General features: G+C 69.9%; 47 protein-coding genes and 3 pseudogenes. 24 read left to right on the top strand and 26 right to left on the bottom strand.

All coding sequences use genetic code 11. The features are described from left to right. Positions 1-50: 50 nt before the first annotated feature. The 4 genes from FPZ41_RS11865 to FPZ41_RS11880 are packed head-to-tail and all read left to right on the top strand — an operon-like array spanning position 51 to position 3,957. Positions 51-2,558, top strand: a complete 2,508-nt coding sequence (locus FPZ41_RS11865) for a sensor histidine kinase (RefSeq protein ID WP_152861841.1) — start codon at positions 51-53, stop codon at positions 2,556-2,558. Between the two features lie 14 nt (positions 2,559-2,572). Further along, entirely contained in the window at positions 2,573-3,004 is a 432-nt protein-coding gene (locus tag FPZ41_RS11870) for a roadblock/LC7 domain-containing protein (RefSeq protein ID WP_131560869.1), read from the top strand. Position 3,005: 1 nt separating this feature from the next. Continuing rightward, entirely contained in the window at positions 3,006-3,362 is a 357-nt protein-coding gene (locus FPZ41_RS11875; protein ID WP_131560871.1) for a DUF742 domain-containing protein, read from the top strand. Next, positions 3,349-3,957 (top strand): GTP-binding protein, encoded by a 609-nt coding sequence (locus tag FPZ41_RS11880; RefSeq protein WP_152861845.1) that lies wholly within the window; start codon positions 3,349-3,351, stop codon positions 3,955-3,957. Before FPZ41_RS11875 ends, FPZ41_RS11880 begins: the two co-directional genes overlap by 14 nt. Here the strand turns inward: FPZ41_RS11880 and FPZ41_RS11885 are convergent. Both FPZ41_RS11885 and FPZ41_RS11890 read right to left on the bottom strand, forming a co-directional pair. Next, positions 3,947-4,543: a TetR/AcrR family transcriptional regulator gene (locus FPZ41_RS11885; protein ID WP_131560875.1), complete on the bottom strand. Its 597-nt coding sequence runs from the start codon at positions 4,541-4,543 to the stop codon at positions 3,947-3,949. The genes FPZ41_RS11880 and FPZ41_RS11885 overlap by 11 nt on opposite strands. Before the next feature lie 91 nt (positions 4,544-4,634). Next, positions 4,635-6,707 carry a galactose-binding domain-containing protein gene (locus FPZ41_RS11890; RefSeq protein ID WP_407698775.1) on the bottom strand — a complete coding sequence of 691 codons (2,073 nt, stop codon included), beginning with the start codon at positions 6,705-6,707 and terminating at the stop codon, positions 4,635-4,637. Between the two features lie 166 nt (positions 6,708-6,873). Here FPZ41_RS11890 and FPZ41_RS11895 point away from each other — a divergent pair, with 166 nt between their 5' ends. After that, positions 6,874-7,632: a class I SAM-dependent DNA methyltransferase gene (locus FPZ41_RS11895; protein ID WP_152861849.1), complete on the top strand. Its 759-nt coding sequence runs from the start codon at positions 6,874-6,876 to the stop codon at positions 7,630-7,632. Positions 7,633-7,716: 84 nt separating this feature from the next. Then, entirely contained in the window at positions 7,717-9,207 is a 1,491-nt protein-coding gene (locus FPZ41_RS11900) for an alpha/beta hydrolase (RefSeq protein ID WP_152861851.1), read from the top strand. A gap of 61 nt (positions 9,208-9,268) precedes the next feature. Here the strand turns inward: FPZ41_RS11900 and FPZ41_RS11905 are convergent, their stop codons facing one another. Further along, positions 9,269-9,901, bottom strand: a complete 633-nt coding sequence (locus FPZ41_RS11905; protein WP_322620116.1) for a TetR/AcrR family transcriptional regulator — start codon at positions 9,899-9,901, stop codon at positions 9,269-9,271. A 94-nt stretch (positions 9,902-9,995) separates the two neighbouring features. Here FPZ41_RS11905 and FPZ41_RS11910 point away from each other — a divergent pair, with 94 nt between their 5' ends. Continuing rightward, complete coding sequence (locus FPZ41_RS11910) at positions 9,996-10,958, top strand: zinc-binding dehydrogenase (protein WP_152861894.1); 963 nt, start codon at positions 9,996-9,998, stop codon at positions 10,956-10,958. A gap of 67 nt (positions 10,959-11,025) precedes the next feature. Continuing rightward, positions 11,026-11,940, top strand: a complete 915-nt coding sequence (locus tag FPZ41_RS11915; RefSeq protein ID WP_322620117.1) for an IS982 family transposase — start codon at positions 11,026-11,028, stop codon at positions 11,938-11,940. Positions 11,941-12,002: 62 nt separating this feature from the next. Here FPZ41_RS11915 and FPZ41_RS11920 read toward each other — a convergent pair whose 3' ends face one another. The 4 genes from FPZ41_RS11920 to FPZ41_RS11935 form a co-directional block, all read right to left on the bottom strand. Next, positions 12,003-12,839 (bottom strand): carbohydrate ABC transporter permease, encoded by an 837-nt coding sequence (locus tag FPZ41_RS11920; RefSeq protein ID WP_322620118.1) that lies wholly within the window; start codon positions 12,837-12,839, stop codon positions 12,003-12,005. Continuing rightward, positions 12,836-13,849 carry a carbohydrate ABC transporter permease gene (locus tag FPZ41_RS11925; RefSeq protein ID WP_152861854.1) on the bottom strand — a complete coding sequence of 338 codons (1,014 nt, stop codon included), beginning with the start codon at positions 13,847-13,849 and terminating at the stop codon, positions 12,836-12,838. The genes FPZ41_RS11920 and FPZ41_RS11925 overlap by 4 nt, the downstream gene beginning before the upstream one ends. Before the next feature lie 2 nt (positions 13,850-13,851). After that, entirely contained in the window at positions 13,852-15,153 is a 1,302-nt protein-coding gene (locus tag FPZ41_RS11930; RefSeq protein ID WP_152861856.1) for an ABC transporter substrate-binding protein, read from the bottom strand. 62 nt (positions 15,154-15,215) lie between these two features. Further along, positions 15,216-16,457, bottom strand: coding sequence for an aminotransferase class V-fold PLP-dependent enzyme (locus FPZ41_RS11935; RefSeq protein WP_322620119.1), 1,242 nt, complete (start codon positions 16,455-16,457; stop codon positions 15,216-15,218). 264 nt (positions 16,458-16,721) lie between these two features. Between FPZ41_RS11935 and FPZ41_RS11940 the strand changes: the two genes are divergently transcribed. Beyond that, positions 16,722-17,423, top strand: coding sequence for a FadR/GntR family transcriptional regulator (locus FPZ41_RS11940; RefSeq protein WP_152861858.1), 702 nt, complete (start codon positions 16,722-16,724; stop codon positions 17,421-17,423). Positions 17,424-17,460: 37 nt separating this feature from the next. Here the strand turns inward: FPZ41_RS11940 and FPZ41_RS11945 are convergent. Next, a pseudogene (locus FPZ41_RS11945) lies at positions 17,461-18,111 on the bottom strand (SPASM domain-containing protein); the annotation flags it as partial. A 281-nt stretch (positions 18,112-18,392) separates the two neighbouring features. Here FPZ41_RS11945 and FPZ41_RS11950 point away from each other — a divergent pair. Next, positions 18,393-19,646 (top strand): RNA-guided endonuclease InsQ/TnpB family protein, encoded by a 1,254-nt coding sequence (locus FPZ41_RS11950; protein WP_322620120.1) that lies wholly within the window; start codon positions 18,393-18,395, stop codon positions 19,644-19,646. Positions 19,647-20,412: 766 nt separating this feature from the next. Continuing rightward, complete coding sequence (locus FPZ41_RS11960) at positions 20,413-21,540, top strand: PQQ-dependent sugar dehydrogenase (protein ID WP_152861860.1); 1,128 nt, start codon at positions 20,413-20,415, stop codon at positions 21,538-21,540. 94 nt (positions 21,541-21,634) lie between these two features. Here the strand turns inward: FPZ41_RS11960 and FPZ41_RS11965 are convergent, their stop codons facing one another. The 11 genes from FPZ41_RS11965 to FPZ41_RS47020 all read right to left on the bottom strand — a co-directional run bounded on the left by FPZ41_RS11965 (position 21,635) and on the right by FPZ41_RS47020 (position 34,603). Further along, positions 21,635-22,273, bottom strand: a complete 639-nt coding sequence (locus tag FPZ41_RS11965) for a hypothetical protein (protein WP_152861862.1) — start codon at positions 22,271-22,273, stop codon at positions 21,635-21,637. A gap of 214 nt (positions 22,274-22,487) precedes the next feature. Continuing rightward, positions 22,488-23,240, bottom strand: coding sequence for a FadR/GntR family transcriptional regulator (locus FPZ41_RS11970; protein WP_152861864.1), 753 nt, complete (start codon positions 23,238-23,240; stop codon positions 22,488-22,490). Between the two features lie 10 nt (positions 23,241-23,250). Next, positions 23,251-24,297, bottom strand: coding sequence for a D-erythronate dehydrogenase (gene denD, locus FPZ41_RS11975; RefSeq protein WP_152861866.1), 1,047 nt, complete (start codon positions 24,295-24,297; stop codon positions 23,251-23,253). After that, the gene (gene otnI, locus FPZ41_RS11980) at positions 24,294-25,097 is read right to left on the bottom strand and encodes a 2-oxo-tetronate isomerase (RefSeq protein WP_152861868.1); all 804 of its coding nucleotides are present in this window, start codon (positions 25,095-25,097) and stop codon (positions 24,294-24,296) included. The genes denD and otnI overlap by 4 nt, the downstream gene beginning before the upstream one ends. A gap of 97 nt (positions 25,098-25,194) precedes the next feature. Next, the gene (locus FPZ41_RS11985; protein ID WP_152861870.1) at positions 25,195-26,502 is read right to left on the bottom strand and encodes an MFS transporter; all 1,308 of its coding nucleotides are present in this window, start codon (positions 26,500-26,502) and stop codon (positions 25,195-25,197) included. Between the two features lie 75 nt (positions 26,503-26,577). Then, complete coding sequence (locus FPZ41_RS11990) at positions 26,578-27,324, bottom strand: class II aldolase/adducin family protein (RefSeq protein ID WP_228022687.1); 747 nt, start codon at positions 27,322-27,324, stop codon at positions 26,578-26,580. Continuing rightward, complete coding sequence (gene otnK, locus FPZ41_RS11995) at positions 27,321-28,601, bottom strand: 3-oxo-tetronate kinase (RefSeq protein WP_152861872.1); 1,281 nt, start codon at positions 28,599-28,601, stop codon at positions 27,321-27,323. The genes FPZ41_RS11990 and otnK overlap by 4 nt, the downstream gene beginning before the upstream one ends. A gap of 1 nt (position 28,602) precedes the next feature. Then, on the bottom strand, positions 28,603-29,520 hold the full coding sequence (gene ltnD / locus FPZ41_RS12000; RefSeq protein ID WP_152861874.1) for an L-threonate dehydrogenase: 918 nt from the start codon (positions 29,518-29,520) through the stop codon (positions 28,603-28,605). A gap of 173 nt (positions 29,521-29,693) precedes the next feature. Beyond that, positions 29,694-31,208 carry a family 43 glycosylhydrolase gene (locus FPZ41_RS12005; protein WP_322620122.1) on the bottom strand — a complete coding sequence of 505 codons (1,515 nt, stop codon included), beginning with the start codon at positions 31,206-31,208 and terminating at the stop codon, positions 29,694-29,696. A 189-nt stretch (positions 31,209-31,397) separates the two neighbouring features. Then, entirely contained in the window at positions 31,398-34,466 is a 3,069-nt protein-coding gene (locus tag FPZ41_RS12010) for a discoidin domain-containing protein (protein WP_228022688.1), read from the bottom strand. Continuing rightward, a complete protein-coding gene (locus FPZ41_RS47020; RefSeq protein WP_194236069.1) occupies positions 34,463-34,603 on the bottom strand; it encodes a hypothetical protein in 141 nt (46 codons plus the stop codon). The genes FPZ41_RS12010 and FPZ41_RS47020 overlap by 4 nt, the downstream gene beginning before the upstream one ends. A 452-nt stretch (positions 34,604-35,055) precedes the next feature. On the opposite strand from FPZ41_RS47020, the gene FPZ41_RS12015 reads away from it, so the two are divergent. After that, positions 35,056-36,072, top strand: coding sequence for a LacI family DNA-binding transcriptional regulator (locus FPZ41_RS12015; protein ID WP_152861876.1), 1,017 nt, complete (start codon positions 35,056-35,058; stop codon positions 36,070-36,072). Positions 36,073-36,135: 63 nt separating this feature from the next. Here FPZ41_RS12015 and FPZ41_RS12020 read toward each other — a convergent pair whose 3' ends face one another. Next, complete coding sequence (locus FPZ41_RS12020; RefSeq protein ID WP_322620123.1) at positions 36,136-36,792, bottom strand: maleylpyruvate isomerase N-terminal domain-containing protein; 657 nt, start codon at positions 36,790-36,792, stop codon at positions 36,136-36,138. Positions 36,793-37,031: 239 nt separating this feature from the next. On the opposite strand from FPZ41_RS12020, the gene FPZ41_RS49425 reads away from it, so the two are divergent. Next, on the top strand, positions 37,032-37,796 hold the full coding sequence (locus FPZ41_RS49425) for a FadR/GntR family transcriptional regulator (protein WP_322620124.1): 765 nt from the start codon (positions 37,032-37,034) through the stop codon (positions 37,794-37,796). Between the two features lie 71 nt (positions 37,797-37,867). On the opposite strand, the gene acnA is transcribed toward FPZ41_RS49425, so the two are convergent. The 4 genes from acnA to FPZ41_RS49435 form a co-directional block, all read right to left on the bottom strand. Beyond that, on the bottom strand, positions 37,868-40,561 hold the full coding sequence (gene acnA / locus FPZ41_RS12030; RefSeq protein WP_152861880.1) for an aconitate hydratase AcnA: 2,694 nt from the start codon (positions 40,559-40,561) through the stop codon (positions 37,868-37,870). Between the two features lie 194 nt (positions 40,562-40,755). Continuing rightward, on the bottom strand, positions 40,756-41,646 hold the full coding sequence (locus tag FPZ41_RS12035; RefSeq protein ID WP_152861882.1) for a GntR family transcriptional regulator: 891 nt from the start codon (positions 41,644-41,646) through the stop codon (positions 40,756-40,758). A gap of 42 nt (positions 41,647-41,688) precedes the next feature. Beyond that, the gene (locus tag FPZ41_RS49430; RefSeq protein WP_265584215.1) at positions 41,689-42,168 is read right to left on the bottom strand and encodes a lactonase family protein; all 480 of its coding nucleotides are present in this window, start codon (positions 42,166-42,168) and stop codon (positions 41,689-41,691) included. Continuing rightward, positions 42,095-42,937, bottom strand: coding sequence for a lactonase family protein (locus FPZ41_RS49435; RefSeq protein WP_322620125.1), 843 nt, complete (start codon positions 42,935-42,937; stop codon positions 42,095-42,097). Before FPZ41_RS49435 ends, FPZ41_RS49430 begins: the two co-directional genes overlap by 74 nt. A gap of 116 nt (positions 42,938-43,053) precedes the next feature. On the opposite strand from FPZ41_RS49435, the gene FPZ41_RS12045 reads away from it, so the two are divergent. Then, positions 43,054-43,458: an RraA family protein gene (locus FPZ41_RS12045; RefSeq protein WP_322620126.1), complete on the top strand. Its 405-nt coding sequence runs from the start codon at positions 43,054-43,056 to the stop codon at positions 43,456-43,458. Between the two features lie 276 nt (positions 43,459-43,734). Beyond that, a complete protein-coding gene (locus tag FPZ41_RS49440) occupies positions 43,735-43,857 on the top strand; it encodes a hypothetical protein (RefSeq protein WP_265584214.1) in 123 nt (40 codons plus the stop codon). A 161-nt stretch (positions 43,858-44,018) separates the two neighbouring features. On the opposite strand, the gene FPZ41_RS49850 is transcribed toward FPZ41_RS49440, so the two are convergent. Beyond that, positions 44,019-45,113 carry an FAD-binding protein gene (locus FPZ41_RS49850; RefSeq protein ID WP_322620127.1) on the bottom strand — a complete coding sequence of 365 codons (1,095 nt, stop codon included), beginning with the start codon at positions 45,111-45,113 and terminating at the stop codon, positions 44,019-44,021. A gap of 119 nt (positions 45,114-45,232) precedes the next feature. Between FPZ41_RS49850 and FPZ41_RS12055 the strand changes: the two genes are divergently transcribed. After that, a complete protein-coding gene (locus tag FPZ41_RS12055) occupies positions 45,233-45,898 on the top strand; it encodes a TetR/AcrR family transcriptional regulator (RefSeq protein WP_152861884.1) in 666 nt (221 codons plus the stop codon). A 111-nt stretch (positions 45,899-46,009) separates the two neighbouring features. Here FPZ41_RS12055 and FPZ41_RS12060 read toward each other — a convergent pair. Beyond that, positions 46,010-46,648 (bottom strand): annotated as a pseudogene (locus tag FPZ41_RS12060) (zinc-binding dehydrogenase); the annotation flags it as partial. Between FPZ41_RS12060 and FPZ41_RS50205 the strand changes: the two are divergent. The 8 genes and pseudogenes from FPZ41_RS50205 to FPZ41_RS12095 all read left to right on the top strand — a co-directional run bounded on the left by FPZ41_RS50205 (position 46,614) and on the right by FPZ41_RS12095 (position 53,171). Further along, positions 46,614-46,760, top strand: coding sequence for a hypothetical protein (locus tag FPZ41_RS50205; protein ID WP_194236070.1), 147 nt, complete (start codon positions 46,614-46,616; stop codon positions 46,758-46,760). The pseudogene FPZ41_RS12060 and the gene FPZ41_RS50205 overlap by 35 nt on opposite strands. Further along, a pseudogene (locus tag FPZ41_RS48185) lies at positions 46,757-46,855 on the top strand (tautomerase family protein); the annotation flags it as partial. The gene FPZ41_RS50205 and the pseudogene FPZ41_RS48185, both read left to right, overlap by 4 nt. Then, positions 46,855-47,145: an alcohol dehydrogenase catalytic domain-containing protein gene (locus FPZ41_RS50210; protein ID WP_407698774.1), complete on the top strand. Its 291-nt coding sequence runs from the start codon at positions 46,855-46,857 to the stop codon at positions 47,143-47,145. The pseudogene FPZ41_RS48185 and the gene FPZ41_RS50210, both read left to right, overlap by 1 nt. 183 nt (positions 47,146-47,328) lie before the next feature. Further along, complete coding sequence (locus FPZ41_RS12075; RefSeq protein ID WP_322620128.1) at positions 47,329-48,342, top strand: LacI family DNA-binding transcriptional regulator; 1,014 nt, start codon at positions 47,329-47,331, stop codon at positions 48,340-48,342. Between the two features lie 38 nt (positions 48,343-48,380). Continuing rightward, on the top strand, positions 48,381-49,361 hold the full coding sequence (locus FPZ41_RS12080) for a 2-hydroxyacid dehydrogenase (RefSeq protein ID WP_322620129.1): 981 nt from the start codon (positions 48,381-48,383) through the stop codon (positions 49,359-49,361). Beyond that, a complete protein-coding gene (gene manD, locus FPZ41_RS12085; RefSeq protein WP_152861886.1) occupies positions 49,358-50,581 on the top strand; it encodes a D-mannonate dehydratase ManD in 1,224 nt (407 codons plus the stop codon). Before FPZ41_RS12080 ends, manD begins: the two co-directional genes overlap by 4 nt. 1 nt (position 50,582) lies before the next feature. Next, positions 50,583-52,103: a mannitol dehydrogenase family protein gene (locus FPZ41_RS12090; protein WP_152861888.1), complete on the top strand. Its 1,521-nt coding sequence runs from the start codon at positions 50,583-50,585 to the stop codon at positions 52,101-52,103. A gap of 33 nt (positions 52,104-52,136) precedes the next feature. Next, entirely contained in the window at positions 52,137-53,171 is a 1,035-nt protein-coding gene (locus tag FPZ41_RS12095) for an NAD(P)-dependent alcohol dehydrogenase (protein WP_152861890.1), read from the top strand. Positions 53,172-53,386 lie beyond the last annotated feature (215 nt).

Raw genomic sequence — 53,386 nt, forward strand, 5'->3', positions numbered from 1 at the left:
GTTTCTCCCCAATCACCCCCCCCGATCACGTCAATCGCCCAAGGACGACGATGCCTTCACGGACAGGTGCCCGGCGCCGTCTCGGCTCCATACGTCTCTCGCTGATCCTCCTCGCGCTCATCCCCAGCGTCACCCTCGCCGCCATGTGGAGCGTGACGACAATTCAGATGTTCTCCGAGGGGCTGCGGCTGCGCGAGCAGACGGAGCTGAGCAAGACGACCGGCGCCATGGGCACCGACGCGACGCTCGCCCTGCAGCGGGAGCGCCGGCTGTCGGCCGCGTGGCTGGCGAACCCCCACGGCGACCGGACCGCCCTCGACGAGCAGCGGAGGGAGACGGACGCGGCGATCGGGAAACTGGTCCGCCAGTCGGACGCGATCGACAGCGCCCCCTCCCGCATCAGCGACCGGCTGAACTCCGTCCTCGGCGCGGTGGCCAGCCTGGAGTACTACCGGGACCAGGTCGACAAGCCCGTCGACATCACCCCGCAGCAGACGCTGGACCAGTTCACCTCGATCATCGAGACCCAGATCACCGCCTTCCACGAGCTCTCCCAGGTCGACGACGGTGATCTGACCTCCCAGGCCGACCCGCTCGTATCGCTGGAACGGGCGGGGGAGATGGTCGCCCAGGAGGACGCGCTGCTCACCCTCGCCTGGCCGTCCGGGCACCTGGACGACGAGACACGTCTCCGGTTCTCGGAACTGGTCAGCGCCCGGCGCTGGCTCGTCGAGGACCAGATCGTTCCCTCCCTGGACGGGGGCCTGAAGACCCAGACCGAGCAGATCCTCCAGGGCCAGGGCTGGCAGGCTCTGGAGTCCATGGAGGACCGGCTCCTCAAGGCCCGGCCGGCGGGCAGCACCGACAACCGCAGGACGGTTCTGCCCGCCGGCGTGGAGAAGCGGTGGACCGGCGGGTACGACGCCCTCGCGGGCGAGTACACGAAGCTCATCCAGCAGCAGACCCGCGCCCTGCTCGACCGCAGTGGCAACGAGGCGGACGCGCTCCTCTTCAAGGCCGCCGTCCTGAGCGCCGCCGGATTCATCGCCCTGCTGGTGTGCGCCGTGATGTCCTGGCGCATCACCCGCTCCCTGTCCCGCAGGCTGCGCGGACTGCGCATGGCCACCCTCAGCCTGGCCGAGGAGCGGCTGCCCGACGTGGTCGCGGCCCTCGACCGCGGCGAGAAGGTCGACGTGGAGTCCGCCACCCCGCCGCTCGACTACGGCCGCGACGAACTCGGCCAGGTCGCCCAGGCGTTCAACGCCGCGCAGCGCACCGCCGTGCACACCGCGGTGGAACTCGCCGACACCCGGCGCGGCTTCCAGAAGGTCATCCTGGGCATCGCCCGGCAGAGCCAGAACCTGGTCAACCTCCAGCTCAGCAAGCTCGACAAGCTGGAACGCGAGCACCAGGACCCGAACATCCTCCAGGGCCTGTACGAACTCGACTCCACCGCCAGCCAGTTGCGTCGCTATGAGGAGAACCTCGTCATCATCAGCGGTGAGCGGCCCGGCCGCACCTGGACCCGGCCGGTCGCGCTGATCGACATCCTGCGCAGCGCCGTCGGCGAGGTCGCCCAGTACCAGCGGGTGGAGGTGCACACCGAGGAGGAGGTGTCGGTCGCGCCGCCCGCCGTTGCGGACGTCATCCACCTGCTGGCCGAGCTCATCGACAACGCGACTGCGTACTCGCCCGCCCCCAGCCCGGTGAGTGTGCGGGCCGGGATGGTGGCCAGAGGCCTGGCCGTGGAGGTCGAGGACCGCGGCCTCGGCATGTCGGAGGAGGACTACGCGGCGTTCAACGCTCAGTTGGCGATGGAGCCGCAGTTCGATGTGGTCGCACTGGCCGACGACCTCCGCCTCGGCATGTTCGTGATCGCCCGGCTCGCCACTCGGCACGGCATCGCTGTCACGCTGCGCTCCTCGCCGTACGGCGGCACCACGGCGATCGTGCTGATCCCGCACGACATCGTGGTGAGTGAGTCCGCCGACGCGCCTGTCAAGGGCCTCGATGACACCGCCGACACGGCCGCCACCGACGCCGCGGGCGAGAACGACCGGCCCACCGGCCCGGTGAAGGCGCTCGCGCACGAGGCGGTCGCCGACGAACGGCCCTCCGCCGAGGGCCCCGACGACGGCGTACGGAGCCACGAACGCGCCCGCGAACCGCTGCCCGCGCAGGCCCCCGCGCGGACGAACGGCGCCACCCCGGCCGCGGCCACCGCACGGCCCGCGCCCCGCACGCCCACGGCCGGGCGGGCCGCGGGCCGGCGCCCAGGTCTCACTCCGCTGCCCCGCCGGGTACCGCAGACCAGCCTGGCCGCCGAGCTGCGGGAGGACACCTCACCCGTCCAGGACGGCGATCCCTTCGACTTCGACGACTTCACCGCGGAGCGCGCGGCCTCCTCACTGGCCGGCTTCCAACGCGGCACCCTCCAGGCCCGTGACGACGGTGCGGAGAGTGCCGACCAGACGGAAGAGACCCAGCCCGAGGACGCCGACGAGAAGGTCTCTGCCTCAGGCACGCCCGTCACCGCCGCTCCGCCCGCCGACCGCTGATGAAGGACACAGAAATGACACGCCCCATCCCCGCCACGCACAGCCAGCTCGACCAGCTGCTCACCGGACTGGTGGACCGGGTCGCCGAGGTGAACCACGCCGTCGTGCTCTCCGAGGACGGACTCGTCGTCAGCAAGTCCACCGCGTTCGTACGGGACGACGCCGAGCGGCTCGCGGCCACCGCGTCCGGCCTGATGAGCCTCAGCAAGGGCGTCAGCATGGACTTCCGGGGCGGCCCGGTGCGCCAGTTGCTGATCGAGATGGGCAACTCCTACCTGCTCCTCACCAACGCCGGCCCCGGGGCCAGCCTCGCGGTGCTGACCAGTCAGGGCGCGGACGTCGGTGTGGTGGCGTACCAGATGAACATGCTGGTGAAGAAGATCGGCGAGCACCTCAGTGCCGCCCCGCGGGCCGGTGTCGTCGTCGCGGCGGACAGCGGCGAGTGAGGTGAGCGGAGGCGATACGGCCGGTCGTTTGGTCCGGCCGTTCACCCTGACCGGCGGGCGGACCGAGCCGGACCGTGGCGACTTCACCCTCATCACGATGGTGACCGCCGCGCCCCCGCCGCCCGGCGGCGGCGCCCGGCTGCAGCCCGAACACACCCGGATCCTGCGGCTGTGCGGGGAACCGGTCGTGGTGGCGGAGCTCGCCACACGACTCGACCTGCCGGTGAGTGTGGTCAGCATCCTGCTCTGTGACCTGCTGGAGGCGGAACGGATCGTCGTCCAGCCGCCGCGGGTCGTCTCGCGCACCTTGGACCTGGAACTGCTGCAGAAAGTGAGGCAAGGCCTTGACCGGCTCTGACGCCACCGTCCAGAAGGTCTCGGCACCCGACACGGTCAAGATCCTGATCGCCGGGGGCTTCGGCGTCGGCAAGACGACCATGGTCGGATCGGTCAGCGAGATCGTCCCGCTGCGCACCGAGGAGCCGCTGACCACCGCGAGCCTCGGCATCGACGACCTCAACGGCATCGAGGAGAAGAAGTCCACCACGGTGGCCCTGGACTTCGGCCGTATCACCGTCAGCCAGGACCTCGTGCTGTACCTGTTCGGTACGCCCGGGCAGCAGCGGTTCTGGTTCATGTGGAACGACCTCGCCGTCGGTGCCCTCGGCGCGGTGGTCCTCGTCGACGTGCGCCGGCCGGAGACCAGCTTCGCCGCCATCGACTTCTTCGAGCGCCGCAAGATCCCGTTCGTCATCGGCGTCAACGGCTTCTACGGCGAGCATCCGTACGATCCGGAGGAGATCAGGGAGTCCCTCGCGCTGCCGCAGGGGGCCCAGGTGCTGCTCTGCGACGCACGCGACCGCGGATCGTGCCGGGACGTGCTGATCGCCCTGATCGACCAGCTCATCGCCACCACGACCCGCGGGGTCGGCCACCCTGCACCTATGGGGTGACCACGAGCCCGGCGACGTGTTCGGCGATCATGTCCAGTACGTCCGCCGCCGACGTGTCGTCGCCGAGCACGAGGAAGTTCAGGGTCAGCCCGTCCGTCATCGCGGCCAGATAGCGGGCCAGCACGGGAACGGGGACGCCGAGTTCGAACCCCATGTCCCGGCGCAGTTGCTCGATGAGCTCGGCGTAGGTGTCGCGGTACAGCTCGTACTGCCGGCGCGCGAGATGCCCGAACCCCGGCTCGCGCAGGGCGTACTGCGTCAGCTCGTACGTCAGCATGTGCTCGCCGGGACGGTCGGACACATGGTCCCAGTACGCCTGGAACCCGGCCCGGACGGTCTCCTGGAGCGTGGCCCGGGGCCGGATCGCCTCCCTCACCACCGTGACGTAGTCGTCGGTGATGGCCCTGATGACGGACTCGACCAGGGCCTGCTTGGAGTCGAAGCAGTAGTGGAAGACGCTCAGGCTGACGCCCGCCTCGGCGCAGATGGACCGGGTCGTCGTCCGGGCCACCCCGTCCCGGGTCATCGCCCTGATCGCCGCCTCGGTCAGCTGCCGGCGCCGCTCGGCCGACGGCATCCGTGCCATGAACCTGTCCTTCGTGCTCGTACCGGCTCCGCCCGCCCGGAAGCGTAACGGTGCCCCGCCCGGCGGGCAGGCCAGGGCGGGGCACCGTTGGTCAGCGGCTGTACACGCCCACCTCGTTGAGTGAGTAGCCCCAGTCGGTGCCGCGGTCCAGCCCGTGGACGCGCACGTACCGGGCCGGGGTCGCGCCGAACCGGGCCGTGTCGAGGCCGCCGTCACCGGAGGCCGTGGACCACGCCGTCCTCCAGGACGTGCCGTCGGTGGAGAGTTCGACGCGGTACGACTTCCCGTACGCCCGCTCCCAGTCGAGCGTGACGCGCTGGACCGTCTGCGTGGACCCGAGGTCGATCCGCAGCCACTGGTCGTCGTTCCAGTCGCTGGCCCAGCGGGTGCCGGTGTCGCCGTCCACGGCCCGGCCGGGCGCGTAACTGGTGAACGGGTTGGACTCCGATGAACTGGCCGTCGCCGAGCGGCCCTTGGCGAGGTTGACCCCGGCCTGGTGGCTCTCGGACGCGACCCACGTGCCGAGGTAGGACTCGGCGCCCCGGAAGAGGTCGTCGACGACGTCCTGCCCGCCGACGAGCCGGATGTCCTCGATCCAGTCCGGCACGAGACCGTAGTGCGCGGCACCGTCGGTGTTGAGGTCCCAGGTGCGTCGGCCGGTGGTCTGCCGGTCGATGACGGCGCCGCCGTCGACGCTGGTGAAGGGGTACGTCACGGGGTTCGAGGTGCCGGTGCCGCGGGGCGCGGGCCAGCCGCCGACGCCGTTCATGTCGGTGCCGTAGCCGTACCCCACGCCGTACTTGTCGCGCAGTGCGTCCGTGCGCTTCGCCTCCGTGCTGAACTCCTGGGAGCCGTGCATGTACTGGGAGACGAAGCCGCCGAGGGAGTAGACCCGCTCGGTCCAGTTCAGGTCCATCCAGCTGTGCGACGACAGCACGCCGGGGTACTGCTCGGCCTCGAAGATGTCGAGCACCCGGCCGGTGGCCTTGACGCTCATGTGGTCGATTTCGAGCATCATCTTGCGTTGCATCATGCCGCGCACGGCGTACTCACCGAGATCGGTGAGCCCCCGGACGTTGCACCGGGCGTCCTCGTCGTACTCCGGGACCTCGGTGCCCGCCGGCAGGTCCTCCTCGGCCCCGGACGAGGCGTCGCCGATGGGGTTGTCCTTCTGCGGACCGGTGCACTTCTCCGTCTTCCAGAACGTGCCGGTGGACAGGAACTGGCCGACGTTGATCGCCGTCCCGAGTCCGCCCTCGTCGAAGCGGACCCCGCACAGGGCGTTGTCGAACTTGTGGCACAGGAACATGCTGCGCACGCCCAGGTCGTACAGCTCGTCCAGCCCGGCGTCGATGTCGTCCTTGTCGCACTGCGGGATGTCGAGGATCTGCTTGCAGCCGAAGGGCTCCGAGGTCTCGACGCCGAGGACGACGGCCAGCTTGCCCTGCTCGATGACCTCGCGGGCCTGCGCACTGTCGGTGACGATCCGGAACCAGCCCTTGCCCGTGCCGCCGTACTGTTTGTCGATGTAGTCCTGCATGTCGTACGTCAGCCTGGCCTGGAGGCGAATGGACGTCATCTCGTCGCAGCCGCGGTCCTTGAAGAAGTAGACCGAGCAGATCACGCCGTTCGTGACGAGGTCGTTGACCAGCACGCGCTGACCGCCGCGCCACGCGCGCTCGATCCACGCGTAGTAGTTCTGCTGGTGGGTCATCGAGTCGTACGCGGGCCAGTCCTTGAACGTCGGCCAGCCGACCGGATCGTGCCTGCCGTCACCGCCCTTGGTGATGTAGTCGAAGATCGCGAGCGAGCCGTCGGGGTAGTGCTCGGGACAGTCCTTGAGCGCGTCCGCGATGCCCGCCTCGGAGTACGGCTTGCCGCAGATGAGCCTGCCACCGAACGCCTCGTTCGCCATGATGTGGTTGTGCGCGTCGACGAACCCGCGCACCTCGCCCGCGGAGTTCGTGCCCTTGAAGGGCTCACCGGTGACGTTGATCCCGGAGTCGGGCGAGGGCCGTGCGCTCGGCGTCCACCAGTCGGTGCCGGCCGCCGCCGAACTCGGCGTCGGTCCCAGTGTCATGGACAGCACGACGAGGAGCAGGGACAGCAGCGCGAGGTGCCTGCGTCCGCGGTGGGGGCTCGTGGGGTGCGGGCGGCGAACCATGGTCATCGGTCACGTCCCTCGGTTGTCATGACTCGCACAAGCGGTGGGATGAGAATCGCTACCGGCAGGTACTGAGTCAAGGGTCCGGGACGCTTGACCTGATGGCCGTGCCGGCCGCCGGAAAACCGCGTGCGCGGACTGCTTCGCAGCCGCTACGGTCCCCGGCATGACCGAACTCGATACTGAACTCGATGAGGACGGCTACTTCGGAGAAGAGATCGCGGCGACGTACGACGAGTCGTCGGCGGACATGTTCCGGCCCGAGGCGGTGGAACCGGCGGTGGACCTGCTCGCCGGGCTCGCCGGCGACGGGCAGGCGCTCGAACTGGGCATCGGCACCGGCCGGATCGCGCTGCCGCTGAGCCGCCGCGGGGTTCCGGTGCACGGCATCGACATGTCCCGGGCGATGGTGTCCCGGCTGCGCGCCAAGCCGGGCGGCGACGCGATCGACGTCGCCATCGGCGACTTCGCGACCACGCGCGTGCCGGGCACGTTCGCGGTCGCGTACCTCGTCTTCAACACCATCATGAACCTCACGACCCAGGACGCCCAGGTGGACTGCTTCCGCAACGCGGCCGCCCACCTCCGGCCCGGCGGCTGCTTCGTCATCGAGGTGATGGTGCCGGATCTACGCAGGCTGCCGCCGGGGCAGAACGCCGTGCCGTTCACCGTGAGTTCCACCCGGCTGGGGTTCGACACGTACGACACCGCCACCCAGGCCATGAGCTCCCATCACGTCAGGATCGCCGACGGGCATGCCTCGTACTCGTCCGCCCCGTTCCGGTACGCCTGGCCCGCGGAACTGGACCTGATGGCGCGACTCGCTGGGCTCAAGCTGCGCGACCGGTGGGAGGGGTGGCAGCGCGAGCCGTTCACCAGCGAGAGCCGCCGGCACGTCTCCGTCTGGGAGAGGCCCGCCGAGTAGGGGAACCCTGTGGGGTAAACCCCCGTGAGCAGAGGCCTGTTGGCCGGATGTCAGTGACGCGTGGGGCGGGCGAAGCTCGTTCCCATGACGAAGATCCAGCGACACACCGCCCTGTTGGCCGCCTCCGCCGCCGTCCTGACCCTCGCCATACCCCTCACCACCGCGACGGCCTCGCCGGCCGCCGCACCCGGCCCGTCGCCCCTCGACTGGACGAAGTGCGAGGGGACGGGGCTCGATCCGCGGCAGCGGTGCGCGACCGTCGAGGTGCCGATGGACTACGCCGATCCGCAGGGCAGGAAGATAACCGTGGCCTTCTCCCGTATACCGGCCGAGAACCCGGAGAAGCGCCGCGGTGCGCTGTTCCTGATCCCGGGCGGTCCCGGCGGCGGCAGCCTCGACCAGCCCTCGGACGAGGGGCAGAAGCTGCCGCAGGAGGTACGGGACGCCTACGACCTGATCGGGTTCGACCCCCGCGGGTACGGCCGGTCCACGCCGGTCAGCTGCGGTTTCGAACACGGTGACCTCGCCCCGTCGAAGACGCGGCCCTGGCCCGCCCCCGACGGCTCCGTCACCGAGAACATGGCCACCGCACGGCGCATGTCGGACGCCTGCGCACGCAACGGCGGCGAGCTGATCCAGCACCTCAGCACCGCCAACGAGGCCCGCGACCTCGACCGCATCCGTGCCGCGCTCGGCGAGCGGAAGATCTCCGCGTGGGGAGTCTCTTACGGGACGTACGTCGGCGCCGTCTACAACGAGCTGTTCCCGCACCGCACCGACCGCATCGTGCTGGACAGCAACGACGACCCGGACCCCACCCTGGTGGCGCACGGCTGGCTCGCCAGGTTCGAGGAGGGGGTCGAGGACAACTTCCCCGAGTTCGCCAAGTGGGCGTCGCAGCCGGGCAATCCCGACCGCGTGGCCCTGACCGCCGCCGAGGTGCGCCCGCTCTTCCTCCGCCTCGCCGCACGCCTCGACCGCGAGCCCATCCCCTGGCCCGGCGCCAACCCGGAGGAGCTCAACGGCAACGTGCTGCGCCAGACCATGCTGGACAGCCTCTACGACCCCGACGACTACCCCACCCTGGCCCGGCTGATCCTGGCCGCCGGGAAGGGCACCGTGCCGCCCGCGCCCCAGACGCCGCCCGACTCCGTCCTGCAGAACGGCTTCGCCTCCGGAGCTGCCATCTGCAACGACATCGCCTGGCCCAGGTCGGCGGCCGTGTACGAGAAGGGGGTCGCCGAGAGCCGCGCCAAGTACCCGCTGACGGCGGGGCTGCCGAGGAACGCCATGCTCTGCGCCGCCTGGCCGTGGGCGCCGAAGGAGCCCGCCGTACGGATCACCGACCGCGGCCCCTCCACCGTCCTCCTCGTCCAGAACCGGCGTGATGTGGCCACCCCCCTCGGCGGCGCACTCAAGATGCGCGAGGCCCTCGGCCGCCGCGCCGTCATGGTGACCGTGAACTCCACCGGCCACGGCGCCTACCTCGACAACGGCAACGCCTGCGGCGACCGCACTGTCTCCCGCTTCCTGGCGACGGGGGAGCGGCCGGCGCGGGACGTCACCTGCGACTAGATGATCTATTCCAAGGGGTTCAGTGGTTCGTGCGTCGAGCGTAAATACCGCTCGCCCACGGTCAGGTGCTGTCCGGTGCTGCGGATGCCAGCCGTGCCGCTGGTGGTAGTGGTGCGTGCTGAGGGCAGGCTTCGAACGCCTGGATCGCCAATCCTGCGAAGCGTCGGGAAGCCTTGACCTGGCTGGCGGTCGATGTGGCGTGGATCCCCTTGTTAGCCATGAGTATGAGAATCAGGTCGTCCAGGACGAAGTCGGACCGCAGGTGCCCCGCTTCCTTGGCTCGCTGAGCCAGTTCGGCGACTGCTTTCACCGTGTACTCACGGCCTGCGGCGACATCCTTCACCTCCGGGTAGGTCGACAGGAAGGCTTCGGTGAAGCCCCGATCGCGTGCGTGCAGCTCACAGATCCTCTCGATCACCAGGCACAGGCCACGCCACGGATCAGGATCTGCGCACCCCTCGTCGACAATGGCGCGGCATGCGTGCAGCTGGTCCGCGAAGGCCTCGGCGATCAGCATCTGCTTGGTCGGGAAGTGACGGTACAAGGTGGCAGGTCCCACCCCGGCACGCCGCGCGACCTCCCGCATCGGCACGTCCAGGCCATCGGTGGAGAACAGCGCTCGGGCCGCGTCGAGGATGCGTTCGCGGTTGTCCAGCGCGTCGGAGCGCAACGTATGAGGCAAACGGTCGGTCACCACTCTCACTTTACCTAAACGGACGGAGGCGTCCGTTATCGTCCGAGACGTAGAAGCTCTCGTGCTTGAGCTGTCCGAGAACCTGGAGACAACATTGAAGGCAATCTCGATCCAGACGTTCGGAAGTCCTGATGGTCTGGCTGTTGTCGGCCTGCCGGTACCCGCACCTGCTGCCGGGCAGGTACTGATAGCCACCGAGGCGGTGGGCGTCGGTGGTGTCGACACCGTGATCAGAAGCGGGGCTCTGGCCGCCTACGGCTTCAAGGAGGGCCACATCCCGGGCAGCGAGGTGGCGGGCACCGTGACCGCGGTCGGCGACGGCGTCGACGCGTCGTGGATCGGCGGGCGGGTGTGGGCCTTCACCGGCACCGGCGGAGGCTACGTCGAACAGGCCCTCGCGCCGGTCGAGGAGATCGTTCCCCTGCCCGTAAAACTGTCCGCAGTCGATGCGGTGACACTCGGCAGCTCCGGCGTGGTGGCCCACTTCGGGCTCCGCCACGCCCACTTCGCTCCCGGGGAGACGGTCCTGGTGCGTGGTGCGGCCGGCAGCATCGGGATCATGACAGTGCAACTCGCCGCGCGCGGCGGTGCCGCCGCAGTGGCAGTCACCACCTCCTCGGCCGAGCGCGGCGAGCAACTGCGACGCCTCGGCGCGACCCACGTGCTGGACCGCTCCGGCGACGGAGGGGAACCATCTCCCGCAGGCTATGACGTCATCATCGACGTGGTGGCCGGCAAGGACATGCCGTCGTTCTTCGACCGGCTCAACCCGAACGGCCGCATGGTGGCCGTGGGCGCTGTCGCAGGCCAGCCACCGACAGACTTCGGCACGAAGATCATGGCGGCGTTCCAGAAGTCGATGTCCTTCGCCGCTTTCAGCGCAGCCACCGTCACCACAGCCGAACGGCGTGCCGTGCGGAGCGAGCAGTTCGCCGCAGCGAGCCGGGGCGAGATCGAAACGGTGGTGCACGAGGTGCTGCCACTGGACGCAGCCGTATTGGCGCACCAGAAAATGGACGCGGGCGAGGTCTTCGGCAGGATCGTGCTGACACCGTAGTCGAAGGTATCTACGCCGGGATTGCCACGACCCCTGCTCAGTCGACGCGAGGGTCCAATGTCGGTGCGTGAAGACAGAGTTGGACTCCCTCGCGACCGCGCTCTACGTGAAGACCGATGATCTACTGAAGGGTTGGCCGCAGTTCGGGCCATGGCGGCCGGCCGTGGGCATTGCGCCGCAGCTCAGCGACGCCGAGCTGGTGACCCTGGCGATGATGCAGGCCATGCTCGGCTTCACCTCCGAGGCCAGATGGCTCCGGCACGCCCGCTCCCACCTGCGACATCTGTTCCCGTACCTGCCCAAGCAGCCCGGCCACAACAAGCGGCTGCGAAAGGCCGCCGGTCTGCTGCGGCGCGTCACCCGACTGCTGGCCGCCGACACCTCCGTGTGGAGCGACGACGTGTGGATCGTGGACTCCACGCCGGTGGAATGCGGCCGCTCCCGCGAGACCGTCAAACGTTCCGACCTGGCCGGATGGGCCGAGTACGGCTACTGCGCCAGCCACAGCCGCTTCTTCTGGGGCCTGCGACTGCACCTGGTGTGCACCCTTCAGGGCCTGCCCGTCGCCTTCTCCCTGACCGGGGCCAAGGCCGACGAGCGCGAGACCCTGCTGGACCTCCTCGCCGCCGAACCGGAACTTGTCACCGCCCGGCCCGGCCAGACGCTGATCGGAGATAAGAACTACTTCGGCCGGGGCTTCGAACACGAACTGGCCGAGCAGGACATCCGGCTGCTGCGGCCGGCCCGCAAAGGCGAGCCGGAACGGCCCGGAGCACCCCTGTTCAGGCCGTTGCGGCAGGTCATCGAGTCGGTCAACGAGACCTTCAAGGGGCAACTCGATCTCGAACAGCACCGAGGGCGCACACCCGGCGGTGTCATCGCCCGCGTCATGCAGCGCATCCTCGCGCCCACCGCCGCGATCTGGCACAACGACCACACCGGACAGCCCGTCCTACGCTCACTGACAACCTACGACCACTAACCCCTTGGAATAGATCATCTAGAGCGGCGCGCCGTTCGTACCCCTCTCTCCCTCCGGCGCGCTCAGCCCTTGACCGCGCCGGAGGTGAGGCCCTGGACGATGTGGCGGCTGGCGAAGGCGAACAGGACCATCGTGGGCAGGATGGTGAGCACGGCTGCCGCCGACATCGAGCCCCAGTCGATGTTGAAGCTGGAGATGAACCCGTTCAGGGCCGTGGGAACGGTCTTGTTGGTGTCGCTGTTCATCAGCGTCACCGAAAGGAACAGCTCGTTCCAGCAGTTGACGAAGTTGAAGATGAACGCGGCCACGATCCCGGGGCGCATCACCGGCAGCAGCACCCGGAACAGCGCCCCGAACCGGGACAGGCCGTCGATCATGGCGGCCTCCTCCAGCGCGTCCGGGATGTTCTCGAAGAAACCGCGGAGCATCACCGTGCAGAACGGGATGCACACGGCGATGTACACGAGGACGAGCCCGAGGCGGTTGTCGACCAGCCTGAGGTCGGTCATCAGCAGATACAGCGGCCCCAGCGCGATGAAGGTGGGGATCATCTGGGTGACCAGCGCGGCCATCAGCAGGGCGGACTTGGTGCGGAACTCGAACCGTGCCAGCACGTACGCCGACAGCATCGAGATCGCCGTCGCCACCACGCCCGCGACGGTCGCGACGACGAGGCTGTTGGTGAGGTAGGTCCCGAAGTCGGCCGTGCCGAACAGCCCGCTGTAGTTCTCCAGCGAGAAGTGCTCGGGCCAGTAGGCGATCGGGAACGCGAAGATGTCACCCGGCGCCTTGAGGGACGTGACCGTGATCCAGTAGAGGGGGAAGACGGTGAAGACCAGCCACAGCCCGAGGAAGGTGAACTTGACGACCCGTCCGGTCGTGCTCTCCTTGCCGATCACGACCTCACCTCTCGCTTCTCTCGCGTGGCCAGCAGGAAGAACGTCGCGAACAGCAGCAGCCCCGCCACCACGAGGAGGCCGAGCGCGGAGGCCCTGCCGTAGTCGCCCTGCTGCGTGATCTTGATCATCCAGGTGGTGACGATGTGCGTCTCGTTGTTGGGGCCGCCGCCGGTCATCCCGAAGATCAGGTCGGGGAAGTTGAAGATCCAGATGACCCGCAGCAGCACGGTGAGCGCCAGCGTGGTGCGGATGTACGGGATGGTGATCCGGAAGAGCGTGCGGACCTTGCCCGCGCCGTCCAGGGCCGCCGCCTCGTACAACTCGTCCGGGATCGACTGCAACGCGGCCAGGATCATGATCGCGAAGAAGGTGACGCCGTACCAGACGTTGGCGACCAGCACGGCGGCCATCGCTGTGTCCGGATCGGCGAGCCAGGCGACCGGCTCGTCGATCAGTCCGGCCTTCTGCAGCAGGTCGTTGACGACGCCGAACTCACTGTTGAACAGCCAGCGGAACAGGATCCCGATGAGGAACCCGGAGATCGCCCAGGGGAAGAAGATCAGCGCCTGGTAGAGACCGCGGAGGCGGAAGCGGCGGCGAAGCCACAGGGCGAGCGCGAAGCCGATCACCAGCTGGGGAATGATCGAACCGAACACCCAGAGCGCGGTGTTGGCCAGCACGGTGCCCCAGGAGGGGTCGGCGAAGACATCGCGGAAGTTCCTCAGGCCCACCCAGGAGGTGTCGGTGAGATCCGTCAGCTTCCAGTTGCGGAAGGCCATCTGGCTTCCCGCGATCACCGGGTAGTACGTGAAGACGGCGACGAAGACCGCGGCCGGTGCCATGAAGGCGGCGATGAGCAGGCCGCGGCGGGTGGTGAACTCCCGTTTGCGGCCGCCCCGTCGAGCGCCGGGGGCGGGCGCGGCACCTGAAGCGCGGATGGTGCCTCCCGCCCCCGGGGCCGTCGCGCGCGTCTTCTTTGTCGTATTCGTCGTTGCGGACGCGCCGGCCATGCCTACTTCTCCTGCTGCCACTTCTCGGTCCAGTACGCGTCCCAGGTGGCCAGCAGCTCCTTCGGAGTCGTCTTGCCGAGGATCAGCTTCTGCACGTCGGCATCGGACTTCTGCTGCCACTCGGTCCACCAGTCGACGCCGCGCGGCTGGGTGACGACCTGGTACTTCTGCGGGTTCTCCGTCATGGTGACGTAGCTCGACCAGGGGCCCGTCCGGTAGAACGGGTCCTCGGTGGCCGACTTGAGGATCGGCACCAGGCTGTTCTTCTTGGTGAAGGCCGTCGACGCCTCGCCCTCGGAGAGGAACTCGACCAGCTTGACGGCCTCGGCCTTGTGCTTGCTGCCCTTCGCCACGCCCCACCCGGCGGTGGCCAGCGGCTGGACGGTTTTGCCGCTGGGCCCGGCGATCAGCGGGGCGGTGTCCCACTGGTCCTTCGAGACCGACTTGGACTCCGAGACCGTGGCGATCACTTCGGGGTCCTGCAGCAGGAAGGCCGTGGAACCGTTGGAGAAGCCCTCGACCATCTCCGGGTAGCCCCAGGAGACCGACGACTTGGGGGACGCCTCCTTGAAGAGCTTGAGGTACGTCTCCATGGCGTCCTGGGCCTCGGGCGCGGAGAAGATGGTCTTGCCGTCGGTGAGCCTGAAGCCGTTCGCGGGGTCGATCCTGTCGGCGACGTACGCCTCGATGATCGCAGTGGCGTTGCTGTTGGCGTTGGCCCCGCCGCGGAAGGCGTAGCCGTACCGGCGCTTTGCCGGGTCGTGGATGGCGGAGGCCTGCTTGAGGAGCTCGTCCCACGTGGCCGGCGGCTTGCTGAAACCGGCGTCCTTGGTCAGGTCGGTGCGGTAGAAGAGGCTCAGCCCGTAGAAGCCGTAGGGCACGAAGTAGGTGCGGCCCCCCGCGTCCTTGGAGGCGTTGACGGCGTTGTCCGTCATGGCCTGCCAGCCCTGCCAGCCGTCGAGGTCCTTCTTCATGTCGTAGAGCCAGCCGTTGTTGGACCACGGCCCCACGGTGATGTCACGCACCTCAAGGGTGTCCACGCCGCTGCCGGACTGGAGCATCTGCTGGATCTTCTGGTCGGCCTGCTCGGTGGGCGGCGAGACCAGATTGACCTTGATCTTCGGGTTCTGCTTCTCGAAATCGGCTATGAGGCCCTTGAGCAGGTCGGTGCGGGCGGGGTTGGTCAGGCTCTCGACCATGTTGAGCGTGACTGTTCCGTTCGCGCCCGGACTCATGGTGGAACACCCGGTCAGGACCATCACGGCGGCGGTACCGAGGGCGAGGGCTGCCGTCCTTGTTCTCATCGTGCTGACCTTCCGTGGATGGGGAAGTCCGTGGACAGGGAAAGGTGGCGTGGGGGGTGCCGCTAACGCGCGTCGTGCTGCTCGCGGGCCGCGCGGGCCCACTCGCCGAGGACGGGGACGCAGGCGTCGGCGAAGTACTCGTAGTCGGCGGGGGTGTTGTAGACGTGTGCGGACAGCCGCAGATAACCGACGCTGCCGAAGCTGGTGAAGGCCGCCTCGACGTCCAGCTCCTGGGCGACCCGGTCGCGCAGCGCGTCGGCCTCGACGCGGGTGGTGCCCAGCCCCGCGGGCAGCCGCACCAGCCGCATGCCGGGCACCGGCATGCCGACGTCCACGGGGCCGCTCGCCCCGGTCAGCTCGGCGAAGGCGGCGCCGATGACCTGCTCGCCGTAGTCGGCCAGGTCGTCCATATAGCGGCGGGCGGTGTCCCAGCCCCAGGTGTGCCCGATGAAGTCGAGTGCCGTCGGCGCCGCCAGATAGGAGGTGGCGTCCAGCGTCCCCTGCTGGTCGAAGCGGTCGGGGTACGGATCGGGGGCGCCCCATGAGTCGATCAGCGGGTAGAGCTGCTCCCGCAGGGGGCCGCCGGCGAGCAGCGTCGCGGTGCCGCGCGGTGTGCAGCCCCATTTGTGGAGGTTGCCGACCCAGAAGTCGGCCGTCACGCCGGCGAGCGGGGCGGCGATCAGACCGGGGGCGTGGGCGCCGTCCACGAGGAACGGGATGCCACGCCGCCGCAACTCCGCGCCGATGAGGTCCACCGGCATCCGGCGTGCTGTCGCAGACGTGATCTGGTCGACGACGACCAGGTCGGTGGCCTCGCTCACCTCGGCGACCACGGCCTCGTACGCCTGCTGCGCGTCCGCGTCCAGCGGCACCCGGGCCGTGCGGACACGGCCGCCCCAGCGCCGGGCCAGCCGCTCGGCGCCCATGGTCACGGCGCCGTAGCCGTGGTCGGTGACGACGATCTCCCCGCCTCGGCGGCGGTTGAGGGAGGTGTACACGACGCTGGCGCCGGCACTGGCGTTCGGCACGAGCGCGAGGTCGTCCGGGGCGACCCGCAGGAAGGCCGCGAGGTCGACCCGGGTGGCGGCGAGCCGTTCCGGCAGGGCGGGGAACCACACCACGGGGGAGCGCTCCATCTCCGAGCGCAGCTCGTTCTGCCGCTCCTGCGCCACCAGTGGAACCGCTCCGAACGAACCGTGGTTCAGGTGCCGCAGGGCGGGGTCCAACGACCATGCTCCGGCTGCGGGTCGGCCGTCGGCCAGCAGGAGAGGGCCGGGCGCGGTGGTGACCTCGGTCTCGCTCACAAGACTCCACTTCTGCGGGATCTGGGCGCCCTGGCCGGTATCGAGTCATCGAGTCATCGGGACATCGGGACATCGGATTCGGCACCAGGACACGTATGATGACTGGGAATGTTGGCATGCCGATTTCAGCCATACAAGAGGTCGGCAAGCAAAGTCATCAGATGACTCACGGCCGATACGTGGCAGACATCTGATGACTCGGACTCGATACAGTGCACCGCGAGGGTCCTCGCTGTGCCGCCGGACCGTCAGGGGAGGAGATCGATGTCCGCAGTCGACAAGGCGTTTCACGGTCTACGGCACATGATCGCCACGGGTCGCCTCGGCGCGGGTGAGCGCATTCCGCCGGAAGGGGAGCTCTGCGAGGAACTGGGCGTCTCGCGAGGGTCGCTGCGCGAGGCCGTGCGCATGCTCGCCGCCCTGGGTGTGATCGAGCCGCGGCACGGCTCCGGCACGTACGTCTCCCAGCTCAGGCCGGAGGACGTGATCGGCAGCCTGTCGCTGACCCTGGAACTCCTGCCGCTGACCGGCCTGTTGGAGGTCTACGAGATCCGGCGCGTACTGGAGGCCCATGTCGCCGCCCAGGCCGCGGCACGCTGCACTCCGGAGGCCGTGGGGACGCTCTTCGCGCTCATCGAGGCCATGGAGGCCACCGACGACCCCACCAAGGCCTCCGAACTCGACCACCGGTTCCACCTGGAGATCGCCAGGATCGGCGGCAACCCCACCCTGGCCTCCCTGCTGTCGGTCTTCCGCGCCCGCTCCCGCAAGTACCAGGTCTTCACCCTCCCCGAAGGCCCGGAGCTGCGCCGCAAGAGCGATGAGGACCACCGGGTGCTCGCCACCGCCATCGCCGACCACGACCCCGTCGCCGCCGCCGGCGCCGCGCAGGCCCATGTCGCCCAGACCGAGCGGTGGCTGCGCGCCTTCATGCCGCCCGTGGAGGAGGACGACAGCAAGGGCTGACGGTGCGTGGTGCATGCCCGGCGGCTCGGTCGGGCTGTCACGGGGCGGGCCGCTGCGTTGCCGGTTCGTTCGCTGCGCGCCGGACGGGGCCGCGGTAGACGTAGCGCGGGGCACCGGCCGGCGGGGGATCGGCAGGTGGTGCCTCCGCCAGGGCGCGTACGAGGGCGTGGTCGGGGGACAACGCGCACGCGGGGTCGGTGCGGGCGGGGTCCCCGGTGAGTGCGTGGGCCTGACAGCGGCAACCGCCGAAGTCCGTCTCGCGACGCGGACAGCCACTGCACGGTCCACTCATCCACTCGGTGCCGCGAAAGCGATTGAAGGCCGGGGAACTGCGCCAGATCCACCCCAGGGTCCGGTCGCGCACGTTCGGTACGTCCAGGTCCGGCAGGGCCCCCGCCGCCGGGCACGGCAGCACGCCGCCGTCCGGGGCGACGGTCAGGGACACCGCTCCCCAGCCTCCCATGCAGGGCTTGGGCACACCGTCGAAGTAGTCCGGTACCACCCACACCAGTTCGGTGGTGCCCGCCAGCTCCGTCCGCCTGCGCTCGACCACCTCCCCGGCGCGGGAGAGCTGGTCGCGGGTGGGCAGCAGGGTGGTGCGGTTGCGCAGGGCCCACCCGTAGAACTGGACGTTGGCCAGCTCGATCCGTTCGGCACCCCAGGCCACGCCAACGGCGGCGGCCCGGTCGGCCAGCCGCTTGTGCTGTGGCGCGCCGGGATCGAAGAGGAGATTGGTGTTGTTCAGCAGATTCTCGCGAGGCATCGCAGGGCTTCAGTCCTGTGAGGGGCGTCCTCGTGGTCGCGGCGCGGAGCGCCGCGGTATCGCTCGCGCGTGCTCGGCCGCGAAGCGGCCGAGTGCCGTGTCGGGCGGACCCGGTGCTGCGTCCACGCGGTGGCGGGTTCACTCGGTCGGGTGATGCATGGTGAACGTACGGTGGGCAGTCGTATGCGCGTGTAGGTTTCGTGATCGTGAAGCTGGTGGTGCAGGTCAGGCTGTTGCCGACGCCCGTGCAGGCGGCGGCGCTGGAGGCGACCCTGCGCGCCTGCAACGAAGCGGCGACCTGGGCCAGCGGCGTGGCGTTCGAGAAGGGCGTGAAGAGCAACTTCGCGATGCGCGAGCACACCTACCGGCAGATCAAGGCCCGCTGGGGGCTGGGGGCGCAGGCCGCCCAGCACGTCATCAAGAAGACTTGCGACGCGTACGCCACGCTGAAGGCCAACCTGAAGGCCGGGAACCTGGGCAGGCCGGGCTCGAAACGCTACCGCAGGGCGGTGGAGAAGCCGGTCGCCTTCCGCCCGGAGGGCGCACAGCCCTACGACGACCGGATGCTGTCCTGGCAGATCGACCGGCGCCGGATCTCGATCTGGACGACCGCCGGGCGGGTCAAGGACGTGGCGTTCACCGCCTCACCGGAGCAGATGGCCACCCTGGCCCTGTACCGCAAGGGCGAGTCCGACCTGCTGCGGCGGGACGGCATGTGGTTCCTGAACGCCACCTGCGACGTTCCCGAAGCGCCGCTGAACACCGCTCCAGTGGACTTCCTCGGCGTCGACCTGGGCATCGTCAACATCGCCACCACCAGCGACGGCCAGATCATGGCCGGACGAGAACTGAACCGCGTCCGCACCCGGGAACGTACGCTCCGTACCAAGCTGCAGAAGAAGAACACCCCGTCCGCCAAGCGCCGACTGAAGAGACGCAGGCGTAAGGAAGCGCGACGGGCCAGAGACATCAACCACAAGATCGCGAAGCATGTGGTGGCCGAGGCAGAACGCACCGGTCGCGGGATCGCCCTGGAGGACCTGACGGGCATCCGCGAACGGGTACGGCTTGCAAAGCCCCAACGGGCCACCCACTCCAGCTGGGCCTTCGCCCAGCTGGAGCAGTTCATCGCCTACAAGGCCCGCAAGGCGGGAGTGCCGGTGGTGCACGTCGATCCGGCGTACACCTCCCGCACCTGCGCCGAATGCGGGCACATCGACAGAGTGAACCGGGTCTCCCAGGCCTGGTTCGCGTGCCGGAACTGCGGATTCGTTGATCACGCAGACCGGAACAGCTCCCGCAACATCCGTGCCAGAGCACAGGAGTTGTGGCGACGCGGGGCGCAGTCAACCGCCCCAGACCCACCTCCCGAACCGAAGCGTGGGACAGGACGCAAACACAGCACCACAGCCAGTGGCGCCCGTTGTGCAAGCCCGGGAACTTTAGCCCCGGGTCGTTGACATGGGTGTAGAGACAGTCGGCGTTCAACGGTTCCAGGCGTTCCGTGGTGCCGTCCGGCCCGTCGATCGGCAGATGCCCGATGCCTGTCGCGGTGCGTGTGGAGATCCCGTGAGCCGAGGCTCGTCGTCGTCCCAGAACGTACCGTCGACGATCACGCAGTCGGCGTCCGCGACAGCGGACTGCAGGGCGTCCGGCCAGGCTGCCAGCGCCGGGGCGTGGACCGCGGTCGCCCCGATGGCGCGGTCCCTCAGACACAGGGCCACCACCCAGGGGTCCGAGCCGGTGCCGGGTGAGTCCGCCGGGTACTGCGGGCGTTTACCGGAGGCGGGGATCGCGCGCGGTCCTGGGACGCCTGAACGGCGAGTGAGGCCTGGCGGTGGCGCCAATGCGGGTGGGCGCGTGCCCCGGAGCAGCCGCGGCACGCGCAGTTCCACTGGGGGACGCCGCAGTGCCCGGTGGTCGGGGTGCCACGCCGGCCGACGAGGCGCACTCTGTTGCAGAATCGCGAGTCGAGCCCTCCGGGTCAATGGGGCAGGCAGGGAAGTGCTCCGATCTCTTCTGGTGGTAGGCCGCACCTCACGGGTATCTGCCGGTGGATGTGCCGGTATGCATCCTGGTGAGAGAGGTAGGGCCCGAGGTCGTCGGCCCGGTACGGACCTTTGGCTTTAACTGCACTTGACCTCCCCGCGGCACACCTCCTACCTTCTCGGTGGACTGACGCACCGTCATGTCCCTGCCAAATTGCCTGGCCAGGAGGGCCGTTCCATGGCACGCCACCCCCACATCACCGCACGACTGCTGCCCCCTGCCCTGACCGCGGCGGCGACGGCGGTCGCACTCGCCGCCGGTCTCCTCGGCGCGGCGGCCGGTACCGGAAGCGCCGCGGTCCGCAGCGAGAGAGGCGCCGACAGCGGCATCGACTCCGTCCCCTCGGCCATCCGCACCGTCTCGTCCGGATGGACCGTTCCCTGGGGCCTGAGCTGGCTGCCCGACGGGTCGGCGCTCCTCACCGAACGGGACTCCTTCAAGATCTTCGAGCTCACCCAGTCGGGCACCAGGACCCAGGTCGGTACGGTGCCCAACGTCGTGACGACCGGCGGCGAGGGCGGCCTCCTCGGCATCGCGGTCTCACCGAACTGGAACAGCGACCACTACATCTACCTCATGCACTCGGCGGCCACCGACAACCGCATCGTCCGGATGACGTACGACGGGTCCTCGCTCAGCGGCTACACGGTCCTCGTGACCGGCATCGCCAAGAACAGGTTCCACAACGGCGGACGCATCAAGTTCGGCCCGGACGGCTATCTCTACGCCACCACGGGCGATGCGCAGAACACCGCCCTCGCGCAGGACCAGAACTCCCTCAACGGCAAGATCCTGAGGATGACGAAGGACGGCAGGCCCGCGCCCGGCAACCCGTTCGGCACGCTCGTCTACTCGCTCGGACACCGGAACCCCCAGGGCATCACCTGGGACGAACAAGGCAGGCTGTGGGAGGCCGAGTTCGGCAACAGCAGGTACGACGAGCTCAATCTGATCGAGCCCGGTAAGAACTACGGCTGGCCGGTCTGTGAGGGCAGCTGCTCGACGTCCGGAATGACCAGCCCCAAACAGCAGTGGCCCGTCAGCGAGGCCTCCCCGAGCGCGGTCGTCTACGCCGACGGCGCCCTCTATCTGGCGGCACTACGCGGCGAACGGCTGTGGCGCGTTCCGGTCAGCGGCGCCGGCGCGGGTACCCCTGTCGCCTACTACACCAGCCAGTACGGCCGACTCCGGACCGTGGAGAAGATCCCCGGCAGGAACGCTCTGTGGCTGTCCACCACCAACGCCGACAACAACGGGGGCGAGCCGGACGGCGCGGACAAGGTGTTCCAGGTCGATCTGGGGTAGTCGGCCGGCGTGGCCGTCATGGCAGCGCCGACGGCATGGGACCGGCAGGCGTCGGCACCGCGGCACGGTGGCCCGGCCGCGGCGCCGGCACCGGTCAGTAGAGCTTGTTGACGGCCGTGACGGTGGTGTTCTTGAAGTCGTCGACCTGGGCGTGCTGGAAGTTGCCCATCTGCGCCCACCGGACGAGGGTCACGGTCGCGCCGTCCCGGCCGACGGAGTACAGGCCGATGTCGGAGGCCCCCCACGTGGTCGTGGTGTGGACGCCGTAGACGTACGCGCCCTCCTCGACGTTCAGCTTGCCGTAGTACTTCTCCGTCGCGGTGACGTCGGGGTACTCCCGCATCAGCTTCTCCGCGCAGCCGGCGAGGTCCTTGCGCAGCAGGGCCGCGAAGTCCTTGGCCCGCTGTTCGCTGCGCTCCACCACCGTCACCTGCAGGGCGTTGGTGTCGTACTCGGTCCAGTAGTCACGGTGGCCCGCGATCGACGGCAGCGGGTCGCCCCCGCAGGCCGGCAGCGGATCGGGCTGCCCGGCCGTGACGGGACCGGCGTACCAGGGCGAGGTCGGGTGAGGCGGCAGCTCGTCGGGTGCCAGGAACCGGGGCGTGCCGGAGGCCGATGTGCCAGAGACTGATGCGGCGGCGGCCGGGACGGCTGCCACGGCGACGGCGACTCCGGCCGCCATGGCGGCCACAGCGGCCACGACCCGTCGGGTACCGCGAGCACGGACGTTCATGATTCCCCCATGTGGTGATCGGCGCTTCTGCGATGGCGGGCGCGGCCGTCCCCACGAGCCACACCGTCGACCGGTCCTCCCGCCCCTACGCTTCATACGACCTGCCACCGCCCGCATTCGTTGTGCCCGCCTTTGTCACAACTCTGTCCTCGGTCGCCACAGCCAACGAGACGTACACATCGCGCGCCGGGGCCGGGCAGGCGGGCGGCGGTCGTCAAGGAGTGGGGTCGAGATCCACGTCGAGGTCCTCGGCCCGGTCCCAGAACCCGTCGTCCGCGTCCTGGAGGCGGGAGGCGGCGTGCTCCATGTGGCGGCGCGCGGCGGCGCGGGCCCCTTCGGCGTCCCCTGCTTCGATGGCGGCCAGGATGGCGTGGTGCTCCTGTCGGACCGCCTCGATGAAGTCGTCCCGTCGTGCCTCGTTGGCGCGCGTGATGCGGATACCGCCGCGCATCACCTCGCCCAGGTAGCGCACCGTCGAGACCATCACCGCGTTTCCGGTCGACTCGGCGATGGAGCGGTGGAAGGCGAGATCCTCCTCCACGCCGTCGCCGCCTGCCGCGACCGCCGAGTCGATGGCGTCCAGGGCCTGGCGCATCCGGGCGAGGTCGCGGGGTGTGGCGCGGGTGGCCGCGAGACAGGCCGCCTCGCCGTCCATGGCGCGGCGTACCTCCACGATCTGCAGCACCCGCGCCTTGGTGTCGGCGGTCTCGGCCTCCAGGTCGAGCGGCCGTGTGCGCCGGGGCAGGACGAACACGCCGAGACCCTGCCGCGGTTCGATCAGGCCCGCGTTGCGCAGCCGCGAGAGGGCCTCGCGCACCACCGTGCGGCTGACGCCCAGTTGCTTGACCAGAGCCACCTCGGTGGGCAGTTGGTCCCCCTCGGCCAGCCGCCCCGACTCGATCTCCTCCGAGAGGATCGCGGCGACCTGGTCCGCGAGCCGGACGGGACCGCTCACCTTGGAAAACATGCTTGTCAGTCTATCGACCTGTGCCGGGTCGCCCCTCCGCGAGCGAGGTGCCGGCCAGGACGGCGTCAGGGTGGTCGCCGATGTAGTCCCACACCACCGATTCGAAGGTCGGATCGGGCTCCAGCCCGAGTGCCGCGGCGCGCGCGTTGTCGAAGGCGGAGGGCCACGAGCCCACGATGGCCTCCACGTCGGGATCGGGCGCGATCGTCACCAGGTCGGCGACGGTGTCACCGGCCACCCGTCGCAGCGTGGCCAGCATCTCGGCGACCGAGACCGTGAGGGCCGGAAGGTTGACCGGCAGTGCGCCGTCGAGCCGGCCCTTCCCGGCGCCGCGCTCGACTTCCGCGATGCGCAGGATCGCCTCGACCGTGCGTCGTGGCGAGGCCAGGGCCACGCGCAGGCCGGGACGCACCGGGCAGACGGCCGGAAGGCCCGCGAGCGGCTCGCGGATGACGCCGGACAGGAAGCCGGAGGCGGCCGCGTTCGGCTTGCCCGGCCGCACCGAGACGGTCATCAGGCGGGCGACGCGGCCGTCGATGAAACTCCGGCGGGTGTAGTCCGCGACCAGCTGCTCGCAGACGAGTTTCTGGATCCCGTAGCTCGATCGAGGTGTGGGCAGGGTCGACTCGCTGACCACGGGCGGGAGCGGGAGCGCCGGGTCCGAACCGTAGACCGCCACGCTGCTGGAGAACACCACGCACGGCACCGGTCCGTCGGCGGCCGACTGCGCGCGGGCGGCTTCGAGGAGCGCGCGGGTGGTGTCCAGGTTCGCGCTCATGCCGAGGTCGAAGTCGGCCTCGCACTCGGCCGAGACGGCGGCGGCGAGGTGAATCAGCACGTCCACCGGCTCGGCGAACACCTCGTGGAGGCTGTCGGCCAGGTCGCCCCGCACGATCTCCACGAGCGGATCGGCCGCCGCCTGCGACTCGGCCGGCACGATCCGGTCGGCGAGCACCAGGCGATCGATCGGTACACCACGAAACGTCCGCGTGCTGAGCAGGGAGGCGGTGACCTGTCGTCCCAGGAAGCCGAAGCCACCCGTGATGACGATCCTCATGCGCTGTCTCCTCGGTAGTCGTGTCGCCAGCCGAGACCCTCGCTCGTACCGGCACGGGGGATGTACTCGCAGCCGATCCACCCGTCGAAGCCCAACTCGTCGACGACGCCGAACAGATGGCTCACGTTGAGCTCGCCGCTGTCGGGCTCGTGGCGGTCGGGTACCCCCGCGATCTGCAGATGACCGACCCGCCCGGTCGGCAGGTCGCGCCGCAGGGTCGTGGTGAGGTCGCCCTCGACGATCTGGCAGTGGTAGAGGTCGAGCTGCACCTTCAGGTTCGCGGCTCCCACCTCCTGCACCACGGCGTGGGCCTCTTCCTGCCGGGACAGGAAGTAGCCCGGCATGTCACGGCCGTTGATCGGCTCGACCAGGATGTCGACGCCCACAGGGGCGGCTCGCTCCGCGGCCCGGGCGAGGTTGGCCAGGTAGGTGTCGCGGTGCTCGGCCAGCTCCTTCGGTGTCGCGTCCGGCCGCACCAGCCCGGCCATCATGTGCACCCGCGGGCAGTCGAGCGCGGCGGCGTACTCCAGCGCGCGGTCGACCCCGGAGCGGACCTCCGCCTCACGGCCGGGCAGTGCCGCGATCCCGCGCTCCCCGGACTCCCACGCTCCGGGAGGCGCGTTGAAGAGCACCTGCCGCAGGCCGTGGTCGTCGAGTCGGCGGCGCAGCTCGGAGGCGTCGTACGCGTAGGGGAAGAGGTACTCGACGGCGTCGAAGCCGTCCGCCGAGGCCGCCGCGAAGCGGTCGAGGAAGTCGTGCTCGGTGTACATCATGGACAGGTTCGCGGCGAACCTCGGCATGCTGGCTCCTGACGTCGGAAACTTCGGTCCAGGTCGGTCCCGGGTCGGTCCGGGGCGGCCCGGGTCGGTCCCGGCCAGTAGACCAGGACGGGTCCGGTCAGCGGTTGACGACCTGCTTGTTGGTGGTGAGCACGGCGGCGGCGCCGGCGACGAGGGTGAGCGCGAGGACGTACATCGGGAGCGACGTCGAGCCCGTGGCGTCCTTGAGCGCGCCGATCATGTAGGGACTGACGAAGCCGGCGAGGTTGCCCACCGAGTTGATCGCGGCGAGGCCGACCGCGGCGGCGGTGCCGCCGAGGAACGCGGTGGGGAGCGACCAGAACAGCGGTGCGCAGGTCAGCACCCCTGCCGCGGCGAAGGACAGCGCGGTCAGGGACAGCGCGGTCGACCCGGTCCAGCCCGCCGCCAGTGAGAAGCCGACGGCACCCATGAGGCTGGGGACGACCAGGTGCCAGCGGCGCTCGCGGCGTTTGTCCGCCGAGCGCCCGAACAGGTTCATCGCGACGAGCGCGGCCAGGTACGGCACGGCACTGAGCACGCCGATCGCGAGGCCGCCCTCGATGCCGGTGGACTCGACGAACGTGGGCATCCAGAAGGTCAGGGCGTACTGCCCCATCACGAAGCAGAAGTAGATGAGGCACATCAGCCACACCTTGGGCTCACGGAAGGCGTCCCAGACCCGGCCGTGCACGGTCTGGTGCGCGTTGTCCTCCGCGACCGCCCGTTCCACGACGGCCTTCTCCTCGTCGGTGAGCCACTTCGCGCCGCGCACGCTGTCGTCGAGGTAGAAAAGGGTGGCCACCCCGATGACGACGGCGGGTATCGCCTCCAGCAGAAACATCCACTGCCAGCCCTGCCAGCCGCTCACCCCCTGGAACCGGTCCATGATCCAGCCGGAGAGCGGGTTGCCGAAGATGCCGGCCACCGGGATGGCGGACATGAACATCGCGATCACCCGGGCACGACGGTGCGACGGGAACCAGTAGGTGCAGTACAGGATCACCCCCGGGTAGAACCCTGCCTCGGCCGCACCGAGGAGGAACCTGAGGGCGTAGAACGTCGCCTCATTGGTGACGAACACGAACGACGCCGAGACCAGACCCCAGGTGATCATGATCCGGGCGATCCACCTACGGGCGCCGACGCGTTGCAGCATCAGGTTCGAGGGGACCTCGAAGAAGAAGTAGCCGATGAAGAACAGGCCGGCTCCGAGGCCGTACGCCGCCTCGCTGAACCCGAGGTCGTCGGACATCTGCAGCTTCGCGAAGCCGACGTTGACCCGGTCCAGGTAGGAGACGACATAGCAGAGGATGAGGAAGGGGACGATACGGCGCACTACCTTGCGGTAGACGGCGTTCTCACGGTCGAGGGCGGGGACGTCGGACGCCGATACTGGTATGGACATGGCGATCCTTCTGTGCGGCTCTGGGGAGTTCTCTGACGTGCGGGGAGCGGGTCACTCCGAGGTGCGGGGAGCGGGTCACCACGCGGCGCCGAAGGCGGACCTCAGTTCGTCGAGCGCGTGGGCGGGGAGTGGCTCGGGGCGACGGTCGGTCAGGAGCCAGAGGCGTGCCGTCTCCTCGAGTTCTTCGAGGACGGCGAGAGCGGTGGCCGCGTCGGGGCCCCACACCACGGGGCCCAGCCGGTCGAGCAGCACGGCCCTGATCGGCGTACGGCTCGCCGCGTGCTCGGCGATGCGGGCGGTCACCAGGTCGGCCACGCGCGGGTCGCCGGGCCGGTGGTAGGGGATGAGCGGGACGTGCCCGACCTTCATCACGTAGTACGGCGTGATGGGCGGAAGCACATCGTCCGAGCTCCACACACCGGCCAGGGTGAGGCCGACCAGGTGCGTGGAGTGCGTGTGGATGACGAACCGGGCCGTGGGGTCGGCGGCACAGATACGTCGATGGAGCGTCAGGGTCTTGCTGGCGCGGTCGCCCGCGATCTGCTCACCACGGGCGTCGACCAGCGCGAGGCGGTCGCGTTCGAGGAACCCCAGGGCGGCGTCGGTGGGCGTGATCAGATGGGAGTCGCCGACCTTGGCGCTGATGTTGCCGGCGCTGGCGTGGACATAGCCCCGGGCGAACAGGCTCGTGCCCACGCGGACGATCTCGTCACGTGCCTCGGCGACGGCCCTGCCGTGTGTCTCGTCGGCGGCCCCTTCGTGTGTCCGGTCGTCGGCCCTGCCGTCCGCCGTCTCGGGGGCGGTGCCCGCGTGCCGGGTCATGAGGTCTCCTCGTCCAGGGCGGCGAACGCGGCGGTGAAGAAGTCGGGGCCGCCGAAGTTGCCGGACTTGAGCGTGATGTGGAGCGTGTCGCCGTCGGGCAGGGCCGCCGCGCACCACGGCACACCGGGGGCGATCTGTGGTCCGATCCGCAGGGCGGTGACGCCGAGCGTCCGGACTACCGCTCCCGAGGTCTCGCCGCCCGCGACGACGAGTTGCCGGACGCCTCGATCCACGAGCCCCTGTGCGATACGGGCGAGGGTCCGCTCCACGAGCTCACCGGCCTCGGCGGCCCCGAGCCGGCCCTGGACGGCCCGGACCGTGTCGGGTGACTCGGTGGAGTGGACGAGGACCGGCCCGTCGTCCAGGTGCGACTCGGCGAAGGCCAGGGCCTGACCGACCACGTCCTCACCGGCCGCGACACGCAACGGGTCCACGCTGTACGCGGGTTGGCCGCCGTGCAGGTACTGGAGGACCTGACCGTTGGTGGCGACGGAGACCGACCCCGAGACGATGGCCCGGTGGCCGCCGGATGGCGGCAGTTGTGCGGCCGCGCGGGACGGCTTGAACCCCCAGTTCGCGGGCAGACCGATCGCCAGACCCGAACCGGCGGTCACCAGGGGCAGCCTCCGGACCGCCGCACCCAGGCGTACGAGATCGTCGTTGGAGACGGCGTCGACGACGGCCATCCCGCAGCCGTCCTCGCGCAGGGCACCGATGCGGGCCCTGATCGCCTCCGCTCCGTCGGCGACCACCGTGTGGTCGATCAGACCGACCGCTCGTGTGGTCTGCGCGCCGAGGACGGAGACCAGGCTGGAGTCCGTCATCGGGGTGAGCGGATGGTGGCGCATGCCGCTCTCGCTGAGCAGCACGTCCCCGACGAAGAGATGGCCCTTGAAGACCGTGCGCCCGTTGTCGGGGAACGCGGGCGTCGCGATCGTGAAGTCGCTGCCCAGCGCGTCCATCAGCGCCTCGGTGACCGGCCCGATGTTGCCGGCCGGTGTCGAGTCGAAGGTGGAGCAGTACTTGAAGTAGATCTGCTCGGCACCCTGCGACCGCAGCCAGGAGAGTGCCCGCAGCGACATCTCGACGGCGTCGGAGGCCGGGACGGTCCGCGACTTGAGGGCGATGACCACGGCATCCGCGTCCGCTGCCCGCTCGGTGCCGGCCGGCGGTACGTCGATCAGCTGAACCACGCGCATGCCCGCGCGCACCAGGTTGTTGGCCAGGTCCGTGGCGCCGGTGAAGTCGTCGGCGATGCACCCGAGGCGGACTCCCATGTCAGGCCTCCACCGGCTCGGGCAGGTCGACCCCCGGGAAGATCTTGATGACCGCGCTGTCGTCCTCGGCGCCCAGTCCGGACGCCGACGCCTGGAGGAACATCTGGTGGGCGGTGGCGGCGAGGGGGAGCGGGAACCGCTCCGGCCTGGCGGAGTCCAGTACGAGCCCCAGGTCCTTGACGAAGATGTCGACCGCGGAAAGGGGCGTGTAGTCACCGGCGAGCACGTGAGCCATGCGGTTCTCGAACATCCAGGAGTTTCCGGCGCTGTGCGTGATGACCTCGTAGAGCGCCTCGGCGGGAACGCCGGCCTTGATGCCGAGGGCCATCGCTTCGGCTGCCGCGGCGATGTGCACGCCCGCGAGAAGCTGGTTCACGATCTTGACCTGCGAGCCGAGTCCGGCGCGGTCTCCCAGGCGGTAGACGGTGCTGCTCATGGCTTCGAGCACCGGGTCGGCGACGGAGTACGCCTCGGCCGGGCCCGAGGTCATCATGGTGAGCTCGCCCGCCGCGGCGCGGGCGGCGCCACCCGAGATGGGGGCGTCCAGGTAGAGCACCCCCTTCTCGGCCAGGCGTCCCTCGCACGCGGCGGACCAGCCGGGGCCGACCGTGGAGCACATCACGAAGACGGCGCCCGGACGGAGCCGGTCGGCCGCTCCGTCGGCGCCGAACAGCACGGACTCGACCTGCGCCGCATTGACCACCACGCTGACCAGGACATCCACCGCCGCCGCCAGCTCGCCACAGGACGCGAACGCCGTCCCGCCGGCTCGCGTGAAGTCGTCGGCCACATCAGGTCGCAGGTCGTGGACCCCCACGTCGTAGCCCGCGGTCCGCAGGCTGCGGGCCATGCCGAGCCCCATGGCTCCTAGTCCCACCACACCCACCCGTGGCCGTGCGGTCCTGTGCTGGTCGTTCATGCGCACCCTTCGTTCGCTTTGGAGGTCAGGTCATATGATGACCTGAGGACGCGGATCGGGACGCTGTGATGTGCATCACATTGGATGGGGTGCAGATCATCAGCGGGCCATCGCACTGATGCCCCGCTGATGATCGTCGGCCTCGGGAAAGAGCTACTTCCCGGGCGGTGGAACTACTCTCCGGACTCCCCGGACGGTGAAGTCAGCGGTACACCGAGGGCCACCGGTGTACCGACGTTCGGTGTGCCGTCGGCGTTCCAGGTGAACTTCTGCACCCTGGTGCTGCGGTTCATGTCGCAGCCGCCACCCGCGGAGCTGTTGGCGTGGTAGACCATCCAGTCCTCGGTCCCGTCGGGCGACTTGAAGAAGCCGTTGTGGCCGGGCCCGTACACGCCGTTGGCATTGGACCTCTGGAAGACCGGGTTCGGCGACTTGACCCAGGAGGAGGAGCTGAGCGGGTCGCCGCCGTTGTACGTGAGCATCCCCAGCTTGTAGTCGGGCGTGGAACAGTGGCTGGCGGAGTAGATGATGAACGTCCTGCCGCCCCGCTGGAGGACCTCGGCGCCCTCGTTGACCGCGCCGCCCACCGTCTCCCAGCCGTAGGTCGGGGTGGACAGCACCCGGCGGGTACCGCTCGCGGTCCACGGGTTCGACAGCGGCCGGATGAACATCGGCTGCGAGCCGTTGTAGAAGGTACCGAGGAGGTAGAGCTTGCCGTTCAGCTGCAGGATGCTCGGGTCCAGCTCCCAGGTGTTGTCCTGGGTCGGGTCGAGCAGGTCGGCCTTGAAGCTGTACGGCCCCATCGGGTCCAGGCCGGCGCTCTCCAGGACGTGGATCCGCTGGGTGCCCAGGTCGTACGGTTCCCGCCCGGCCGTGTAGTAGAAGTACCACCGCTTCCCGTTCGGGCCGTCGAGCAGATGGAACTCCGGGGCCCACATCGTGCCGGCCCCGTTGGGCCGGGTGAGGTTGAAGATCACCTGGTCGGTGGCCGTGGCGAGCCCGGCCAGCGTGCCGGCCTTGCGCATGGTGATCGTCGAGTTCCAGGTCGTCGTGGCGAGGTAGTAGTAGCCGTCGTAGTACGTGAGCCAGGGGTCGGGCCCGCGCTGGGAGATCGGGTTGGTGAACGTGCGCGGGCTCGTGCCGCCGCCGGTGAAACCGGGCAGCCGCCAGACCCTGCCGTTCGCGGTACCGCACGGCAACTGCACCAGACCGGTGTCCGAGGCCGACGAACCGCCGCTCGGCGCGACGCACTTGCCGGAGGCGACCGAGACGAGGTTGAAGGTCTTGTCGGTTCCGCTGACGGTCACGGGAACGAGCCGCCACTGCTGGTTCGTTCCGCTGTGGCAGGTCCACTGGATGATCGTGGCGTTGTCCGCCGTGGAAGCGCCGTAGACGTCGACGCACTGGCCGGAGGCGTGCGTACTGATGGTGTACGTGTCGGCCGTCCCCGCGACCGGGGTGAAACCGAAGGACTGGCCCGCACCCGAGCCGCACGTGCCGGCCCGGAGCTGCGTGCCGCTGGTCGTCGAACTGCCCGGGATGTCGAGGCAGTTGCCGCCGTTCTGGTTCACCCCGGTGGATGTGAAGGCGACGGCGGCGGCCGCGGGCGGGGGCGGAGGTGCCACGAGGAAGGCCACCGCCATGGTGAGCACGGCGATGAGCGTGGACAGGGATCTGGAACGAGTCACTGGAGCACACCCTTCAGCGCTTGGAGGTTGCGGTGGGGCCGTACACCTTCGCTTCGAGCAGGCCGAGAACTGGTGCCGAAATCGCCTCTCTGGCCTGTGGTAATGTCGCTTCGCCCCGTAAGGGGCCGGTTCGGGCTGGACCGCAACTTTCGGGTTGGAAGCCCCCCTCCTGTAGGTGGGGGAGCGGAGTCACGAGGCGGGCATGTCGATGTCCCCCTGGTCGTCGTCGAAGAAGTACACCTCGGCCCTGTCGAGGGTCTTCGCCGACGGCCAGGTCAGCTCCGCCCATTGCTGCCCGGTCTCCGGCCAGGTCCCCCAGCGCGGGTTCACGGTGTCGTTGGACGACGGCGGGTCGATCCCGTCGTTGACCGCGGTGACGCTCTCCCAGGGGGAGGTGTACGACGCGGAGGCCGTCGCCGACGCCGCCAGGTTGCCCGGTGGCTGGGCGCCGCCCCGGTTGTACACCTTGACCTCGGTGAGGCCGGTCTTGGCGCCGGAGGCGTTGGTGGCCAGGACCCTGACGCGTTGGGCGCTGATCGCGGGGAACCGCACCAGGTTGTAGTTGGCGCGTGGTGCGGCCGGGCTCTTGCTCTGGCCGGGGGCGTTCACCCACGAACTGCCGTTGTAGTACTGGATGGTGTACGCGGACGGGGCCCGGTAGGTGGTGCTCGCCGGCCGGCTGTCCTTGAAGTACAGGCGTACCTCGTCGAGCGTACGGGCCGTGCCGAAGTTCAGCTCGTACCAGTCCTGACTGTTGGCGGAGCCTCCGGCACCCCAGAAGGGCTCGTTGGTGGGGTAGCCGTCGACCGCGCCCGCGACGTTGCTGCCCGATCCGGTGTGGGACGCGGACACGGTCGCCCCGGAGGCGAGGTTGGTCAGGTCGGCGGTCAGGTCGACGCCCGCCTTGGCGAGCATGTCCACCATCCGGGGACTGTCCTGCACGACCTGGTTGGGGGCTTTCAGGCCGGGGACGGCCGTGTGGTGGGTGACCGTGCCGCTCGTGGTGACGTCGCCGGTCGCCGGGTCCCAGGTGAAGGGCACCAGCGAGTTGATGGTGGCGACGCGGTTGCCGTTGACGTAGATCGAGTAACCCTCCGGGACGCCCGGGTAGCGCACCACGCCATCGGCCGGGTCGTCCCAGACGATGCTCAGGTCGGCACCCCGGTAGCGGAGGTTGTTGACGGTGAAGTGACTCCAGCCGATGTCGATGGGGGAGAGCTCGACCTTCGCGTCGTTGCGGGGCCGCAGGCCGGCGACGTCCTCGATCACGGTCCAGTTGCTGCTGCCGAGGATGTTGTGGTGGATCCAGGAGCGGTAGTTGATCGTGCTCCCGTTCCAGTCGGCCCAGAACTCGTTGGCGTCGGGCCACTGGGTGTTGCCGCCGACGTACTGCGCCCAGGCGTTCCAGTAGAGCAGCTTCTTGTAGTCGGTCGCGTTCATCCAGGAGTTGGGGTAGTTGCGCAGGACCGAGGAGTAGAGCCGGAACTGCACGGTGGAGTTGATGGTGGAGAAGTTGTTGGAGCCCGGCTGCCCGGCGTCGGCCGCCGCCTTCTTGTCGACCTGGTTGGCCGTGTAGAAGGGGAAGACGGGGTACTGGGCAGGGTCGTCGAACAGGCGTAGGGCCTGCTTGTAGGTCGCGGTGTCGGGGACGGCTCCGACCGAGAACGGGTAGTAGTTGTTGATCTCCTTCCAGGGCACCCACTCGTTGGTCGACTTGAGCCGGTGCTCGAACAGCTGCCGGTTCGGGTTCCACAGCACGCTGACGATGGCGTCCTTGATCTGGTTCGCGAGCGTACGCATCTCGGCGGCCTTGGCCGTGTTGCCGGTCGCCTCGTAGGCCTGCGCGGCGGCCAGCGCGCCGCTGTACTGGTAGGCGGACTCGGCGCGGTCCATGGTGCCGGGCTTCCAGTGGAAGGAGACGGCGTCGGCGTCGTTGCCGGTCAGGGCGCCCCAGTCGTATTCGATCAGCTTGTTGTTGTCGTGGTCGTAGTGGGCGAGCTGGCCCTTGACGTCGCCCTCGGCGTAGCGGGCCAGGTTGGCGGCGATGCCCGGCTGGCCGCCGTGGATCTGGTAGCTCTTCCATGCCGCTTCGGCGATGTACTGGGTGTAGCTGTTGGACCAGTTCTCCGGGTCACCCGGGTTGTCCAGGAAGCGGCCGCCCTTGGAGGTCTGGCCGACGCTCAGCCAGTCCCCGTACGCGTAGGCCGGGTCGCGCAGGTACTTGAGGTCGTCGATGTGCATCGGCTGGGTGAGCGCGATCGCGTTGTTGTAGCCGAGGACGCCCTCGGTCGAGGTCGGGAACTGGAAGGTCTGCCCGGGGATGTCGGCGTCGAGGTTGTTGAACCGCATCAGCCACCAGCGGTAGTAGACGCTCTTCTTGATCGCGGGTTCGGGCACGTCGATGTAGGGCACGTTCTGCGCCCACCACCGGTTGTAGTCCCTGACGTGGGTCGCGAACGCGGTGGCGCCTGAGTACCCCACGTAGGCGTTGTACTCCGTGAGGGACTCGGGGATCTCGTCCGTGACGAAGCCCATCACCACCTTGGCTGTCACCGTGGCCCCGGCCGCGATCGTCACGGACCGGTTCAGGCCGCCGCCGGCGGCGGTGAACCCGTCGCCGGTGAGCCGCGGACGGATGGTCGTGAGGTTGTTGTAGGCGTTCACCTGCCCGGTCAGCTCGCTGCCGGTGCCCGTGGTGGCATAGGGCGAAGTCGCGCGTAACTGCAGCGTGGTGGAGCCGCTGCCGTTGTTCTTGATGGACAGGTTGGTCACGGCGACGTTGTTGTCGGTGATGAACTTCGTCTGGCTGACCGTGATCGAGCCGGCGGTGTGCACGCTCTTCCAGTGGCTGGGCGCCTGCCAGCGCTGGGAGACCTGTTCGGTGAAGGTGCCCGGGCTGATCGCGACCGCGTAGGCGTTGTTGTCGTTGATGCTCTCCCAGTAGGCGACCTTCCCGGCGAACCCGAGCCGCGAGGGGTCGTGCTCCTTCATGAAGACCGCGCGCCCACGGCTCATCAGCCAGGGCCCGGCCGGGTCGTTGCCGGAACGGGCCAGCAGACGGTCCATCCAGAAGTCGGTTCCCGAGCTCTCCGCGTCGTAGATGGTCCGCATCATGTCGCCCGGCGTGTAGGCGACGGGCGGGGCCGGGACCGCGGGTCCGTTGAAGGTGGGGAACCCGATGGTCTGCGCGGCGGCGGCCGGGGTCGCGGAACAGACGGAACCGATGATGAGCAGCAGGGCCACGAAGAGGCGCTTCATGACGGGGTCCGCCGTTCCTGGATGCCCTGGATCCCCTCGGTGGCCTGGATCCCCTGGAGTCGCTCGTTCGGCTGGTGGTCGCACTTCTGGGCGTCGGTGGCGGCCTCACACGCGGCCGCCGTCGTTCGTCTTCTCATCGGATGCTCCCTGTCCGGTTGACAGCAGGCGTTCGCTCGCGATGGTGCTGACGTTCTCCGACGGGCCTCCCGGGAGCCTCAGCGAACGGGAGCCCCGGCGGACGAGGGTGGGTCAGGAGTGCCGGGCGGGCGGACGCACCTCTGCCGGCGGTCCGAGCCGCAGGGTGAGGGAGTGGCTCAGGAGGGGACGGTGACCGCGTCCAGCATCGTGCTCGCCGCGCTCACATCGATGTCCTTGGCGATGCCCATGCCTTCTCCTCTGCGTCCCCCGAGGAGCAATAAGACTGACCTAAAAGGTTTTCGCAACGTAGATGTGAACCCATGCACTGTCAAGACACGAGAGCGGGGCGCACACTTACCTGGCAAGGGCTTACCGGGCTAGATTCAGGCAAAACTGAGCAGAGGGAGTCCGATATGGCTGGTTCCTCTCGGTGAAAAAGGTTTTCGGAACGATGAGCTCTCAGCGACGGCGGGCGACCACGATCACCGATGTGGCCACGCGTGCGGGGGTGTCGATCGCGACCGCGTCCAAGGCGCTCAACGGCCGGAGTCAGGTCCGTGCCGAGACCCTGCAGCGCGTTCTCCGGGCGGCGGAGGAACTCGGCTACCAGCCGAACGCGCTCGCCCAGAGCCTGATCTCCGGTCAGACCCGCACCGTCGGGCTGCTCACCAGCGACAGCGTCGGGCGGTTCGGCATTCCCGTGCTGCTCGGCGCGGAAGACGCCTTCGGCACGGGTGAGATGGCCGTCCTGCTCTGCGACGCTCGCGGAGACGCCATCCGGGAGCGGCACTACGTGCGTACGCTACTGGCCCGTCGCGTCGACGGGATCATCGTGGTCGGGGAGAGCACCGATCCACGACCGTCCATCAGCCTTGATCTGCCCGTGCCCGTCGTCTACGCCTACGCGCCCTCCGACGATCCGCAGGATGTGTCGTTCGTGCCCGACGACGTGGGCGGGGCCCGCATCGCCGTCCAGCATCTGCTGACCGTCGGCAGGCGGCGCATCGCCCACATCACCGGGCCCACCCACTACCGGGCCGCCCAGGACAGGGCGGTCGGCACCGCCCGGACCCTGGAGGAAGCGGGACTCGCGCTCTCCGGCGGCCAGGCCCTCTTCGGCGCGTGGTCGCGGCGCTGGGGGCGGCAGGCAGCCGAGATCGTGCTCGCCGGCGACCCGGAGACCGACGCCGTGTTCTGTGGGAGTGATCAGATCGCCGCAGGGTTCGTCGAGGCCGTTCGGGAGCGCGGCCTCCGGGTTCCCGACGACATCGCGGTCGTCGGATACGACAACTGGGAGGTCCTGTCCGCCGAGACCAGGCCCCCGCTGACCACCATCGACATGAACCTGGAAGTCCTCGGCCGCACGGCCGCCCAGCATCTGTTCGCCGCCATCGACGGCCGGGCCGCCTCGGGAGTGCATCGCATGTCCTGCAGCCTGACGATCCGTGAATCGACCATGCCCCAGTGACGGAAGCCGGGCCACACGCAGCGGCCGACCGACCCGAACGGGCCGCAACCGGGCACGGACCAGTCAGCCGAGGACGAGCGGGAGTTCGGCGGCCAGCCCGCCCAGATCCGCCTTCTCCCCGGCGGTGGGGGTACGCCGTCCGGTGCCGACCAGCAACGCGTCCTTGTCGGAGAACGACGCGGGGAACGTGGCCCCGGCGATCTTCTCCAGCATTTCGCGTGACCGGGCAAGCGCCTCCGCGGGCGGTCCCGCCACGCCCGGAAGGTGCGCGGCCAGGTCGAGGTGGTGCAGCGTCCACTCGATGACGTACGCGGAGAGGTAGTCGCTCGCGGTGAGGACCACGTCGCGGGTGCTGACCCGCAGGCCCGGGTCGGCGAGTCCGGCCGCGCGTCCGGCTGCCGAGCCGACGTCGTCGAGGTGGAACTTGAGCAGCCACGGCTCCTCGTACGCGGCGGCCAGCCGGACGATCAGCGCGTCGAGCGGGTCATCGCCCGTCGGCGGCGTCTCGGCCACCTCCCAGTAGGTCACCGCGTCGCGGGTCGGTTCCGTATTGGCGGGGGTCACCAGGGTGATCAGGACGTCCTGTGCGTCGATGACCAGATGGCACACCAGGTCCCGTACGAGCCAGCCTCGGCAGCCGGACGGCTGTGCGAAGTCCTCGTCCGCGAGTTGGGAGACCGCTGTGCGCAACGCCGTCCATGAGCGTGAGAAGAGATCCACACTGGCACGGTACGGCCTTGGGGGGCTTTGGGACATCGGGACAGCGGTCAACGCCAGCCGTTGATCATTGCTGTGGGTCGGCGACCCGGCATCCGTACCCTGCCACCACCACCCTCGGACCAGATCGGTCACCAAAGTTGCGGTTCGGAGAACACGCGCCGGTTCCCGGGCGGTGAACGCGCGACCCGACGGACATGCGGCGTCGGCGTCGTGCAGGACCGGCGGTTACCGTGTCGATCGTGCGCGACAGTCCTGCCGCGCCGGTGGACCACCAGACGGGGGAGGCTGCGGGCATGGCCGGGCTTGCACGGATCGAACGGGAGGAGCCGCAGGCTCCCGCGGTGGAGGTGGCGCGGCGCCTGCTGGACCACCTGTTGACGTCGGGCCGGCTCAGGGCCGGTGACCGGCTGCCGCCGGAGCGGCAGCTCGCGGAGACCTTCGGGGTGGGCCGCTCGGCGGTCCGCGAGGCGCTGAAGTCCCTGTCCCTGCTGGGGTTGCTGGAGATCCGGCAGGGCGACGGTACTTATGTGCGGGCGGCCACCTCGGACCTGTTGCCGCAGGTCCTTGAGTGGGGACTGATGCTCGGCGACCACACGATGGACGAACTCCTGGAGGCACGCGCGTGCGTGGAGGTCGACCTCGCGGAACTGGCCGCCCTGCGCAGGACGGACAACGACGTCACCGCGCTCGAAGCGCATCTGGCCCGGATGACGGCCGAACACGACGACCCCGAGCGCTACCTGGAGGCCGACCTGGCCTTTCACCGGGCGCTGGCGCAGGCCTCGCACAACAGCGCGCTGGCCGGCCTCCAGGCCCGCCTCGAGACGTTGGTCGCCGTGTGGATCCGGCAGAACATCCGCAAACCGGGGGAGGGGCGGCTGGCCGAGCACGAGGCCGTGCTGAAGGCCGTAAGGGCCAGGAACGCCCGTGCGGCGCGGTCCGCCATGCACGCCCGCATGGACTCGGCGACCCGTCGTCTGCGAGCCCGGCTCGGCCGGGGCTGAGGGGCTCGCACCGTCGACTGGCCGACGTCCTCATGCCCGGTGGCATCGAACTCCGTCCTCGTGGGTGAGGCTCACGGCGAGGGAAGAGCGCGGCGGACGACGTACGGCAGGATGCCCCCGTGCTGGAGGTAGGCCAGCTCCTGGCGGGAGAAGATCCGCAGCCGCAGTCCCGCGGTGGCCCGGCGTTCCTGAGCTTCCCGCAGGTGGAGGGTGACGCGGTTGGTGCCGACGCTCAGGCTGTCGAGCCCTTCGAAGGAGAGCTCTCCCTCGCCGGAGAAGGGGTACGACGACGCGTCGTCGCCCTCGGCGAACTCCAGTGGCAGGACGCCCATGCCGATCAGGTTGCTGCGGTGGATGCGTTCGTACGACTCGGCGATGACCGCGCGCACGCCCAGCAGGGCCTGGGCCTTGGCCGCCCAGTCCCGGCTGGAGCCCGCCCCGTAGTTGCGGCCGGCGACGACGACCAGGTCGTGGCCCGCCTCCCGGTAGGCCGGCGCCGCCTCGTGGACGGGAAGGACGTGGGCGCCGTCGGCCGTGTACGCGTACCCGCCGGGGCCCGGTTGCGTGTCGGTGTCGTTCAGCAGCAGGTTGGTGACGGCGGCGTTGGTGAAGGCGCCCCGCAGCATGACCTCGTGGTTGCTGCGGCGTGTGGAGTACTGGTTGAGGTCGCGGCGGGCGACTCCGCGTTCGGTGAGCCACTGTCCGGCCGCGCTGCGGGAGGGGATGGCGCCGGCGGGGGAGATGTGGTCGGTGGTGACGTTGTCGCCGAGCCGGAGGAGAACCCTTGCCCGGTCGATCCTGAGGTGGGCCGGCGGGCGGGCGGACAGATTCGTGAGGTGCGGGGGGCGGCGGACGTACGTCGACTCCGGGTTCCACGGGAAGCGGGTACCGCCGGGTGCGTCGATCTCCTGCCAGGCCCGGGTGCCCTGCCGGATACGGGCGGCGTTGGCACGGAACATCTCCGGCCTGACGAACTCCGCGACGCATGCGGCGACTTCGTCGTGGGTGGGCCAGAGATCCCTGAGGTGGACGGGGCGGCCCTCGTGGTCGGTCCCCAGGGGCTCGTGGTCGAAGTCGTGCAGAACCGAGCCGACCAGGGCGTAGGCGACGACCAGCGGCGGGGAGGCGAGGTACGACAGGGAGATGCGTGGGTTGACCCGGCCTGCGAAGTTGCGGTTGCCGGACAGGACGGCGACCGGTTCGGTGGCGCCGTCCTCGGCGAGCTGCTCCATCGCCGGGTGCAGGGGACCGGAGTTGCCGATGCAGGTCATGCAGCCGAAGCCGACGATGTGGAAGCCGGTCTTTTCCAGAGCGGGCAACAGTCCGGCCGCGCGCAGGTACTCCTCGACCACCCGTGAGCCGGGGGACAGCGAGGTCTTGACCCAGGGTTTGGCGGTCAGCCCCGCTGCCACCGCCCGCTCGGCGAGCAGACCCGCCTGTACGACGAGGGCCGGGTTGGCGGTGTTGGTGCAGCTGGTGATGGCGGCGATGGCGACCGGGCCGTCGGGGAGTGGTTCACCGAAGGCGCCGGATGCGCCGAAGCCGTCGGATGCCGTGCCCGACCTCGCAGCCGTGCCCGACCCGGCAGCCGTACGGACCGCGGCTCGCCGGAACGAAGCCGGGACCTCGGACAGCGGCAGCCGCTGGTGCGGCAGGTTCGGGCCCGCCACACAGGGCTCGACGGTGCCGAGATCGAGGTCGAGCAACTGGTCGTAGCGGGGGACGGGGCGGTCGTCGGTGCGCTTCAGCCCCTGGGCGGTGAGGTAGGCGTCGACGAGTCCGACATGGGACTCCTCCCGGCCGCTGAGGTGGAGGTAGGCGGCGGTCTCGTCGTCGTAGGGGAAGTAGACGCAGGTCGCGCCGTACTCCGGTGCCATGTTGGAGACCGCGGCGCGTTCGGCCCAGCCCAGGGTCGTGACGCCGTCGCCGCAGAACTCGACGAACTTGTTCACCACGCCCGTGGCGCGCAGCAGTTCGGTCAGGGTCAGGGCGAGGTCGGTGGCGCCGACGCCGGGGCGCAGCCGCCCCGTCAGGCGGACACCGACCACGTCCGGGTAAGGGATGGTGACCGGTTCGCCGAGCATGGCGGCCTGCCCTTCGAGGCCGCCGACTCCCCAGCCGACGACGCCCAGGGCGTTGATCATCGGGGTGTGGCTGTCCGTGGCGACGAGGACGTCCGGCTGCAGCCAGGGCAGCCCGCCGTCCTCCGCGTCCGTCACCCACACCACCCGGGCCAGCGCCTCCATGTTGACCTGGTGGATGATCCCGGTGCCCGGCGGTACGACACGGAAGTTGCGCACGCTCCGCTCGGCCCACTTCACCATCTCGTACCGCTCGCCGTTGCGCCGGAAGTCGATCAGCAGATTGCGGTCGACGGCGTCGGCGCGGCCGTACTCCTCGACGATCACGGAGTGGTCCACGGTCAGGTCCACCGGGATCGACGGCTGGAGCACTTCCGGGTCCCCGCCCAGTTCCGCGACGCTGTCACGCATGGCCGCGAAGTCGGCCAGCGCCGGGAGGCAGGTGGTGTCGTGCAGCATGATCCGGTTCGGAAGGACCGGCACCTCACAGACTCCGCTTCCGGCGCGGGCTCGCACCACCACGTCCGGCAGCGCTGCGGGTGACCGTCGTGCGACGTTCTCCAGCAACACCCGCACCGCGTAAGGGAGCGCGTCCAGCTCGGCGCGCTGCAGGATCCGGTCCAGGGGCTGATAGCGGTACGAGCGGCCCTCGACGGTGAGCACAGCGGTGCGGTCGGCGTTCATGATCCCTGCTGTCGTAGGCGTGACGAGGTGTCGGCGAGATCGCATCAGTGATCAATCGAGCTGCGGACACGGCTCCTGATGCTTGGGCGCCCGATTGCGGGCACCGTCATATTGTCTCAGGATGCCCATTAATACAATGGCTCGGCCGACGCAGCCGATTCCTGTTCGTGCTCCGACTCGTCGACCGCGTCGACTCAGCTCTCCCCGGCCATGCCCGTCTTGATCGACCGCACCTTGTCCAAGTGCGCGCTCAGGAAGGCGGACGCCTCCTTCAGATCCCCGCGCTCCACCAGGTCCAGGAGCCTCAGGTGCTCCCGTGCCTGGCCCGCGAGCCGGGAGCGGTCGATCTGGTGGCGGTACTCGATCAGGCGGCGCAGCCGGTTCTGCCGACGCACGGAGTCGAGCAGGAACTGGTTGCCGGAGCAGCCCACCAGCATCTCGTGGAACGAGGCGTTGACCTGGAACAGCTCGGCCCGCGGCAGCAGCAGGATGTCCCCGTGCAGCAGGGCCTCCTGCTGCTGACGGTGATGCGCGAAGGCTTCGGTGTCCACGGTGAAGCCCGGCTCCAGCAGCGCGGCGGGCTCGATGATCATCCGGAACCGATAGCTCTGGTCGTGCGCGTCGACGGTGGCCATCACGTGCTGGAACTCCCAGCCCCGCCCGCCGGTCCTGCGCCGTACCAGGTCCTCGCCCTCCATCCGGGACAGCACCCGGTCGGCCTGGCGGGGCGTGAGCCGGTAGCGGCGGCTGATGTCGGCCGCGGTGAAGGAGCCGGCGAAGCGCCCGCCGACGTAGTCGTCGGCGATCTCGAAGTACGCCGCCTGCTCCACGTCCTCGCCCTCGCTGAGGTCCGGCCGGGAGAGGGTGCCCGCGTCACGCGCCAGGAAGAAGCCGCGGTTGGGGACCCGTTCCAGGATGCCGACCTCGGCCAGGAACACCATCGCCTTGCGCACCGGCGTACGGGAGACGTCCAGCTCGTCCGCCGCCCACTGCTCGGTGATGTGGGCGCCCTCTTCGAGGCCTCTGCGACGCATCAGGTCCACCAGCCGGGTGGCCATGGACGTGGTCAGGTTCGGCCGCGACATCGCTCCTGCGCTCTTCACGTGGTGGGTCGGCAAAGCCTCATCCTACGAATCCTCCTGGAGGAAGAGGACACACACCGGCGAGCCGGTGTGCACCACGCCGCCGGTGGGCCGCAGTCCGCCGTCCGCGGTGTCGACGTCGTAGGTGACGATGGTGTGGCTGCGCTCGTTGGCGGCGTACAGCTTCCGGCCGTCGGGGCCCAGGCAGAAGTACCGCGGCCGGATGCCCTCGGTGGACGTCCAGCCCACGGGCCGCAGCAGGCCCGTCTTCGCGGACACCTTGAAGACGCCGATGGTGTCGGGCTCGGGCCCGCCCGGGCTGCCGTCCCCCGCGCCACTGCGGTTGGAGGCGTACACGAACCGCCCGTCCGGGCTGACCGCGATCTCCCCGCCCCGGCTGTCGCCCGTCATTGTCGGCTCGGTGCTGGGGAGGATCTGCCGCGCTTGCAGCTCACCGCGCCGGGCGTCCCAGCGGTATGCGGTGACGGTCGAGCGGAGCTCGTCGACCGTGTAGGCGTAAGGCAGGTGGGTGGAAGGCGATGTGCCGAGGGCCTGTGGCCTCGCGGGCCGGGACCGACGGGACAGGGCCGAAGCCCAGCTTCCCGGACGCCGCGTCGAGGGTGAGCGTGAAGATCCGGTCCAGCCCCTTGTCCGGTACGACGATGAAGCGGCCGTCGGGTGAGAAGGGCACGTGGTGCGGCTTGGCGCCGGTCTGGTCGGTGCGGTGCGGGCCGGGCTCACCGGGCAGGGACAGCAGGTCGGTGAGCGGTCCGAGCCGGCCGTCGTCCCGCAGAGGCAGCGTCGCCACCGTGCCGGAGGAGTGGTTCGCCACGACCAGGAAACGGTTCGACGGATCCACCGCGAGGTGCGCCGGGTTGCGGCCACCGGTCTCCTGGTGGCCCAGGGCGGTGAGCCGTCCGGTGCCGGGATCGATGCGGTAGGCGCTGACGTAGGTGAAGTCACCGTGCACCGCGTACAGGTAACGCCGGGTGCGGTCGGCGGCCAGGAACGTCGGATTGTCCAGCTCTACGGTCTGCAGCAGTGTCCAGGTGTCGCCGTCCGGGCCGACGTCGTACACCTCGATGCCCTTGCCCTGCCCTTCGCGTGCGGCCGTGGTCCGGGATCCCACGTAGGCGACGGTCCTTCTGCGGCGTGCGGCCGGGGCGGCGACTGCCGAGGTGGCATGTGCTGCTCCCGCGGCGGCGACCGGAAGGGCGATCACCGCCCGGCGTGACACCGCGGCGGCTGTCGTGGGCTGTTGTCGTTGACCGAGGCTGCCGGCGTGCGAGGTCACGTCCGCTCCCGTTCGTGGAGGTTGTCGACGGGGGATGATTGTATCTTTCGCTTGTTTGATACAACAGGCCCTGGATCAAAGCATCCGCCCATCAGCGCTCGACCCCTGGAGGCCCCGTGCACGCGACGCCCCTTCCCACAGCGGATCTCGCCGACGAATACGGCGACCAACTGCGCGTCTGCGACGTGCAGTTCACCTCGTACGGAGCCGTCCGCTCCTTTTCGGGGCCGATTCGGACCGGGCGCACCGCCCTGCTCGGCGATCTCATGGCCGAGCGCGCCCGGGACAACGGCTGGGCCGGCGTCGTGATCCACGGGGCGCTCCGGGACGCCGTCGCACTGGCCGGTGTGTCCGTCGGCGTGCAGGCCCTCGGCACCAACCCGCGCAAGAGCGGCAAGGCAGGGCATGGCGAGGTGGACGTCCCGGTGTCCTTCGGCGGCGTCACCTTCGCGCCCGGAGACGTCCTGCACGCCGACGAGGACGGGGTCGTGCTGCTCCCGGCATCGGCGTCGACCAGGTAGAGGAGGGTCAGCCGGACATGCCGGAGGACGTGTAGCGACGAAGCGGCGGAGTGTCGCCGCCACGGTCGCCGGCCGCTACTCCGAGACCTCGCACGCCGCGGACGGCGTCTGGGCCACCCAGGCCATTGCCGCGGAAGCTGGCTCAGCCGCAATCTGGCCACGGCACAGCGGATTCACGACTCGGCCGCAACCCCCTTCGAGGCCCTACCCTCCCTGGTCGCCGAGCTGGCCCCCGCCGTCTACAGCCCCGCCTGTGTGGCCACGGAGGCCCTGCCGGTGGCCTTCACACTGACCGAACTCTCCGCAGGCGACCTGCCCACCGCACTGGGTGCCGCCGCCCTGGTCTCCCGCCAGTCGGCCACGTCGACGAACTCCCCGGCGTCCTCAACCCGCGCTTGAAGGGCATACGACTGAGCGATCTCGCCGTCCGCCTGACGGAGTGACCGACAGCGGTACGTCCACGACAGGACGCCGACCGCGCAGTGGGCGAAGCAACCGTGGACGGACCTGCCGGGATCCCATCGTTCGTGCACCTGCGTCCGGGTGCTCCCGGGCGGCGTCTACTGCGTGGGTGCGGGAGCGATGTTCTTGTTGTGGCGGAGCAGGTTCTGCGGATCCCACACCGCCTTGATCTCGGCCAGCCGCTGGTACTTGGCCTCGCTTCCGTACACGCCGCGCCGCCAGGCCTCGCCCTGGTCCTGCGTCAGGTTGATGTAGGCGTTGGGGAGCGTGTGGGGCCGCATGGCGGCCGCGGTCGCGTCGGCCCACGCGTCGTAGGGGGTGTCGTGTTCCGGCTCCGTCCACACGGTGGCGGCCTCCCAGAGCCAGGATGCTCCGGCACGGGAGAACGCGGTGGCGTCCTCCTCGACGTCCTCGGAGATCGCGCCACCCAGCGACCAGACGTTGATCGCGGTGATCGTGCCCCGGAGGTTCGGTGAGGCGGCCATGCGCTGGACCAGCGCGTCGATCGCGGGTTCCGTGAGTGAGGCGATATAACCGCCCCGCGCGTTGGTGCGCCATCCATAGGGGGCGGTCGCGTCCAGCATGCTGTTCGTCTTGAGCCATGTGGTGCGCTGCACCGTGTTGACGACGGGCGTGCCCAGCGCGGCGAGCTTCGCGATCGTCTTCTCCGCGTCCGCGAAGTCGCCCGTGTGGACCGGGATGAGGATCAGGACCAGCTTGCCGTGCGCCTCCTCGGGCAGGTCGGGAAGCGGCGGCGCGAAGGTGAGCGCGGTCGCCAGTCCGAGTTCGCGGGGGGCGTCGGCCATGAAGGCGGCCAGTTGGGCCAGGACGGCCGCGGCCTGGTCGCCGGGGAAGATGATCTGCCCGGAGACGACGTCCGGGCCCAGCGGATGGGCTCGGTACTCGAAGGCGGTGACGACGCCGAAGTTGCCGCCGCCTCCGCGCAGCGCCCAGAACAGGTCCGGGTTCTCCTTCTCGTCCGCGCGGACCTTCCGGCCGTCGACGGTGACCATCTCGCAGGCGAGCAGATTGTCGACGGTGGCACCGAAGCGACGCATGAGGTGACCGATGCCGCCGCCGAGGGTCAACCCGGCGACGCCGGTGCTGGTGACGGTGCCGGACGGCACCACCAGGTCGTGTTCCTGTGCGGCCGCGTCCAGTTCGCCGAGCAGGACGCCGGCCTGGGCCCGCACGGCCGGTCGGGCTCATGCGTGCCTCCCTGAAGGCGGGCGGCCCGTGTCCGCGGGCAGCCCCAGCGGCTAAACGGAAATTCATTTTCCGGTACTCGTGCAGGAGCGTAACATCCGAGATCATGAGCGAAGTCGTCCCCTCCGGTGCCCGCCCTCAGCGGGCCGACGCACGCGAGAACGTCCGGCAGATCCTGCGGGCGGCCCGCGCCGTCTTCGCGGACCGTGGCTACGAGGTGTCCATCGAGGAGGTCGCCCGCCGCTCCGGGCTCGGCATGGGCACGATCTACCGCCATTTCCCCAACAAGCGCGCTCTTGTCGAGGAGGTCGCGATCGGCCACATGCGGGAGACCTGCGAGGTCCTGGCCCGCGCCCTGGCAGAGGAGCCGGACGCCTGGTCCGCCTTCACCCGCGTGATGCGCCACATGGCCGAGGTGCGCAGCAGTCAGTTGTTCCCCGTCTCCCGCAGGCGCACGACGGAGTCCGGTCCCGCCCTCGTCGCCGCGCGCAACGCGCTGCTGTCCGACCTGGACGGTCTGGTGGGACGCGCCCAGCGGGAGGGATCTCTTCGGGCGGACGTGAACACGTACGACCTGGTCCTGATGATGGTCTCGCTGCCCCCGCGGATCGCGGACGACGGCGCCGGCGGCGGCCTCGCCGCCGATCTGACCGGTCGTCAGCTGTCCGTCCTGCTCGACGGCTTGCGTGCCCCCGGTGCCGAGCATCTGCCCGGTTCGGCCGCCACCCGTCCGGACCTGGACGAGTTCTTCCGCACGCGCTTCGGAATCTGACCTGCCGCCGCTCCGGGTTTCCGGAGCCTGCATGTTCCGGCGCTCGTGCCGAAGAGCCCTGTCATCGGGTTTCGTGGTCGAGGCGCGGTGGGGGTCGTGGGCGCGACGCGGTCAGCCGTCGGTGCGGACGAAGACGGGCTTGAGGTGCTTCTCGGGCAGTGCGTCGGGGAGTTGTTCCCAGTCGATGACGTGGGAGACGACGCGGGCGAGGTCCACGGTGCCGGAGAGAGCGAGGTCGAGGGCGTCGGGGATGTGGTTGCGGACGTTGTCGCGGGCGATGCGCATCGTGACGCCGGTGAGGTACATGTCGAGCAGGGGCAGCTCGCCGGGGCGGAAGTGGTTGCCCGCCGACTCGCAGATGCCCTCAGGAGCAAGGCATTTGACGGCCAGGGCGAGCTGGTCGACGCGGCCCGTGGCCTCGACGGCGAGGTCGAATCCGTGCCGGACGGGCTCGACCGTCTCGGCGGTGCGGGCGCCGTAGCTCTCGGCGAGCGCCCGGTGTGCGGGGTCGGGGTCGACGTACAGCACGTCGGAGGCGCCGAGCGCGCGGGCGATGTCGCAGACGTACAGGCCGATGCTGCCGCGGGCGACGACCAGGACGCGGGCCCCGGGCTTGTTCTTCAGATGGGGGGCGACCAGGCGCCATGACAGGGACCAGTTGTCGCCGGCCGAGGCCATGGCGACCGGATCGAGACCGGCGGGCAGGGGCACCAGCATGGCGTCGGCCCAGGGGACGCGGACCAAGCTGCTCGACGCCCGTAAAAGCGAAGCCGACCATCCCGAGGGCCGAGACATGCGCGGCCGCCATCTGGACACGCGGCTGCCCGTGAAGGTCCACGAGACGGCCCAGCACCGGTCCTGACCGAGGAGGGCCGCAGGACCGTCCAGCGCGACCTGGCCGCCGTGCTGCTGCGCTGGGAGGGAGCGCCCGACACCGCGTTCTTCCGCGCCCAGGCGTGACGGCCAGCACGGGGCAGGCCGGACACGCCACGCGGCGGCAGCCGCACATCAAACACAGCGTCGACCCACCGTTCGCTCGCGGCCACGAATGCGTGGCCCGGGTCGTGGAGACCGGTGACGCCGTCACCACCGTGACCCCCGGCGACCTGGTGGTCGTCCCCTGGTCCATCAACTGCGGCAGCTGCGACCACTGCGGCGCCGGGGCTCCCGGATTCAGGCGCCGATCGCCGTACGGATCGCCTTGTGTGCGGAGACGGGCCCGGTCGCGTCGGCACCCCCACCGCTGAAACCTACCCTTGCGCAAGCATTGACAAGCTTGCGCAAGGTTGCCAACCATGGGCGCACGCCGTTCGGGTTTCGCCGACGAGCACCGATGGTGCCCGCCGAGCACGCATCGCATCGGACGCCGGTGAAACCCACCGGTGGCCGGTGAAACCCACCGAGCACCATCAAGGAAACGGAGTAGCAGCGTGGCCCCCACCCTGACCGATGTCGCGAAGCGCGCGAACGTCGCGCTTTCCACGGCCTCCCGCGCTTTCAGCGACCCGCAGCGCCTGGGCCCGGAAACCTTGCGCAAGGTCTTGGACGCCGCTCAGGAACTGGGGTACGAGCCGCCTCCGCCGCGCCCGGCCGAGACACCGTCGGACGCCGCGCCCGTCGCAGTGGTCGTCCCCGACATCGCCAACCCCGTCTTCGGCACCTTCGTCAAGGCCGCCCAGGCCCAGGGATGGCACCGAAGGCAGACCATCGTGCTCGCCGACACCGACTTCGACCCCGATCGTGAGCGGGAGGTGATCTCCCAGCTCAGCGCCAGGTCGGCCGGTCTCGTCGTGTGTTCGCCGCGGCTGGACGCCGAGGACGTGCTCGCCCTGTGCGGTGACACCCCCGTCGTCCTGGTCAACCGTGAGACCACGACAGCCGACTGCATCCTCGCCGACGCGAGCGACGGTCTGCGACAGGCGGCCGAGTACCTGGCGGCGCTGGGCCACCGTCACGTCGCGTACATCCAGGGCTCGCAGCACTCCTGGTCCAACAGCCACCGCGTCGACGTGGCCCGGGCGCAGGCCGAACAGGCCGGTCTCCGGCTGGAGGTGCTGGGCTGGCAGTCCGAGACGGTGGCGGGCGGCACCGCCGCAGCGGCGGGCGTGATCGCGTCCGGTGCCACCGCGGTCATCGCGCACAACGACCTGGTCGCCCTCGGAGTCATCACCGGAGCACGCCAGTTGGGCGTCAGGGTCCCGGACGACCTCAGCGTCATCGGCATCGACGACATGCCGCTCGCCGCCACCGCCCACCCCGCGCTGACCACCATCGCGGTGCCGATGGAACGCGCCGGGTCACTCAGCCTGGAACTGCTCGCGCAGTCCGTCGCCGACGAGCGCCACCAGCCGCGCACGCTGCGTCTGCCCACCCAGCTCGTCGTCCGCGGGTCCACCGGCCAGGTGGCCGGCCGCGCCCACTCCGTCACTCGGGAGCACGCATGACACACCCGCCCCTCCACCTCCGAGAAGGAGCTCCCGCTGTGCCCACGGACGGGCTGACCGTCGTCGTCAGCGATCCCCATCTCCGACGGTTGCGCGAGCAGTTCGAGGCCGCCCTGCCTGCCGCGACGACCGTACGCTGGCCCGACCCGGCCGACACCGACGCGGTGTCGGCGGCGCTGAGCGACGCCGACGTCCTCGTGTCGGGTGTCTGCCCCGCCGGGACCGCTGCCGCGGGCAAGCGGCTACGGCTCGTGCACGCCGCGGGCGCGGGCATCGACGGGATCGACGTCGGCGCGCTCGCCCCGGGCACGCTCGTGGCCAACACCTTCCACCACGAGGACGCGATCGCCGAGTACACCGTCGCCTCCGCCATCGTGCTGAGGCGGGGCTTCCTGCGTGAGGACGCGGCGCTGCGCCAGGGCACCTGGGAGGCACCGACGTACCCCCGTCTCCTGGGTGAGGCCACCGTCGGCTTCATCGGCTTCGGGCACATCGGCGCCCGCGCCTGGCAGCTCTTCCGGTCCTTCGGGGCGCAGGGCGTGGCCGTCACCCGGCGTGGCGGCGTCGACGCCGTGGCCGAGCGTCTGGCCTGGTCGGGAGGCATGGACGATCTGGACGCCCTGCTGGAGACCTCGGACGTGGTCGTCGTCTCCGTACCGCTCACCGACGAGACCACCTCACTGATCGGACCGAAGGAGCTGGCGCGCATGGGACGGACGGCCGTACTGATCAACGTCGGACGCGGGCGGGTCGTCGACGAGGACGCGCTCTACGCCGCCCTGCACGACGGCGTGATCGGTGGCGCCGCCCTCGACGTCTGGTACGACTACCCGACGGAGGGCAGGACGGGGGCACCCAGCCGCCACCCCTTCCACGAACTGCCCAACACCCTGATGACACCGCACTCCTCGGGGCTCGCCCAGCAGACCTTCGTGCGCCGTATGGAGGACATCACCGCCAACATCCGCCGGCTGGCGGCGGGACAGGGACTGAGCAACGTCGTGGCGGTGGCCCGATGAGCAAGCACGACACCATCGTCGCCGCCGACGTCCTCGTCACCAGCCCGGGACGCAACTTCGTCACCCTCAAGATCACCACCGCGGAAGGACTGGTGGGCTGGGGCGACGCCACACTCAACGGCCGTGAACTCGCCGTCGCCTCCTACCTCCGCGACCATGTCGCCCCGCTGCTCGTCGGGCGTGACCCGGCCCGCATCGAGGACACCTGGCAGTACCTGTACCGCGGCGTGTACTGGCGCCGCGGCCCGGTGACCATGACCGCCATAGGCGCCGTGGACCTCGCTCTCTGGGACATCAAGGGGAAGACCACCGGCCAGCCCGTCTACCAGCTCCTCGGCGGCGCGGTCCGCGACCGCATCCTGACGTATACGCACGCCACCGGCTGGGACGTCCCCCAGCTCCTCGATTCCGTCGACGTCCAGCGGGAACGCGGCTTCCTGGCGGTCCGGGCCCAGATGGGCGTGCCGGGTCTCGACACGGTCTACGGGGTGACACGGGAGGGTGCGGGCTACGAGCCCGCGGGCCGGGGTGCCGCCCCCGCCGAGGAGGTGTGGGACACGGCCGCGTATCTGCGCCATGCGCCGGGCGCGCTCGCGGCGGTCCGTGACCACGTGGGCCCCGACCTGCACCTTCTCCACGACTCCCACCACCGGCTCACCCCCAACGAGGCCGCCCGACTCGGCCGCGCCCTGGAGGACGTGGACCTGTTCTGGCTGGAGGACGTCACCCCGGCCGAGAACCAGGAAGTACTGCGCCATGTCCGCCGGCACACCACGACGCCCCTCGCGATCGGCGAGGTCTTCAACACCGTCTGGGAGTGCCAGTCCCTCATCACCGAGCAGCTGATCGACTACGTGCGCACCTGCGTCACGCACGCCGGCGGCATCAGCAGTCTCCGGCGGATCGCCGCGCTCGCCGACGTCTGGCAGGTCAAGCTCGGCCCGCACGGACCCTCCGACGTCTCCCCGGTGGCCCTGGCGGCCTCGCTGCACGTCGGCCTGGCCACACCGAACTTCGGCATCCAGGAGTACATGGGCTACGAACCGCTGGTCCACGAGGTGTTCCGGCACGACTGGAGCTACGCCGACGGATATCTGCATCCCGGCGACTCTCCCGGTCTCGGTGTCGACGTCGACGAGCATCTGGCCGCGCAGTTCCCGTACGAACGCGCCTACCTGCCCGTCGCCCGGCGTCGCGACGGCTCGATGACGGACTGGTGAGATGAGAGCCGTTTCCCTTCCCCGCCTCAACTCCGCGACCGTACCCCCGCGTTCGCTGCTGCACCGGCGCACAGTCGCCGAGACCGGCATCGTGCACCTGGGCCTCGGCAACTTCCACCGTGCCCACCAGGCCGTCTACACCGCGTCGGCGCTGGAACGCACCGACGGTCCCTGGGGAATCCTCGGCGTGGCGAGCCGCTCGGCGCTGGTCGCCGACGCCTTGCGCGCACAGGACTTCCGGTACTCCGTGGTCGAGATCGCCCCGGAGGGCTCACGGGTCGTCGTGCCCGCCGTGCACACCGGCGCACTCGTCGCCGCCCACCGTCCCGAGGCCGTCGTCGACGCCATCGGCGCACCGAGCACCCGGATCGTCTCCCTGACCGTCACCGAGCACGGCTACACCTTCTCGCCGCGCACCGGACAGCTCGATCTCGACCACGAGGACGTGCGAGCCGACCTGCGGGGCGACACCCCGCCAAGGACCGTGATCGGACAGATCGCACGCGGTCTGCAGCAGCGCCTGCGCCGGCACGCGACGCCCGTGACCGTGCTCAGCTGCGACAACCTCGCGGGCAACGGAACCCAGACGGCCCGCCTGGTGCGCGAGTTCGCGGCAGCCCTGCCCGGTACCGAGGGCGACGAGCTGGCCGACTGGCTGGACCAGGGCGTGGCCTTCCCGAACACCATGGTCGACCGGATCGTCCCGGCCACCACGGACGCCTACCGAACGGCCGTGGCCGACCGGCTCGGACTGCACGACGACGTCCCCGTTCCCGCGGAACCGTTCACCATGTGGGTACTGGAGGACCACTTCGCCGCCGGGCGACCCGCCTGGGAGCACGGCGGCGCGCTGTTCACCGACGACGTCGAGCCGTACGAACTGCTCAAACTGCGCCTGCTGAACGGCACCCACTCGCTCATCGCCTACCTGGGCGCGCTCGACGGCCGGGCCACCATCCCCGACGCGGTCGCGCAGCCCTTCGTCGCCGACGCGGCACGCCGTGTGCTGCACGACGACTACCTGCCCAGTCTGACCGTGCCCGACGGCATCGACCTCGACGCCTACGTGGCACAGCTCTTCGAGCGCTGGGGAAACTCCGCGCTGGGCCACCGCACCCGCCAGGTCGGCTCGGACGGTTCCGTCAAACTCCGCCAGCGCGTACCGGAACCCGCACTCGGGCATCTGCGCGCGGGGCGGACTCCCCACCATCTGGCCCTCACCGTCGCCGCCTACCTGTGCTGCATGGCACCGCCGCCCGGCCTCGATCCGGGCCCACAGGCCGCCGCCATGGCGGACCCCGCCCGGAGCGAACTGCGGAAGACCGCCGAACGCACCACATTCGTACGGGACTTCGTCACCGCAGTCATCGACGGTGGCCTACTCGGAGACCAGCTTGCCGAGTACCCCGTCTTCACCGACCGCGTCGCCGAACTCATCGGCGTCCTCGCCCGGCACGGCACAGCCGCGGCGGCCACCGACGCGGCCCGGGCCGCGGACTCGGAGTCGCCGCCCGCGGCCTGACACACCCTGCCCCTCACAAGGATGTGAGATCCCATGACCCTCCCCACTGTGACCAGAGCGGCCGTCCTGCACGGCCCCGAAGACCTCCGCATCGAGGAGATGCCGTTGCGGCCACCCGGCCCCGGCGACGTGCTCGTCGAAGTCGACGCCGTGGGCGTCTGCGGCTCGGACATGCACTACTTCGCACACGGCCGCAACGGCGCCAACCAGCTCCGCCGGCCGACCGTCCTCGGCCACGAGGCCTCCGGTACGGTCGTCGCGGCCGGGCCGGAGGCACGCCTGGAGCCCGGCACGCGGGTCGCGATCGAGCCCGCCGTCGGCTGCGGCGCCTGCGCCACCTGCCGCTCGGGCCGGTACAACCTGTGTCCGGTCGGCACCTGCTTCGGCTCGCCCCCTACCCACGGGGTGCTCGCCACCCACGTGGTCGCCCCCGCCCGCGCGGTTCACCCGCTGCCCGACACCATTCCCCTGGAACTGGGTGCCCTGATCGAGCCGTTGGCCGTCGCGGTCTGGGCCGTACAACGCGCCGAGATCGCCGTCGGACACCGCGTCCTCGTCACCGGCGCCGGGCCGATCGGCCTGCTGGTGGCCCAGGTCGCGCGCGCCGCGGGCGCCGCCGAGGTGATCGTGACCGATGTCAACGACGCCCGGCTGGCGCAGGCCCGCAAGCTGGGCGCCACCCAGGCGGTCAACACCGCCGCGCAGGACCTCGAACTCGCGGACGTGGACCGTCTGGTGGAGTGTTCGGCACACCCGGCCGCGCTGTGGCAGGGCATCCGCACCCTCAAGCCCGCCGCCCGGGCGACCGTCGTCGGCCAGGCCGCCCCCGCCGTGGACGGGCTGCCCCTGGCGCATCTGCAGCGCTGGGAGATCGACCTGGTCACCGCCTTCCGCTACGCCCACGCCTTCCCCACCGCTCTGTCCCTGGCCGCCGACGGCCGAGTCGACCTCGCTCCGCTCCTCACCGGCCGCTTCCCCCTGGCCCGCGCCGCCGACGCGCTGCGCGCGCCGGTCCAGGACCCCACGCACCTCAAGGTCGTGGTCCGCCCCGACGGCACATCCGTCTGACCGGGCCGGATCCGCACCAAGCTCCCTGTCTCACCCCCTCGGGAGCCCCACACGCCCTCAACTCGGCGTTTCCTCCCGAATCTTCTGTTTCGTTCTCCTGCTTCATTCTTCTGTTTCGCCGCACCTCTACGTCCCCCACCGTGCAGAGGACCCATCCCATTCAAGGAGGCATGGCTGATGGACACTCCCACCGGATCCCTGACGAGTGACCCCAC

This window comes from Streptomyces acidicola, assembly GCF_009377235.1.
GTDB classification, from domain to species: domain Bacteria; phylum Actinomycetota; class Actinomycetes; order Streptomycetales; family Streptomycetaceae; genus Streptomyces; species Streptomyces acidicola.

Excerpts from the sequence above, each read along its gene's own strand:
- FPZ41_RS12010 (WP_228022688.1), bottom strand. The coding sequence starts at position 34,466 with ATGAAGCGCCTCTTCGTGGCCCTGCTGCTCATCATCGGTTCCGTCTGT.
- FPZ41_RS47020 (WP_194236069.1), bottom strand. The coding sequence starts at position 34,603 with ATGAGAAGACGAACGACGGCGGCCGCGTGTGAGGCCGCCACCGACGCC.
- FPZ41_RS12090 (WP_152861888.1), top strand. The coding sequence starts at position 50,583 with ATGAGAGCCGTTTCCCTTCCCCGCCTCAACTCCGCGACCGTACCCCCG.
- FPZ41_RS11925 (WP_152861854.1), bottom strand. The coding sequence starts at position 13,849 with ATGGCCGGCGCGTCCGCAACGACGAATACGACAAAGAAGACGCGCGCG.
- FPZ41_RS11970 (WP_152861864.1), bottom strand. The coding sequence starts at position 23,240 with ATGTTTTCCAAGGTGAGCGGTCCCGTCCGGCTCGCGGACCAGGTCGCC.
- FPZ41_RS12055 (WP_152861884.1), top strand. The coding sequence starts at position 45,233 with ATGAGCGAAGTCGTCCCCTCCGGTGCCCGCCCTCAGCGGGCCGACGCA.
- FPZ41_RS11990 (WP_228022687.1), bottom strand. The coding sequence starts at position 27,324 with ATGACCCGGCACGCGGGCACCGCCCCCGAGACGGCGGACGGCAGGGCC.
- otnK (WP_152861872.1), bottom strand. The coding sequence starts at position 28,601 with ATGGGAGTCCGCCTCGGGTGCATCGCCGACGACTTCACCGGCGCCACG.
- FPZ41_RS11930 (WP_152861856.1), bottom strand. The coding sequence starts at position 15,153 with ATGAGAACAAGGACGGCAGCCCTCGCCCTCGGTACCGCCGCCGTGATG.
- FPZ41_RS11965 (WP_152861862.1), bottom strand. The coding sequence starts at position 22,273 with ATGAACGTCCGTGCTCGCGGTACCCGACGGGTCGTGGCCGCTGTGGCC.
- manD (WP_152861886.1), top strand. The coding sequence starts at position 49,358 with ATGAGCAAGCACGACACCATCGTCGCCGCCGACGTCCTCGTCACCAGC.
- acnA (WP_152861880.1), bottom strand. The coding sequence starts at position 40,561 with ATGAACGCCGACCGCACCGCTGTGCTCACCGTCGAGGGCCGCTCGTAC.
- FPZ41_RS11885 (WP_131560875.1), bottom strand. The coding sequence starts at position 4,543 with ATGGCACGGATGCCGTCGGCCGAGCGGCGCCGGCAGCTGACCGAGGCG.
- FPZ41_RS50205 (WP_194236070.1), top strand. The coding sequence starts at position 46,614 with ATGGCGTCGGCCCAGGGGACGCGGACCAAGCTGCTCGACGCCCGTAAA.
- otnI (WP_152861868.1), bottom strand. The coding sequence starts at position 25,097 with ATGCCGAGGTTCGCCGCGAACCTGTCCATGATGTACACCGAGCACGAC.
- FPZ41_RS12015 (WP_152861876.1), top strand. The coding sequence starts at position 35,056 with ATGAGCTCTCAGCGACGGCGGGCGACCACGATCACCGATGTGGCCACG.
- ltnD (WP_152861874.1), bottom strand. The coding sequence starts at position 29,520 with ATGAACGACCAGCACAGGACCGCACGGCCACGGGTGGGTGTGGTGGGA.
- FPZ41_RS11960 (WP_152861860.1), top strand. The coding sequence starts at position 20,413 with ATGGCACGCCACCCCCACATCACCGCACGACTGCTGCCCCCTGCCCTG.
- FPZ41_RS12035 (WP_152861882.1), bottom strand. The coding sequence starts at position 41,646 with ATGTCGCGGCCGAACCTGACCACGTCCATGGCCACCCGGCTGGTGGAC.
- FPZ41_RS11895 (WP_152861849.1), top strand. The coding sequence starts at position 6,874 with ATGACCGAACTCGATACTGAACTCGATGAGGACGGCTACTTCGGAGAA.
- FPZ41_RS11900 (WP_152861851.1), top strand. The coding sequence starts at position 7,717 with ATGACGAAGATCCAGCGACACACCGCCCTGTTGGCCGCCTCCGCCGCC.
- FPZ41_RS11865 (WP_152861841.1), top strand. The coding sequence starts at position 51 with ATGCCTTCACGGACAGGTGCCCGGCGCCGTCTCGGCTCCATACGTCTC.
- FPZ41_RS11985 (WP_152861870.1), bottom strand. The coding sequence starts at position 26,502 with ATGTCCATACCAGTATCGGCGTCCGACGTCCCCGCCCTCGACCGTGAG.
- FPZ41_RS11940 (WP_152861858.1), top strand. The coding sequence starts at position 16,722 with ATGTCCGCAGTCGACAAGGCGTTTCACGGTCTACGGCACATGATCGCC.
- denD (WP_152861866.1), bottom strand. The coding sequence starts at position 24,297 with ATGAGGATCGTCATCACGGGTGGCTTCGGCTTCCTGGGACGACAGGTC.
- FPZ41_RS11890 (WP_407698775.1), bottom strand. The coding sequence starts at position 6,707 with ATGGTTCGCCGCCCGCACCCCACGAGCCCCCACCGCGGACGCAGGCAC.
- FPZ41_RS11870 (WP_131560869.1), top strand. The coding sequence starts at position 2,573 with ATGACACGCCCCATCCCCGCCACGCACAGCCAGCTCGACCAGCTGCTC.
- FPZ41_RS12095 (WP_152861890.1), top strand. The coding sequence starts at position 52,137 with ATGACCCTCCCCACTGTGACCAGAGCGGCCGTCCTGCACGGCCCCGAA.